A 56,656-nucleotide genomic window follows, 5' to 3' on the forward strand; every position below is an offset into this window, starting at 1 on the left:
TGGCCGGCGTTGGCGATGGTGATGCGGTGCGTCACCGGGTCGTAGACGGCGTACAGGCAGGTCGCCATGCGGTCCGTGCCGAGCCGCTGCGCCTGCTCGTCCAGGTGGTGCAGCACCTCCTGCGGCGGCAGATCGAGCCCGGCCAGGGTCTGCGCGGTCGTCCGCAGCTGGCCCATGATCGCCGCCGAGGTCATGGAGTGCCCCATGACGTCACCGACCACGAGCGCGACCCGGCTGCCGGGCAGCGGAATCGCGTCGTACCAGTCGCCGCCCACCCGCGCGGTCTCCGCGGCCGGCAGGTACCGCGACGCCAGCCGCACACCCGTCGGCCGGGGCAGGGTCTCCGGCAGCATGGTGCGCTGCAGCTCGTCGGCGATGTACGCCTCCCGGCCGTACAGCACCGCCTTGTCGATGCCGAGCGCGCTGTGCGTGGCCAGCTGGGCCGCCACCAGCAGATCGTCGCCCTCGAAGGCGAGCCGGTCCGGGCGGCGCAGGAACAGGGCCGCGCCGATCACCCGGCGTCGGCCGCGCAGCGGTGCGAGGATCGCGTGCTGCCCGGACGGTACGACCGTCTCGGCGCACTCGCCGAGCAGCTCGGGCAGCGCGGCCCGGGCGGCGGGGGCGTCGGCGAACACCGGCCGCACCCCGCGCAGCACCTCGTTCAGCGCGCCGCCGGGGTGCACCTCGCACAGCTCGGTGGTGAGCGACGACAGCTCGGCCAGCGCGCTCGGCTCCGGCTCGGGTTCGAAGGCGGGCAGCAGCACACCGTCGGTGTCCCGGTCCTCCGGTATCCGGTCGGTACGGCGCAACCGCAGCACCACCGGGCCGGTGGGCCGCTCGTCGCCGACCGGCAGCGGGTCGCGCAGATAGACCAGGATCGCGTCCGAGAAGGTCGGCACGGTCGCCCGGCACAGGCCCATCACGATCTCGTCCAGGTCCAGTCCGCGGGCGATCCGCCGGGTGGCCGCGCCCACGAACCTCAGCCGGTCGCCGTCGCGCCGCATCGGCATCGGCCGGCCCGGCGGCAGGCCGCGCCCGGTACGGCGCTCCTGACCGCCCGGGGCACGCGCCGCCGTCCGCTCCTGCTCGGCGCCGGGCTGCGGCGGAATGGCCTCCGGCGCGGGGCGCGAAGGGGTGGCCTCCGGCGCGGGGCGCGGGCGGTGTGCACCGGGCTCGGTGGTGGCGGGCTGGGAGTGCTCGGGGCCGTTGACTGGGGGCTCCTTCCCCTTGCCGACCGGGGGCTGAATCCCCTTGCCGTCCTTTCCCTTGCCACAGGGCGTGGCCGTGCCCGGTCCGGAGGACGCTCCCTCGGCCCGGGCCTGTGCCGGTAAGGCGGGGGTCGCGGCGGGCTTCGGGGTACGCAGGAGCGCCCCGCGGCCCTCCGCGGGGTCGGCGCCCTGGGGGCGCTCGAAGGAGGTGGGCTGCTCCGTCACGCGTGTCGCATCCATCCGTACGGTACTGCGCGCCGGGCGCGCAGTTGCTCCCGCAGAAGTCCCGATACCCGCAATACGTGCCCCAGGAACGGAATTCCCGCGTGGTCAGAGGTCGTTCCTGTGCCCTGGTGCCCCTCGCTCACGTGTTGCCGCCCCTCGGTGACGATCGGTCAAGCCCGGCGTGCGCTCCGGAAGTTGCACTTCTGCTCCCACCCGCCACCCGACCACCACCCTCAACGACAGTGCCGTGCACCGACTCTGATTATCTGTTTGCGGAGGACGATCCTACGTTTCCTGCCCGGGGGCGCATCAAGGGTCTCATGAGGACACGTGCGCGGGCGTACGGTCCCAGTCCTCGGGGAGAGAAGGTACCGCCCAGGACGGATCCGGGCGCCAGTGCTGCCAGCCGTCCGAGAACGGCGCCCCCCAGGCCTCGATCACCTCGACCGCGTCCCGCCCGGCCGCCCGGACCGATTCGGCGGTCCGCGCGTCCATCAGCCCGTCCCGCTGGGCCTGCGCGAACTCGTCCTCGTCGCGCCAGTGCCAGCTGCGGTCGGGATGCACGGAGATGTCCAGGAAGTAGTCCTCGGAGTCCACCCCGCCCACCCAACGGGCCAGGGGCTGCTCCAGGTTGACGTACCAGTTCTTGAACCGCCAGCCCGGCTCCCAGAACAGCCACACCGACCAGGGCCGGCCGGGCTGGGCCAGCTTCAGCACACCCGTGCCGAACCAGCGGTCCCGCTGCACCGAGCGCGGTTTGGTGTAGCGGGACTGGAGCGGCTCCAGATGCACGGGCGTGCCGTCGGCGAGGACCGGCTTCACACACTCGGTGCCGGGGGCCATCCACACGGCGAGCAGTTCGGCGTCGTCACGTACGACGGTGACGGGCCGGGCGATGTGGATGTGCGCGCCGGCGTTCTCCCGGTAGCGCCACAGGATCTGGGTGCCCGGGGTCCAGTGCGTCGCGGGTCGTGTGTCCGCCGAGTGCGCCGTGTCCGCCGTGTCCACGTGTGTCGTCGCTCCGTCGTCCGTCATGGACAGATATTAGGTGCCGTGGGCATACGACGCTGCGGTGCACATCACGGTTCCGCGCAGGTGGCCGGAAACGTCCGCCGGTGGTCACGGGTGGGTCATCCGCAGGACGTCCAGTGCCTCGTCGAGTTGTTCCAGGGTCAGGTCGCCGCGCTCGACGTACCCGCTCTCCAGGACGACTTCCCGGATCGTCTTCCGCTCGGCGAGGGACCTTTTGGCGACCTTCGCGGCCTCCTCGTAGCCGATGTACTTGTTCAGCGGGGTGACGACGGACGGAGACGACTCCGCGTACTCCCGGGTCCGCTCCCGGTCGGCGGTGATGCCGTCGATCGTCCGGTCGGCCAGCAGCCGCGAGACGTTGGCGAGCAGCCGGACGGATTCGAGCACGTTCTTGGCGATGACCGGCAGCATGACGTTCAGTTCGAAGTTCCCGGCGGCGCCGGCGGTGGCGATGGTCGCGTCGTTGCCGATGACCTGGGCGGCCACCATGAGGACGGCTTCGGGGATCACGGGGTTGACCTTGCCCGGCATGATGGACGAGCCCGGCTGGAGGTCGGGCAGCCGGATCTCGGCGAGCCCGGTGCGCGGCCCGGACGCCATCCACCGCAGATCGTTGGCGATCTTCGTCAGCCCGACCGCGATGGTCCTGAGCTGCCCGCTGGTCTCCACGATCCCGTCCCGGGCGCCCTGCGCCTCGAAGTGGTCCCGGGCCTCGGTCAGCGGCAGCCCGGTGACCCGGGCGACCTCCTGGATGACGGCGGCGGAGAAGCCGGGCGGGGTGTTGATGCCGGTGCCGACGGCGGTGCCGCCGAGGGGGAGTTCGGCGAGCCGGGGCAGGGAGGCGCGGAGCCGCTCGACGCCGTGGCGAACCTGGGTGGCGTACCCGCCGAACTCCTGACCGAGCGTCACGGGGGTGGCGTCCATGAGGTGGGTCCGCCCGGACTTCACGACGTCGGCGAACTCCTCGGACTTGCGGGTCAGGGAGGCGGCGAGGTGGTCGAGGGCGGGGATCAGGTCGTGCGTGACGGCGGCGGTGGCGGCGATGTGGATGGAGGAGGGGAAGACGTCGTTGGAGGACTGGGAGGCGTTGACGTGGTCGTTCGGGTGCACGTCACGGCCCAGCCGCTCGGTCGCGAGGGTGGCGATGACCTCGTTGGTGTTCATGTTGGACGAGGTGCCGGAACCGGTCTGGAAGACGTCGATGGGGAAGTGCTCGTCCCACTTCCCCTCGGCGACCTCGGCTGCCGCCTCCTGGACCGCCTCGGCGATCTCCTTGTCGAGCACACCGAGCTGCGCGTTCACCTTGGCGGCGGCGCCCTTGATGCGCGCGAGGGCTTCGATGTGCGCCCGTTCGATGCGCTGGCCGGAGATGGGGAAGTTCTCGACGGCGCGTTGTGTCTGGGCCCGCCACTTCGCGGTGGCGGGGACACGGACCTCGCCCATGGAGTCGTGCTCGATGCGGTAGTCGCTGTCGCTCATGGCGGTTACAGCGACCGGGGACGCAGCGTTGTTCCCGGTCGTTACGCTGAGTGAGGCATCGGGTGCGCGCATCGTGGCCCCGAAACGGTTAGGGCGGCGGGGGCGGAATCCGTCCCCGCCGCACCCGGCACTACGCCAGCCCCGGACCCCGCACCGGAATCGACGTGAACGTCGGCTGAGGGGCAGGATCGGTGAAGAAGTCGTTGCCCTTGTCGTCCACGACGATGAACGCCGGGAAGTCCTCGACCTCGATCTTCCAGACCGCCTCCATGCCCAGCTCCTCGTACTCCAGGACCTCCACCTTCTTGATGCAGTCCTGGGCGAGACGGGCGGCCGGGCCGCCGATCGAGCCGAGGTAGAAGCCGCCGTGGGCGTTGCACGCGTCGGTGACCTGCTTCGACCGGTTGCCCTTCGCCAGCATCACCTTGGAGCCGCCCGCCGCCTGGAACTGCTCCACGTAGGAGTCCATGCGGCCGGCGGTCGTGGGACCGAAGGAACCGGAGGCGTAGCCTTCGGGGGTCTTCGCCGGGCCCGCGTAGTACACCGGGTGGTCCTTCAGGTACTGCGGCATCTCCTCACCCGCGTCCAGCCGCTCCTTGATCTTGGCGTGCGCGATGTCACGGGCGACGACCAGCGGCCCGGTGAGGGACAGTCGGGTCTTGACCGGGTACTTGGTCAGCTCGGCGAGGATCGTGTCCATGGGCTGGTTCAGGTCGATCTCGACCACGTCGGACGACTCTTCCAGGTGCTCGTCCGTCGTCTCCGGCAGGAAGCGCGCCGGGTCGGTCTCCAGCTGCTCCAGGAAGACGCCCTCGGCGGTGATCTTCGCGACGGCCTGGCGGTCGGCCGAGCAGGAGACCGCGATGGCGACCGGGCAGGATGCGCCGTGGCGCGGGAGGCGGACGACGCGGACGTCGTGGCAGAAGTACTTGCCGCCGAACTGCGCGCCGATGCCGATCTTCTGCGTCAGCTCGAAGACCTTCTGCTCGAGGTCCTTGTCGCGGAAGCCGTGGCCGAGCTCCGAGCCCTCCGCCGGGATCTCGTCCAGGTAGTGCGCGGAGGCGTACTTCGCGGTCTTCAGCGCGTACTCGGCGCTGGTGCCGCCGACGACGATCGCCAGGTGGTACGGCGGGCAGGCGGCCGTGCCGAGCGAACGGATCTTCTCCTCCAGGAACTTCATCATGGAGGCCTCGTTCAGGACCGCCTTCGTCTCCTGGTAGAGGAAGGACTTGTTGGCGCTGCCGCCGCCCTTCGCCATGAACAGGAACTTGTAGGCGCCGCCGTCGGTGGCGTACAGCTCGATCTGGGCCGGCAGGTTGGAGCCGGTGTTCTTCTCCTCCCACATGGTGAGCGGAGCCATCTGCGAGTAGCGCAGGTTGAGCTTTGTGTAGGCGTCGTAGATGCCGTGGGAGAGGTGCCTCTCGTCCTCGCCGGCCGTCAGCACGTTCTGCCCGCGCTTGCCCATGACGATCGCCGTGCCGGTGTCCTGGCACATCGGGAGCACGCCGGCCGCCGCGATGTTCGCGTTCTTCAGCAGGTCCAGGGCCACGAACTTGTCGTTGCCGGACGCCTCGGGGTCGTCGATGATCCGGCGCAGCTGGGCGAGGTGGGCGGGGCGGAGGTAGTGCTGGATGTCGTGGATGGCCTCCTCGGCCAGCTTGCGCAGCGCCTCCGGCTCCACCTTGAGGAACGTCCGCCCGTCCGGGCCCTCGACGGTGGAGACGCCTTCGGACGTCACCAGCCGGTACGGGGTGGTGTCCTCTCCCTGGGGGAGCAGATCGGTGTACGCGAACTCAGGCATCTCAGCCCATTCCTCACTCTGACGGACGGCGCCCGCCGACGCTGGCGGGCCTCACCAGCCTAGAACCTGCCGCCGGCACGGAACCTGTGAGGTAAGGCTCAGTCCGGCACGCCGAGGTTTTCCACAGCCCCTAGTCGCGATCTATCGCGTTTCGGTAGGCTGTTGCCGTGGACCTTCAGAAGCACACCGAAGCACCTGCCGCCGAGCTGCGCGCCTCGGACGCCGACCGTGATCGCATCGCCGAGATTCTCCGCGAGGCCCTGGCCGAGGGGCGGCTGACCGCCGACGAGCATGCCGAGCGGATCGAGGGCGTCCTCGCCGCCAAGACGGTGGGCGAGCTGGAGGTCTTCATCCGGGACCTGCCCGCAGCCCACCAGCGCCCCGCCACCGGCGCCTACACGCCCGCCCCGCCCCGCCCCTCCCCGGGCGCGATCCCGGCGGAGGCGGACGCGAACGTGGTGGCGGTCTTCAGCAGCGCCGTGCGCCGGGGCCGCTGGCACGCCGGCCGCCGGATCCACGCGTACTCGGTCTTCGGCAGCGTCGAGATCGACCTCAGTGAGGCGATCTTCGAGTACCAGCAGGTCGTGATCAAGGCCGTCTCGGTCTTCGGCGACGTCCAGATCCGCGTCCCGGAGAACGTGTCGCTGCGCGGCACCGGAGGCGGCGTCCTCGGCAACTTCGAGGTGGACACGCTGGACTCGGTCGAGTCCGAGGCGCCGGTCGTCTACGTCGACGGCTGGGCCGTGCTCGGCAATGTCGAGGCGCGCCCCAAGCGCGGCAAGCGCGTGGCGGACATCCTGGACCGGGTGCAGAGCAAGGTCGACCGGAAGCTGGAGCGCGTCCAGGACAAGGTCGACCGGAAGCTGCGCAGACACCTGGGCCGTTGACGGTCGCGAATCCGATGGTGACCGGACGGTACCGCTCCTCCTGAGCAGGGCGCTGGGGGCGCGAACGAGCCGCTCGCGCGCCGACGACTGGGAACGCTGTGCATAGGCGCGCGCACAGCGGGTAGGCCTTGCTGCATCGTCTCTCGCTCGCGAAGCCGTCGTCAGGAGTAGACCGTGCTGCAACCGCCGCATTCGTCCTTGCAGGTAGCTGCCCTTCCGGTCCAGCGGATGCCGGCGCGAGACAGGGACCAAGACGCTCCCTGGCACACCGAGGCAGTGTGCCGACGCGACGAGGCGGGCCTGTTCTTCGCCCCGTCGAAGGAACCGACCGCCGCCCGGCTGTCCCGCGAGGAGGCGGCCAAGCGCGTCTGCGCCCGCTGCCCGGTGATGGTCGAGTGTCGCGAACACGCCCTCCTCCAGCCCGAGCCGTACGGCGTCTGGGGCGGACTCACGGCGGCGGAGCGCCGTGTGGTCCTGGCGCGAAGGCGCCGCCGGGAGATGGAACTGAAGAAGGCGGCGCGGGCGACGGCGGCCAACCGCATAGCGGGCTGAATGAACGAGCGGCGCCCTCTCCGCACAGAGGGCGCCGTGGTCCTTGCGGGGCGCAGGGAACTGCGCCCCCTCCGCTCAGGTGCTACTTGGCCCGATCGAAGTCGATCGCGCTGTAGGCCCGCAGCTTGGCGAGCCGATGCTCGGAGTCGATCCGGCGAACCGTGCCGGACTTCGACCGCATCACGATCGACTCGGTCAGCGCGGTCTCCGACCGGTACCGGACACCCCGCAGCAGCTCACCGTCGGTGATCCCGGTCGCGACGAAGAAGACGTTCTCCCCGGACACCAGGTCGTCGGTCGTCAGGACGCGGTCCAGATCGTGCCCGGCGTCGATGGCCCGCGCCCGCTCCTCGTCGTCCTTGGGCCAGAGCTTGCCCTGGATGGTGCCGCCCAGGCACTTCACGGCGCAGGCCGAGATGATGCCCTCGGGCGTGCCGCCGATGCCGAGCAGCAGGTCGACGCCGGTGCCCTCGCGGAGCGCGTAGATCGAGCCCGCCACATCGCCGTCGGAGATCAGCTTGATGCGGGCGCCGGCCTCCCGGACCTCCCTGATCAGACCCTCGTGCCGCGGCCGGTCGAGGATGACGACCGTGACGTCCTCGGGCGTGGCCTTCTTGGCCTTGGCGATCCGCTTGATGTTCACGGCCACGGGCGCGTCGATGTCGACGAACTCCGCCGCCTCCGGGCCGGTGACCAGCTTGTCCATGTAGAACACGGCGGACGGGTCGAACATGGCGCCCCGCTCGGCCGCGGCGAGGACGGCGATCGCGTTCGGCATGCCCTTGGCCGTCAGCGTGGTGCCGTCGATCGGGTCGACCGCGATGTCGACCTCGGGACCGGTGCCGTCGCCCACGTGCTCTCCGTTGAAGAGCATCGGGGCCTCGTCCTTCTCGCCCTCGCCGATAACGACGACGCCGTTCATCGACACGGTGGAGACGAGGGTCCGCATGGCGCGCACCGCGGCACCGTCGGCGCCGTTCTTGTCACCGCGCCCCACCCAACGGCCCGCTGCCATGGCGGCGGCTTCGGTCACCCGGACGAGTTCCAGGGCGAGGTTGCGATCGGGAGCCTCGGAGGGAACATCGAGCTCGGACGGCAGATGATGATTTTCGGTCATCGGAGCGCACCTTTCTGATACGACGACGGCCGGATGAGGGTGTTGGCCCCGACTCTATCGTTAGGCAGACAAAATGAGCAGAGGACCCCACGGATGAGCGCCGGGGGCACCTGCGACGATAGGGGGCGTGGCAGGTTCGAACGGCAAGCAGAAGACGGCCCGGGACATGATTCTCTCCCTGGCCCTGATCGGCATCGCGGCGTTGGTCGTCTACTTCCTCGGCATCCCGCACGACGATCACTCTCCCGACCTGAAGCGGGTCGATTACCGGGTCGAGCTGCTCACCGCCCGTCGCGCGGCGAGCTACCCGGTGGCCGCGCCCGAGGGCCTGCCCAGTACCTGGAAGGCGACCTCCGTTCGCTTCCAGGGCGAGAACGGCGACCGCTGGCACCTGGGCTTCCAGACCCCGGACAGCCAGTATGTGCAGATCGAGCAGTCCACGCAGAAGCCGGCCGAGTTCATCGACCAGGCCAGCCAGGGCGCGTCGGCGACGAAGCAGACCCAGACGATCGGCGGCCGCACCTGGACCCACTACACCGGCGGCCGCTACGACGCCCTCGTCCTGAACGGCACGCCCGGCTCCACCACGGTGGTGGCCGGCACGGCGTCCTTCGAGGAGCTGACGAAGCTGGCGGCGGCGCTGAAGATGCAGTGAGCCGCGCGTGACGGGTCATGCGAAGAGGCCCCCGGCATGCCGGGGGCCTCTTCGTGTGTCCGTGGGGCTCAGACGGTCGTGACGACGTCCTCGTACGCCAGGCGCGGGGAGCGCGGGAACCAGGCGTCCGGACCCGGCTTGCCGATGTTGACCACCATCAGCGGGGTGTGGTCGTCGTCCAGGAACTCCTTGCGGACGCCCTCGAAGTCGAGGCCGGTCATCGGGCCGGCGGCGAGGCCCGCGGCACGGACGCCGATGATGAAGTAGGCGGCCTGCAGGGCGGCGTTCAGGCCGGCGGCGCCCTCACGGGCCGGACGCTCGCTGAAGAAGACGTCCTTGGCCTGCGGGAAGTGCGGGAAGAGGGTCGGCAGCTCCTCGTGGAACTCGTTGTCCGCGGAGAGGATCGCGACGAGCGGGGCGGTGGCCGTCTTCGGCTGGTTGCCCTCGGCCATGTGCTGCACCAGACGCTCGCGGGCCTCGGCGGAGCGGACCAGGGTGATGCGCAGCGGGCTCTGGTTGAAGGCGGTGGGGCCGTACTTGACCAGGTCGTAGATCGCCTGGACCTGCTCGTCGGTGACCGGCTCGTCGGTGAAGGTGTTCGCGGTGCGGGCCTCGCGGAACAGCAGGTCCTGGGCGGCGGGCTCAAGAACGAGAGACATGCGTGATCTTCCTAGGTGGCGCCTTGATCCGACGTACCGGACCGCGGTCCGGATCGGCTGACGCCACTGACCCTACGACAATGAAGTTCAAGCTTCAACAATGGTCGGGGTGTGGTGACCCGCTTCACAAGCGCAATGGGCCGACGCCTACTCGGCGTCCGCCTCCTCTTCCGCTTCCTCCTCGGCCAGCGCCGCGTCCAGCCGGGCCCGCGCCCCCTCCAGCCAGCGCCGGCACACCTTGGCCAGCTCCTCGCCGCGCTCCCACAGCGCCAGGGACTCCTCCAGAGTCGTACCGCCCGCCTCCAGGCGCCGTACGACCTCGATCAGCTCGTCCCGCGCCTGCTCGTACGAGAGCGCCTCGTCCACCTTGCCGGTCATTCGCCCACCTTCACTGTGAATTCGCCGTCGGCGACGCGGGCCCGGAGCGCCTCGCCTTCCGTCACCTCGTCCGGACCGCGCACCACGTGACCGTCCGTCTTCTGCAGCACCGCGTAGCCGCGCTTGAGTGTCGCTGCGGGGGAGAGGGCCACCACGCGCGCGTGCGTGTGGGTCAGCTCCGAGTCCGCGCGGTCGAGGAGATGCCCGAGGGTCCGCCGGCTGCGCTCGACGAGAGAGGCCACGTGGTCGGCGCGCTCGTCGAGCATCCGGTGCGGATCCTCCATCGAGGGGCGGGCCAGCGCGTGCGCCAGCCCGCGCTCCTCCCGCTCCAGACAGGCGTTCACGCAGCGCCGGGCCCGGTCCCGCAGCATCCGCACCCGCTCGAACTCCTCGCCCACGTCCGGCACGACCTTCTTGGCCGCGTCGGTGGGGGTGGAGGCGCGCAGGTCGGCGACGTGGTCCAGCAGCGGGTTGTCCGGCTCGTGCCCGATGGCGGAGACGACGGGCGTACGGCACTCGGCCACGGCCCGCACGAGCTGCTCGTCGGAGAAGGGCAGCAGATCCTCGACGCTGCCACCCCCACGGGCGACGATGATGACGTCCACGTCCTCGATCTCGTCCAGCTCCTTCACCGCCTGTACGACCTGCGGGACGGCGTGCACGCCCTGCACCGGGACGTTGCGCACCTCGAAGCGGACGGCGGGCCAGCGGTGGCGGGCGTTCTCCAGCACGTCCCGCTCCGCGGCGGAGGCGCGACCGCAGACGAGGCCGACCAGCTGCGGCAGAAAGGGCAGCGGCTTCTTCCGCTCCGGCGCGAACAGTCCCTCGGCCGCGAGCGCCTTCTTCAGCTGCTCCAGCCGGGCCAGCAGCTCACCGACGCCGACGGGCCTCATCTCGGCGGCGCGCAGGGACAGCTGCCCCCTCGGGGCGTACCACTCCGGCTTCGCCAGTACGACGACCCGGGCGCCCTCCCCGACGACATCGGCGACGGCGTCGAACACCTGCCGGTAGCAGGTCACGCTCACGGAGATGTCGTACGAGGGATCCCGCAGCGTCAGGAACACGACCCCGGCGCCGGGCCGCCGCGACAACTGCGTGATCTGCCCCTCGACCCACACCGCCCCGAGCCGATCGATCCAGCCCCCGATCAGCCGGGAGACCTCACCTACGGGCAGTGGGGCTTCGGGGGTGGTTTTCGCAGCCATGCGGTTGAGGGTAACGGGGAGTACCGACAGTGGAGTCGCAGCCGCCGCACCGCATTCGCGCCGTGGCCGCAGGGAGGGGCGGCACCGGGCACGCGATCCCGGCGCCGCCAAGCGCACCCTTACGATGGGACGCATGACCGCTTCGTCTGGCCGCCGTGTCCTGCTCGCCGCCCCCCGGGGCTACTGCGCCGGTGTGGACCGCGCCGTGATCGCCGTCGAGAAGGCCCTGGAACAGTACGGGGCCCCGATCTACGTCCGGCACGAGATCGTCCACAACAAGTACGTCGTGCAGACCCTGGAGAAGAAGGGCGCCGTCTTCGTCGAGCGGACGGAGGAGGTGCCGCCCGGCAACATCGTCATGTTCTCGGCGCACGGCGTCGCGCCGGTCGTGCACGAGGAGGCCGAACGGGGCCGCCTCGCCACCATCGACGCCACCTGCCCCCTGGTCACCAAGGTCCACAAGGAAGCCGTCCGCTACGCCAATGAGGACTACGACATCCTCCTGATCGGTCACGAGGGCCACGAGGAGGTCATCGGCACCTCCGGCGAGGCCCCCGACCACATCCAGCTCGTCGACGGCCCCGCGGATGTCGACAAGGTCGAGGTCCGCGACCCGTCGAAGGTCGTCTGGCTGTCCCAGACCACCCTGTCCGTGGACGAGACCATGGAGACCGTCGACGCCCTGAAGACGAAGTTCCCGGGCCTGGTCTCCCCGCCCAGCGACGACATCTGCTACGCCACGCAGAACCGCCAGCTCGCCGTGAAGCAGATGGGCGCCGAGGCCGAGCTGGTCATCGTCGTCGGCTCGCGCAACTCCTCCAACTCCAAGCGGCTGGTCGAGGTCGCCAAGCTCGCCGGCGCCCGCGAGGCCTACCTGGTGGACTTCGCCGACGAGATCGACGAGGCCTGGCTGGAGGGCGTGACGACCGTCGGCGTCACCTCCGGCGCCTCCGTCCCCGAGGTGCTGGTCGAGCAGGTCCTGGAATGGCTCGGCGAGCGCGGTTACGCCGACGTGGAGATCGTCAAGGCCGCCGAGGAGTCCATCACGTTCTCCCTCCCCAAGGAGCTCCGCCGCGATCTGCGCGACGAGGCCGCGGCCCTGGTCGCCGAGCGGGGCGGCACCGGCACTTCCGAGGAGTGACTGTCAGTCCTCCGTCGTAACGTGGTGCCATGCAGATCTTCGGCGTGGACATCGGCGGATCCGGGATCAAGGGCGCCCCTGTGGACCTCGACAGGGGCGACCTCGCCCAGGAGCGCTGCAAGGTGCTCACCCCGCACCCGGCGACGCCGGACGGCGTGGCCGACGGGGTCAAGCAGGTCATCGACCACTTCGGCTGGACCGGCCCGGTCGGCCTGACCTTCCCCGGAGTGGTCACCGGCGGCGCCACGGTGCGCACGGCGGCGAACGTGGACAGCAGCTGGATCGACACCGACGCGCGCGCGTTGTTCAGCGGCAAGCTGGGCGGCCTGCCGGTGACGGTGGTCAACGACGCGGACGCGGCGGGCGTCGCCGAGATGCAGTTCGGCGCCGGCCGCGACCGCAGGGGCACGGTCATTCTGCTGACCTTCGGCACCGGCATCGGCAGCGCCGTCTTCGTGGACGGCATCCTCGTCCCGAACACGGAGCTGGGCCACCTGGAGCTCGACGGCCACGAGGCCGAGCGGCGCGCCTCCAGCAAGGCCAAGGAGGACCACGAGCTGACCTGGGAGCGCTGGTCGCGCCGCGTCCAGAAGTACCTGGCGCATGTGGAGATGCTGTTCTCGCCGGAGCTGTTCATCATCGGCGGCGGGGTCAGCCGCAAGGCCGACAGGTTCCTGCACCTCATCGAGGGCATCAGGGCGGAGATCGTCCCCGCGCAACTGCAGAACAACGCGGGGATCGTGGGGGCGGCGATGAGAGCGGCGCAGGAGAACGCGTAGGGGGTGGGCGGCAGGGCGGTTGGAGCGGCGGCCACCGGGTGGCGGCGGTCGCACCAGGGCACCCCGCCGGCGCGGGCAAGCGGCACCCCGCCCGCCCGGCCGCAGCCGAGGGCATCAGGTCACACGCCCAGCCGGGTCAGCTGACCCGGGTCAGCAGGTCACGCGCCTCGACTCAGCCACGCCGTCGGCGCTGTCGTACCCACCGCACCCGGCGTACGAGCACGATCACCCCGGCGACCAGCGTCCCGCCGTACAGCCAGCCGGCCTGTGTGGCGAGCCCGGTGAACACGCCCATCAGGCTGCCGAGCAGCCCCCCGCCGCCATCGGCGACCGGGAGTATCCCCACGGCGAACGCGATCGGCACGACCACCGGCGCGGTCAGCACGTCCCCGGCCCGCACCCACAGCGAGGTCAGGACGCACACCGGCAGGAACAGCACGCCGTAGACCCTCAAGGACCCACCGAACAGCAGCGCGTCCAGGCACCCGAGCAGGAACATCACGAGGACGCAGAACAGCCCGCCGCCGAGCCCGGTGAGCCGGGGCCCCGGCAGCCGCGTCCCCTGCCCCGGGCCTGGGCCCCGGCCCTGGCCCGGGCTGCGCTCGCTGCCGGCCCCGCGCCGCGCCTGCGGGGGCAGGTGCGCGGGCTGCTGCGGCGTGCCGCGTCGCGGTCCGTCGTTGGGAGGTCGCGTTCTGCGTTGCTGCACTCGACCAACTTAGGTCTGTTTATGTGCCGAATAGCCCATCAGACACGCCGGTGGAAAGAGCTTGGCCAGGCGTTCGAAGCTCCCTCGAGCCGCCCGGCGCGGACGCCGTAGACTGGTGGATCGGCCAGTGTCGGTCTCTGGCCCCTGGCAGCCTCTGGCCCACTCATCTACGGGAAGTCGCAACGTGTCGCTCACGATCGGAATCGTCGGCCTGCCGAATGTCGGCAAGTCGACCCTGTTCAACGCCCTGACCAAGAACGACGTGCTGGCGGCCAACTACCCGTTCGCCACGATCGAGCCGAATGTCGGCGTGGTCGGCGTCCCCGACGGCCGGCTGGCCAAGCTGGCGTCGATCTTCGGCTCGGAGCGCATCCTTCCGGCCACGGTCGACTTCGTGGACATCGCCGGTATCGTGCGCGGCGCCTCCGAGGGCGAGGGCCTGGGCAACAAGTTCCTCGCGAACATCCGTGAGTCCGACGCGATCTGCCAGGTCATCCGCGCCTTCAAGGACGAGAACGTCGTGCACGTCGACGGCAAGGTCTCGCCGAAGGACGACATCGAGACGATCAACACCGAGCTGATCCTCGCCGACCTCCAGACCATCGAGAAGGTCCTTCCGCGCCTCCAGAAGGAGTCCCGCATCAAGAAGGACGTGGCCCCGAAGGTCAAGGCGGTCGAGGAGGCGAAGGAGATCCTGGAGAAGGGCGACACGCTCTTCGCGCACGGCATCGTCCAGGGCAGCGAGCGCAACGAACTCCTCCACGACCTGCACCTGCTCACCACCAAGCCGTTCCTGTACGTCTTCAACGTCGACGAGGACGAACTGATCGACGAGGACTTCAAGAACGAGCAGCGGGCCTTGGTCGCCCCCGCCGAGGCGATCTTCCTCAACGCCAAGCTGGAGGCGGACCTCGCCGAGCTGGACGAGGAGGAGGCGCTGGAGCTGCTGGAGTCCGTCGGCCAGCACGAGCCCGGCCTGGCCACCCTGGCCCGCGTCGGCTTCGCCACCCTCGGCCTGCAGACCTACCTCACGGCCGGCCCCAAGGAGTCCCGCGCCTGGACCATCAAGAAGGGCGCCACGGCCCCCGAGGCGGCCGGTGTGATCCACACCGACTTCCAGAAGGGCTTCATCAAGGCCGAGGTCATCTCCTTCGACGACCTGGTCGAGACCGGCTCGGTCGCCGAGGCCCGCGCCAAGGGCAAGGCCCGCATGGAGGGCAAGGAGTATGTCATGCAGGACGGCGACGTGGTGGAGTTCCGGTTCAATGTGTAACCAACTCGTCACCATGCGCTAGGCGGTTCGTCAAGCGTGCAGATCAGAAGGGGCTGAGCTCTGGCGAGCTCAGCCCCTTCTGCGTTCCCGTGCTGACTTGGTGCTGACTCCTAGTTGCTCGTCGGTGGCGTGAGGCTTTCGAGATCCAGGCTGATCTCGAAAGGCACAGGGCGCTTCAGAGTGCCTCGGAAGATGCCGGCGGGCGCGTAGACGCCAGTCGGTTCGTCGAGTTCGTAGACGTGGACGACAGGGGCGCCGTCTTCGTCCTCGATGCACCAGTAGTGGGGGATGCCGGCTTCCGCGTACTTGCGCAGTTTGACCGTGCGGTCCCGGTGCGCGGACTCGGGTGAGACGACCTCGATGACGAGTCGCACCTCGTCCGGCGCGAACCAGGTGCGGTCTCCGTCGTAGTCGGCCGTCGTCAACAGCAGATCCGGCTCGGGCCGGTTTCGCTCGTCGAGTTTTATGGTCATCTCGCGACCGACCCTGACATCGCCGGGCGCCTGCTCCATGAGAGCGACGGTGAGCATGGTGACGAGATGGCCGTGCCACCACCTCTGCGGCGACATCATGAAGACAAGCGCTCCGTCGATCAGCTCGGTGTGGCGGGGTGCCTCGGGAAGGCGGTCCAGGTCCTCCGCGAACCAGCCTTCCTCGCGCGGCGGGCGCATCCAGTCGGGCAGTGCGGTCATGGCTCAACCGTAGCGATCCGACGAGGCGCGGGCCACGAGATCGTCACCGGGGGACTGCCCTTCCTCCCGTCCCGGAGTCCCAGACCTGTCGCCGGTGCTGATTCTGTGCTGACTTGGATCTCTCAGAAGCCCGTTTCCGCAGGTGGGAGCGTTGTGGTGGACGTTCCGCTTCAACGTGTGATTCTCGCCCCTCACATCCCCGTGACCCGCGCCACCGTGAACGGCGTGGTCGGTGTTCCCGGTCCCATCGGGCCGCCCTTGTCGAACTGGGAGCGGACGACGAGGAGGGCGCCAGGGGTGCGGGCCAGGGTGGTGGGGATCTGGAGGGCGGGGGTGGTCAGGGTGCGGGTCAGGTGGGCCTCGGTGCCGTCGGGAGAGAGGTGCCAGCGGGTCAGGGTGTCCGTCCTGTTGTGGGCCGCCCACAGGGTGCGGTGGAACAGCTCCAGGCCGTCGCCGTTCACCAGGTCACCGCCGTGCAGGGAGACTTGACGCACCGACCCGTCGGTCACGTCGACCCGGTACAGGCCACCGCCGGTCATGTCGACCACGAACAGCAGGCGTCCGGTGGCGTCGGCGACGATGCCGTTGAGGGTGTAGGCGTCCGGCGAGTGCGGGGGCACGGCCCCGCTCAGGTCGAAGTGCGCGACCAGCGGCGCGCGGCCGCCACGTGCCACCTCGGCGGGGGTGACCCGGTAGATCACCGGACGCACGCTGTCGGTGGCGTACGCCGTGCCGTCCGCGGTGACGACGAGGTCGTTGATGAAGCGCTGATCACCCTCCGGTACCTCGAAGCCGGCCAGCAGGGAGCGGTCGCGCAGGTCGTAGACGTCGATTCCGGTGCTGTGGTCGATGACCCACAGGCGGCCCGCCCGGTCGGCCTTCAGCCCGTTGGCCGTCGTACGGCCGTCCGCGCCGGCCGGCAGGAAGACGTCGGCGGCGCGGCTGCCGGCGGCGGCCCGGTAGATCGCGCCGGTCGTGAAGGAGCCGACGTACGCGTCGCCCGTGCGCGGGTCGAGGGCGATGCCCTCGGGGTAGGCCCGGTCGTCGGGGAGGGTGAAGGCGGTGGAGATGCGGGGATGGCCGGTGGCCGCGGTCGCCCGGGGTGCGGCGAGGGCGACTGCGGTGGCTGCGGCACCGGTCAGGAAGGTACGGCGGTGGATCGAACGGGACACGGCAGTGCCTCTCGGTTCGGCTGCTCTCTCCAGGACGAGCACGAAGCTACATTAGAGTTCTAATCCTCGCCAGTGCATTAATCACCGCCAGGGTGTGAATCCTCGCTCACGCATTAATCTGGGCCGTGTGACCTCCATGCCCGCGTCCGAGCGCCTCGGCTCCCACCTCAAGCGGACCGAGCAGGCCCTCAACACCACGAAGGCCGCGGTCCTCAAGCCCGCGGGCCTGACCGTCGCCCAGTACGCCGCGCTGCTCCACCTCTCAGACAACCCCGGCATCTCCGCCGCGGCCCTGGCCCGGCTGTGCGGGGTCACCCCGCCGACCATGAACACGGTCCTGAAGAACCTCCAGGACCGCGATCTGATCACCCGCAGCCCGCACGAGTGGCACAGGAACGTCCTGGAGACCCGTCTCACGGACGCAGGCCGGGCCGTCATGGCCGAGGCCGACACGGCCGCCGTACGCGTCGAACGCGCCCTCGCCGCGGAGTTCACCGACGCCGAGCGCGAGGCCCTGACCGGGCTGCTCGCCCGTTGTGTCAGAGTCCTGGAGGAACAGCGCCCGGGAAGCTCATGACGGGCTCCGGCGCCGGATCCGTCACCCACCCCGCCACCAGCACCAGCCGGGACTCGCGGTCGACGGCGAGGAAGCCGAAGGGGCGGTCGAAGACGGCCCGGACGACCGTGGTCTCGTAGCGGTACTGCGGCGGGGCGCTGCCCGGCGCCGCCATCACCGCCGTCACGGCTGCCGCCCGGAACCCCAGTGCGCCGAACTGCGCCAGCGCCGACTGGCGGGCCTCGCCGATGGCGAGCGGGTAGTCGCTGATGCCGGGGAAATGGGCGTGGCGGGCATCGCCGGCCGCCGTCAGGCCGAACAGCCCGGCCAGGGCGAGCAGATCGTGATCGGCGCGCACCTCGTAGGCCACCGTCCGCACATCCAGCGTCAGCGGCTCCGGCTCGACGGCCGGCTGCTGCTCCACGTGCAGGCCCGGCCCCACATGCCCGTGCGGCAGCGAGCCGCCCGTGGTCAGCGGCAGCGCCCGCGCCACGATCCCGACCCCGGCCGCCAGTACCTGACCGGAGGTCATGTGCTCCTCGCCGAGCACCAGATGGACATCGACGCCGTTGTCACCGGGCACCGTCAGCGCCGTGACGAAGCCGTCCGGGGTGCCCGTCACCCCCACCCGGTCCGGACGGACGCTGCGGCGGTACAGCCCGCGCAGCGTGCGCCCCTGCCAGGGGCCGGAGGCGGGCCGCAACGGCAGCTCGGTGAACGGCTGCCGCCAGGTCGTGCGCAGGGACAGGGCACTGGCCAGCACCATCCGCGCTTCCCGGGTCAGCGTCACCGGCATGCGCTCCACCAGCCCGCCGGTCCGCTCGGCCGCCCAGGCGTCCAGCCGCTCCTGTGCGGTGACGAGGTCGTCCCCGAACACCCCGTACGTCCCGGCCGGCAGCCCGGCCCGCCACTCCTCCCGCAGGGTGAGCGCCTGATGTGTCCACAGACCGAGCGCCGCGTCCAGCCCGGACACCGACCGCAGTGCCGCCAGCAACTCCCGTGCGGCACCGGCCGCCTGATCCGCCGGCAGGCCGAGGGCCTCGCTCAGCTCGGCCCGCGCCGGGCCCGTCGCGCCGTCGGCCAGGAAGGCCAGCAGCGGCCAGACCCCGGCCGCCGACACGACCGTGCCGTCCTGCGCCGTCGCCGCCCACCGCGTGGTGAGCCCGTTCACCGCCCGGACGAGCTCGCCGCCCACCCGGCTCCGGGTCTGGGTGTCCACCCTCATTCCGCCCCCGTTCGTGCCCCACTGGCCTTGCGCCCAGTCGTACGTCGGCCCGGCCACCGGCCGTTCACCGGTCCCGCGCTGCCGTCGACCGCCCCAGGAGCACGGTACCTGCCCGGAAGACGACCGAGCCGACACCGGCATCCAGGTGTGAGCGCAGCCGTGGGAGCGCATTTATAGGGAGAAAGTGCCTGGGTAAAGCCCTCCGACATCCCCTGTCATCACATCGGGTGATTCTCTGGCCTTTGCTTGCATGGCGCAACCCACCGTTGCCACGCTGTTGCTGTCTGTACAATCTGATGGGAGCGGCCAGTGACTTTCGGTGAGCAGCCGGCGTACCTGCGTGTCGCGGGTGATCTCCGCAAGAAGATCGTCGACGGTTCACTGCCGCCCCACACCCGCCTGCCCTCCCAGGCCCGCATCCGTGAGGAGTACGGCGTCTCGGACACCGTCGCGCTGGAGGCCCGCAAGGTGCTGATGGCCGAGGGCCTGGTCGAGGGCCGCTCCGGCTCCGGGACGTATGTCCGCGAGCGCCCGGTGCCGCGCCGCGTGGCCCGCTCCGGATACCGCCCGTCCGGCGGCGCCACGCCCTTCCGGCAGGAGCAGGCCGACGCCTCGGTGCGCGGCACCTGGGAGTCCAGCAGCGAACAGACCGAGGCCGGGGTCGCCATCGCCGAGCGGCTGGGCCTCCAGGCCGGCGACCGGGTCATGCGCACCAAGTACCTGTTCCGGGAGGCCGGTGAGCCGATGATGCTCTCCACCTCCTGGGAGCCGCTCGCCGTCACCGGCCGCACCCCGGTGATGCTGCCCGAGGAGGGGCCGCTCGGCGGCATGGGCGTGGTCGAGCGCATGCGCGCCATCGACGTCATCGTGGACAACGTCACCGAGGAGGTCGGCGCGCGCCCCGGCCTCGCCGAGGAACTCCATGTGCTCGGCGGAGTCCCCGGTCATGTGGTCCTGGTCATCCACCGCACGTACTACGCCTCCGGTCGGGCGGTGGAGACGGCCGACGTGGTGATCCCGGCGGACCGGTATCGGGCGGCCTATCACTTGCCTGTCCGGTGAGGGGGTTTGGGGGCGCGGGACGGTCGGTGCGGTCGCAGGGACGCGGTGATCGGCCGATTTGCTCCGCCGCGCCCGGCCCGGTGTGCGCCCCCTGGGTGAGGTAGCGCACACCCCTGGCGGCCTTCGTCGCTGGAAGGCCGGGTGTGTGACCTTCGGGCGGGGGTGGCCCGGCGCCGCAATTCGGCCGTTTTGCCAGGTGACCAGGGGTCACACGGATATGCCCCCGACTCGGGACAGGGGCGCTCACGACGGCGCGTTCGCTTTCGTGCGCCCCCCGCGTACTGGCTGGTTGCATACCTCTTTGTGAAAAGGCGTGTTCGCTGCGTGAAGGTAGGGCGTACGCTCGGGCATATGCGTATTGCGGTTTCCTTGGGCGGGGCACGGCGGGGGCCCGGGACAGGAAGCGGAAGCAGGTGGGGCGGTGCGAGAAGGAGTGGCGCGGGCGGTGGGGACCATGAGTGAGGGGACGGTCTCCCTGCCCTGGATCGTGATACGGCAGGACGACAACGGCAATCGCTATCGCGTCGGCCGGTACGCGACCCGCGCCGAGGCCCAGAAGATCGCCGACAGCCTCGACGACCGGGGGCACAAACAGATCTATTCGGTCGAGCGCATCAGTCAGAACGGGGACGGCGACCGCAACTGACAAGGGGGCGGCGCCCCAACTGACCTCGCGCGCCCTCCCGTAGGCTCCGCCTCATGACGCCCAAGACACCCGGCACACCCATGACGGACCGGATCGTGGTGGTGGGAGCCGCCCTGCTCGACGGCGGCCGGCTGCTCGCCGCCCGCCGCAGCGCGCCCGCCGACCTTGCCGGACGCTGGGAGCTGCCCGGCGGCAAGGTCGAGCCGGGCGAGCGGCCCGAGCACGCCCTGGTGCGTGAACTGCGCGAGGAACTCGGCGTCGACGCCGAAGCGGTCGAGCGCGTGCCGGGGGAGTGGCCGCTGCGGGCGCCGTACGTCCTGCAGGTGTGGACCGCGCGCCTGCGCCCCGCATCGCCCGCGCCGAGGCCCCTCCAGGACCATGACGAACTGCGCTGGCTGACCCCGGACCGGATCTGGGAGGTGGACTGGCTCGACCAGGACGTCCCGGCGGTCCGTGAAGTCTCGCCCCGGCTCACCACCGGCCCGCGCTGATCGCCTCCTACGCCGTTCGTGCCACTGTGCGCCCTCCCGCACGGTACTGCCCCCTGGATATCGGGTATGTGCCCCTTAACCCCACGAAACCGGACATGGGTGGGGGTTCGCTGGCCTGGGAAGTGATCGGCGTGATCGACACGGATGGCGACTGCGCCGAGTGGACCTTTCCCGCGGAACCGGGCGCCGTGCGCACCGCACGCGCCGCGGTACGCCGCCAGTTGCACGGCTGGCACCTCGACTGCCTCGCCGATCTCGCCGCGTTGCTGGTCAGCGAGCTGGTCACCAACTCGCTGCGGCATGCCACCGGCCCCATCGGGGTACGGCTCGTGCGCCCTGTCGGGCTGGACGACGCGCTGTTGGTGGAGGTGTCCGACCCGCTGCCCGACCTGCCGCGCGAGCGCGTCGCCCGCGACGAGGACGAGAGTGGGCGCGGGCTGCAACTGGTCGCCGGGTCCTCGCGCCGCTGGGGTACCCGGCCCGGCGCGAGCGGAAAGACCGTCTGGTTCGAACTGACGGTGCCGGGGTGAGCCGGAAGCATCCAGGGAGCGCGGGGGTGTGCAGCGGGCGAAGGAGCCTCCATCGTGCGCCGAGGCCGCACGGCCGGCTCCTGGGCGCGTGATTCGAGGGCGTGTTCCCTGGTTAGAAGAGTGGAAGTGTTGTCACGGACCGGTCCGAAATACATCTGGACCGAGCTGTGATCGTGAACACCGTGTCGTGCGACGCCGTAGTGCTGGATACTGCGGGCAGCCGCTGTCGGTGACCGGTGCCGGACGCGGTGAGCTGGAGGGGACGGTTCGCGTGAGCGAGATACCAGCGAAGGCCACGGAGTCCGAGGACCCGTCGGACGGCGCGATGAACCAGGCCGCGGAAGCCGCCGCACCCGGCGACGCCATGTGGCAGAGCAGTCCGCCCGGTTCCATCTACGACTACATCAGGGTCGCGTCCTTCTCCATCAGTCCCGGCGGGCTGGTCGACCAGTGGAGCCTGCGCGCCGAGCAGCTCTTCGGCATCCCCGCCGCACGCGCCGTCGGCATGGACCCGATAGAGGCCTTCATCGATCCCGACCTGCGCGAGCGCGGCCAGCGCAAGATGTCCGAAATCCTCGACGGACGGGAGTGGACCGGGGTCGTGCCCTTCCGGATGCCGGACACGGCGGACGGCGGGCGCGGCGAGGAGGGCCTGGCCGAGGTCTACGTCATGCCCACCCGGACCGCCGAGGGCGACAAGGCCGCCGTGTGCATCGTCGTGGACGTCCGCACCCTGCGCAGCATCGAGACCGATCTGGCCGCCTCGCAGGCCATTTTTGGTCAATCCCCCTTCGGATTCCTGCTGATCGACACCGATCTGAGGGTCCGTCGGGCCAACGAGCGGTTCGCCTCCATCTTCGGCGGAACCCCGGACGACCACCGGGGCAAGGGAGTCCATGACTATCTGCCGCGCGGTGAGGCCGAGCGGGTATCGGCCACCCTGCGGCGGGTGCTGGAGACCGGCCAGTCCATCACCGACATGCATGTCACCGGCCATGTCCCCGGCTCCGAGGAACGCCGGCACTGGTCCGTCAACCTCTACCGCGTGCACAGCGGCAGCGGCCGGCCCATCGGCATCGCCTGGCTCGGCACCGACATCACCGCCCGCCGGGCCGCCGCCCGCGAGGCCGCCGCCGCCCGGCGCAACCTCGCCCTGCTCAACGAGGCCGGCGCCCGCATAGGGAACTCCCTCGACCTGGAGACCACGGCCCGGGAACTCCTCGACGTCGTCGTCCCCGGTTTCTGCGACCTCGCCACCGTCGACCTCTACCAGGGCCTGCTCGCCGGCGACGAGACCCCGCCCGGGCTCGCCGACGGCAGTGCCGAACTGCGCCGCGTCGCCTTCGCGAGCGCCGTCTCCGGCGCGCCCTTCGCCGGCTCCGGCGAGCCCGTCGAGGTCGGCGCGGTCCACCACTTCCCCTTCAACTCGCCCTGCGCGGACGCCCTGCGCACCGCCCGGCCGCAGCATGTGCCCCCCGAGGAGGGCGGGCTCGTGCAGTCCACGCTCGCCGTGCCGATGGTCGCCCACGACACGGTCGTCGGCCTCGCCCAGTTCGCCCGCGCCAAGGGCAGCGAGCCCTTCGGCGACCGCGACCGGGATCTGGCGGTGGAGCTGGCGGCGCGCGCGGCGGTGTGCATCGACAACGCGCGCCTGTACCGCCGCGAGCACGAACGGGCGCTGATACTGCAGCGCTCACTGCTGCCGCCGGGCGACCCCGAGGCCTCCGGGCTGGACATCGCCTGCCGCTATCTGCCCGGCAACGCGGCGACCGAGGTGGGCGGCGACTGGTTCGACGTGATCGAACTGCCCGGCCACCGTACGGCGTTGGTCGTGGGCGATGTGATGGGGCGGGGCCTGCGGGCGGCGGTCGCGATGGGCGAACTCCGCACTGCCGTAAGGACGTTGGCCCTGCTGGATCTCGAACCGGCCGAGGTGCTCTCGGCGCTGGACGAGATCGCGCGGGGGCTCGGGACCCCGGGGGGCGTGCAGCAGGCGACCCGCACGGCCCGCCAGCCGAGGGACGCCGACCTCTGCGAGGTCTACCTCGCGACCTGCGTCTATGCCGTGTACGACTCCGTCACCAGACGCTGTACGTTCGCCAACGCCGGCCATCTGCCGCCGGTGCTGGTCGAGCCCGGTGAGCCGGCCCTGATGCTGGACGTGCCGCCCGGCATGCCGCTCGGGGTGGGCGGCGAGCCGTTCGAGGAGGTGGAGGTCGAACTGCCGGAGGGCGCGCTGCTGGCGCTCTACACGGACGGCTTGGTCGAGTCCCGGGACCATCCGCTGGACGAGGGGCTCCAGGCGTTCGTGGGCGCGCTCACCGACCCCTCCCGACCGCTGGAGGACGTCTGCGACCACGTCCTCAACACCCTGGACACCCACCATGGCGAGGACGACATCGCGCTGCTGATGGCCCGGGTGCAGGGGCTGTCCGCCGAGTCCGTCGGCGACTGGACGCTGCCGCGTGAACCGCGGAGCGTGGGGCGGGCGCGGGAGTATGCCCGGGGGCAGTTGCTGAGCTGGGATCTGGAGCCGCTGGTCGACACCACGGAACTGCTCGTCAGCGAGCTGGTCACCAACGCGCTGCGGTACGGCGAGGGGGAGATACGGCTACGGCTGCTGCTGGACCGCACGCTGGTCTGTGAGGTGTGGGACTCCGGGCTGGTGCAGCCCCGGCGCCGGCGGGCCCGGGACACCGACGAGGGGGGCCGGGGGCTGCAGCTGGTGGGGTTGCTCAGCGCGGCCTGGGGCTCGCGCCGGACGCCTCGCGGCAAGACGGTGTGGTTCGAGTTGCCGCTCCCCGGCGCGGAGGCAGTCCTGACCGACCCGGCAGAGGCACTGCTGAGCCTCTTCTGACACCGGCTACCCGGGGTTCCGCCCCAGACCCCCGCGTTGCCCAGCCGCCCACCCGACTCCGCCGGCCGCTGCTCAGAAGCCGCGGCGGGCCCTTGTCTCCGGCCCCCCGTAGCTCGCCGGTGGTCCCCCGTCCGGGTTCTCCGCCAGGAGGACTCCGCCCAGGACCGCCGCGGCCAGGCCCGGTGTGTCTCCGTCGGCGCTCGTGTGCGGGTTGCCGTGGGCCCGTACGTTCCGTTCGGCCAGGTCCCGGGCCTCGCGGGCCAGGGTGTCGGCCCGGCCGGCCCGGCCCGCGCCCAGTTCGCGTGCCGCCTCCGCCAGGCGGACCCGCGCCTCCGGACCCACCGCACCCCGGTGCACCGTCACGAAGTCCTCCGCCCCGGCGACGGAACTCCTCGCCACCAGCAGCGCCGCGGCGGACGGCGCACCGGCGTGCCCCGTCTCCAGCCGCTCGACCGCCCGCGCTATCCGGCGCAGGGCGTCCAGCGGGTCGTACGGGCCCGCCGTCAGCTGCTCCCGTACGGCGGCCAGCACACCGTCGGCGTGGGCCAGCCGGGCGTGCAGCTCTCCGCTGGTCAGGGGAGCCGGCACGCCCCCTTTCCGGGTCGCCGCGATCTCCGCCTCCGCGCCGGTCAGCGCGGCCGGCACCAGCTCCGCCGCCGCCCGTAGCTCCGCGGCCAGCCGTTCCACCCCGGTGACCAGGACATCGGCCTGGGCCACCGCGCCCTCGGCGGCGCGCAGCGGCCCGGCGGCCCGTGCGCCGGCGTCCGCGTCGGCCGACTGGCGGGCCTCGTTGAGCCGCATGGTGGCGAACACCAGACGGTCCTTGGCCTGTTCGAGGTACCCGGTGACCGGTGCGACGGCCGTGGGCGTGCAGCGGTCGTGCAGGGCGGTCAGGGTGTCCTCGGCGATGAGCGTGCGCCCCGTCAGCTCCCGGAACCGCCCCTCGGCGACCTCCAGCGCCCCGGCCTGCCCCGGCCCCTCCAGCTCCCGCAGCCGGTCCAGCGCGGGAGCCTGCGCATCCAGTCGGCGTCCCGCCTCCGCGCACCGGCCGACGACGCCGACCAGCGCCTGCCGCCGGGCCACGGCGTCCTCCGGCACCCCCTGCTCGTACCGCCGCCAGATGGCGCACGCGGCCGCCAGCTCGGTCTCGGCGGCCCGCAGGGCCTGGCGGAAGGGTTCGGTGTCAGTCTCCGCGAACCGCGCCTGGACGAAGGCGAGTTCCTCCCGGCTCGTGCGCACACAGTCGTCGGCCAGGACCAGCGCGGCGCGCGCCTGACGCTCGGAGTCGGCCGGGGTGGGCGCGGGCGGGGCGGCGGAGACGATCCCGGGGGTCGTACGGGTACGGGCGCGGCGGGTGCGGCGCAGGTAGCCGTATCCGGCCAGTCCCACGGCGGCGACCGCGGCGATCAGGGGCAGCACGAGGTCGGCGGTGGACGTCCCGTCCTGCTGGGGCGCGGCGGCGCTCGCGACGGTCCCGGTGGGCGCCACGGGAACCGGATCTTGCGCGCCGACCGTCATCACCGGCAACACCAGCCACCCGGCCCCGACCACGACACCCAGCACGGCATGCGCCACCCGCACGCATATGTGCGCCTTGGCGCGCCGAGGCCGGCCACGGATCAGGGAGGACGTCACATTTCGGAGCGTATGGGCAGGTAGACGCCTTCGCGAGCGGGATGGATACGGGTGGGGGACGGGATGGGCAGGGGGTCAGGAATGGACACCAGGGACAGCGGCGGGACACAAACGGAAGGAGCGGTAAAGGAAGGAGCAGTAACGGAAGGGGCGACAACGGACGGGGCAGGTGTGGACGGGGGAACGGGCGAAAAGCCACCCGCACCCGACGACGAAACCCGCGCCGACGGTACGAGCCGCAAAGGCACCTGGCCGCGCACCCTCAGGCGCACCGCGCTCGCCCTCGTCCTCCTCCTGCTCCTCCCCACCCTCGCCGCGGAGACCGCCCTTCGCCTCGACTACACCGGCACCCCCGACCGGGGTACCTACACCCGGAACCGCGACGCCGTCTGGCTCGGCCACGCCTGGATCGACGGCCGCAGGACCGACGCCGACGTCACCGCACTGGTCAGCCGGCTGCGCGACACCGGCATCCGCGACCTGTACGTCCACGCGGGCCCCCTGGAACACGACGGGACGCTCCCCGAGACGGTGCATCCCAAGGCACGTTGGTTCACGGAAGCCCTGCGTCGCCGGGCACCGCACATCCGGGTACAGGCCTGGCTCGGCGACGAGGTCGCCCCCGAGAAGCCGTACGCCATGCACCTGGAACGGCCCGCGACGCGCGCTGCCGTCGTCGAGTCCACCCGGCAGATCCTCGCCGCCGGCTTCCAGGGCGCCCACTTCGACCTGGAGCCCCTGCACTCCGGCGACCGGAACTACCTCGCCCTCCTGGACGCCCTGCACCGCGTCACCCGGGCCCGCCACGCCGTGCTCTCCGTCGCCGCCCACCAGATCGATCCGCTCCCGGCCCTCCACTCCGTCTGGGGCACGGTCACCGGCCACCCCAAGTGGTGGTCGCAGGCGTACTTCGGGCAGGTCGCGCGCCGCGTCGACCAGATCGCGGTGATGTCGTACGACACCATGCAGCCGCTGCAGAGCCTGTACGGCGGCTATGTCGCCCAGCAGACCTCGCTGGCCCTGGAGGTCACGCCGGAGTCCACCGACCTGCTCATGGGCCTGCCCTTCTACCACGAGAACCGCGTCGGCCACTGGGCCCGTGCCGAGACCGTCCCGGCCGCCGTGCGCGGCGTCCGCCTCGGTCTGTCCCGCACCGACAAGCACCGGGCCCGCTTCGGCGTCGCCCTCTATGTCGACTTCGCGGCCACCGAAGCGGACTGGACGGCGTATCGGCAGGACTGGGTCCGGTGAATCGGCAGGACGGGGTCCGGTGAATCGGGAAGACTGGGCGCGGTGACCGGAACACGACAGCACAGGACCGTCGCCGACCTCGCCCCGCTCGCCCGCGCCGGCCTCGGCCGCCACCGCACTCTCACCGCCGTCACGCGGCTGCGGGGCGGCTCCAAGAAGGGTGTCTACCGGCTCCGCCTGGACGACGGCGGCACCGCGATCGCCTACGTCTGGTCGCCGGACGAGGACTACTGGGACCAGCCCGACTCCGACCTGCGCGACCCCTTCTCGCACGCCTCCGGACTCGATCTGTTCACCGCCTCCCACGACCGCCTCGCGGCCGCCGGCGTCCGCACGCCCCGCCTGCTGCACGTGGACCCCGAGGCAGCCGCGGCCGTGGTCGAGGACCTGCCCGGCGGCAGTCTGGAGGAAGCCCTGCGCCGGGAGCCGGACGCGGCGGTCCCGGCGCTGCGGGAGCTCGCCGAGGCCCTGCGCACCCTGCGCGGCTGCCGCTCGGCCGGCCACGGCAAGGTCGCCCTGGTCGACGGCGGCGGCACCTCGTACGGCACCTCCTGCGCCCGGCTCGTCACCGACCGTGCCCTGTCCGACATCGCCGAGACCGCCGTACGCGATCCGCGCGCCGCCGCCGCCCGGGAGCGGCTGGAGGACGCCGTGCGCTCCCTCGCCGGCCGGGTCCGCCCGCGCACCGCCGGCCACACCCTCGTCCATGGCGAACTCGGCCCGGACCACGTGCTGTTGGACGCCGACGGCCGTCCCGCGCTGATCGACATCGAAGGGCTGATGTACTTCGACGCCGAGTGGGAGCACGTCTTCCTGAGGCTGCGCTTCGGGCCGCACTACGCCGCCCTGCGCGACGGCGCCCTGGACGAGGACCGGCTGCGGCTGTACCGGCTCGCCATGCACCTGAACCTGGTCGCCGGCCCGCTGCGGCTCGCCGACGGCGACTTCCCGCAGGCCGGGTTCATGCAGGGGATCGCGGAGTACAACCTGGCCGAGGCCCTGGCTCTGGTGGGAGCATGACCGGCATGCACATGTTCTTGGTGGTGGCGGCCGTGCTGGCGGTGGCGCTCATGGGGGTGCTCGGGGCCCTGGCCGTCTCGGCGGAGTGGATGCCCCCGCTGGCCCGTCGCCGGGTGCTGCGGCCCCGGCTGTGGGGATACGGGGCGCTGGCCAACGCGGTCGGGCTGGGCCTGTTCATGTTCCTCGGGCCGCTCGCCGACGCGGGGCTGGACGCCCTGCCGGCCGCCGGGTGGTGCCTGTGGATGGCGGGAATGGTGGTCCAGCTCCTCTCCCAGCGCCCCGGGCGCCCCGCGCCTACGAAGACCGCCTCCTGATCTTCGAGCCGAGCCACACCAGCGGGTCGTACTTGCGGTCGACCGCGCGTTCCTTCATGGGGATCAGGGCGTTGTCGGTGATCTTGATGCCCTCGGGGCAGACCTCCGTGCAGCACTTGGTGATGTTGCAGTAGCCGAGGCCGTGTTCGTCCTGGGCCGTGAGCCGCCGGTCCAGGCCGGTCTCGGCGGCCGCGTCCAGTGGGTGCATGTCGAGTTCGGCGATCCGCATCAGGAAGCGCGGGCCCGCGAACGCCGTCTTGTTCTCCTCGTGGTCGCGGACGACATGGCAGGTGTCCTGGCACAGGAAGCACTCGATGCACTTGCGGAACTCCTGCGAGCGGTCCACGTCCTCCTGCATCATCCGGTACTCGCCCGCGCCCAGACCGGCGGGCGGGACGAAGGCCGGGACCTCCCGTGCCTTCTGGTAGTTGAAGCCGACGTCCGTCACCAGGTCGCGGATCACCGGGAAGGCACGCAGGGGGGTGACCGTGATCGTCTCGGCGCGGTCGAAGACCGACATGCGGGTCATGCACATCAGCCGGGGGCGGCCGTTGATCTCGGCCGAGCACGAACCGCACTTGCCGGCCTTGCAGTTCCAGCGCACGGCCAGATCCGGCGCCTGGGTGGCCTGGAGGCGGTGGATGATGTCCAGGACCACCTCGCCGTCGTTCACCTCGACGGTGAAGTCCTCCAGGCCGCCGCCCTGCTCATCACCCCGCCACACCTTGAAGCGGGCCTCGTAGCTGCTCACTCGTACAGCTCCTCTTCGGCGAGGTACTTGACCAGCTCTTCCTTCTCGAAGAGGGCGAGCAGGTCCGGGCGGATGGGGGCGGTGGTCTCGCGGGTGAGGCGGACCTGGCCACGGGCGGGGTCGGTCGCCGCCAGGCCGCCGGTCGGGTCGGCGAGCGCGCACAGCAGGTTCACGTTGCGCCACTTGCGGTCCATGGTGGGATGGTCCTCGCGGGTGTGGCCGCCACGCGACTCGGTGCGCTCCAGGGCCGCGCGGGCCACGCACTCGCTGACCAGCAGCATGTTTCGCAGGTCGAGGGACAGGTGCCAGCCGGGGTTGAACTGGCGGTGGCCCTCCACCCCCGCCCGGCGGGCGCGCACCCGCAGTTCGGCGAGCTTGTGCAGGGCCTGCTCCATCTCGCCCTCGCGGCGGATGATGCCGACCAGGTCGTTCATGGTCTGCTGGAGTTCCTGGTGCAGGGTGTACGGGTTCTCCGGCGGGCCCGCCTCGCCCGCCCGGTCCACCTCCGCGGAGAACGGGCGCAGGGCCTCCGCCGCCGCCGTGTTGACCTGGGCGTCGTCCACCGGCGGGCGCCGATCCGCCAGCCCCTGGGCGTACTCCGCCGCGTGCCAGCCCGCCCGGCGTCCGAAGACCAGCAGGTCGGAGAGCGAGTTGCCGCCGAGCCGGTTGGAGCCGTGCATACCGCCGGCCACCTCACCGGCCGCGAACAGCCCCGGCACCCCGCGCGCCGCCGCCGTGTCGGAGTCGACCGCGATCCCGCCCATCACGTAGTGACAGGTCGGCCCGACCTCCATCGCCTCCGCCGTGATGTCGACGTCCGCCAGCTCCTTGAACTGGTGGTACATCGACGGCAGCCGGCGCCGGATCACCTCGGCCGGCATCCGCGTGGACACGTCCAGGAAGACCCCGCCGTGCGGCGAGCCCCGGCCCGCCTTCACCTCGGCGTTGATGGCGCGGGCCACCTCGTCGCGGGGGAGGAGTTCCGGTGGCCGCCGGTTGTTCTCCGGGTCCTCGTACCACCGGTCGGCCTCCTCCTCCGACTCGGCGTACTTCTCCTTGAAGACGTCCGGGATGTAGTCGAACATGAACCGCTTGCCCTCGGAGTTCCTGAGCACCCCGCCGTCGCCGCGCACCGACTCGGTGACGAGGATGCCCTTCACCGACGGCGGCCAGACCATGCCCGTCGGATGGAACTGTACGAACTCCATGTTCAGCAGCGGCGCGCCCGCGAGCAGGGCGAGGGCGTGCCCGTCACCCGTGTACTCCCACGAGTTCGACGTGACCTTGAAGGACTTGCCGATGCCGCCGGTCGCGATCACGACCGCGGGGGCCTCCAGGACGAAGAAGCGGCCGGTCTCGCGTTCGTAGGCGAACACACCGGAGACCCGGTCCCCGTCCTTGAGGACCCGGGTGACCGTGCACTCCTGGAAGACCTTCAGCCGTGACTCGTAGTCCCCGGTCTCCTTGAAGTCCTCCTGCTGCAGGGCGACGATCTTCTGCTGGAGCGTGCGGATCAGCTCAAGACCCGTACGGTCGCCCACGTGCGCGAGCCGCGGGTACTCATGGCCGCCGAAGTTGCGCTGGGAGATCCGGCCGTCCTTCGTACGGTCGAACAGCGCGCCCCAGGTCTCCAGCTCCCACACCCGGTCCGGGGCCTCCTGCGCGTGCAGCTCGGCCATCCGCCACTGGTTGAGGAACTTGCCGCCGCGCATGGTGTCGCGGAAGTGCACCTGCCAGTTGTCGTGCTCGTTGGCGTTGGCCATGGCCGCCGCGATGCCGCCCTCGGCCATCACCGTGTGCGCCTTGCCGAACAGCGACTTGCAGATCACGGCCGTACGGACGCCCCGCTCGCGCGCCTCGATCGCGGCCCGCAGCCCGGCGCCGCCGGCACCGACCACGACGACGTCCCACTCCTGGCGGTCCACCACGGACATAAGACGGCTCACCTGTTCCTAGAAGAAGCGCGGGTCGGCGAAGACCCCGGACGCGACGAGATAGACGTAGAAGTCGGCGAACGCCACGCTCAGCAGCGACGCCCAGGCCAGCTGCATGTGCCGGGCGTTGAGCCTGCCGACGAACTGCCACGCCTTGTAGCGCACGGGGTGTCTGGAGAAGTGCTTGAGCTTGCCGCCGACGATGTGCCGGCAGGAGTGACAGGAGATGGTGTACGCCCAGATCAGCACGATGTTGGCCAGGAACACCAAGGTGCCGAGCCCCATGTGGCCCCAGCGGTAGTGCGTGTCCCGGAAGGACAGCACGGTGTCGTAGGTGAGCACGCCGGCGACCAGCAGGGCCGCGTAGAAGAAGTACCGGTGGACGTTCTGCAGGATCAGCGGGAAGCGGGTCTCACCGGTGTACGTCTTGTGCGGCTCGGCCACCGCGCAGGCGGGCGGGGACGCCCAGAAGCTGCGGTAGTACGCCTTGCGGTAGTAGTAGCAGGTCAGCCGGAAGCCGAGCGGGAAGATCAGGATGATGATCGCGGGGGAGATGCCCCACCAGCTCCCGAAGAGATCGGCGTTCGGGCCCGCGTGCATGGTCTTGCAGTTGCTCGCCAGGCACGGCGAGTAGAACGGCGAGACGTACGGCGCCGCGTAGTAGTCCGCGTTGGCGAACGCCCGCCAGGTCGAGTAGACGACGAACGCCAGCAGACCGGCCGCGGTGACGGCGGGCGCCAGCCACCAGCGGTCGGTCCGCAGATGCGGAGCGGCGATCGCGGCGCGCGCAGTGGTCCGTACGCCGCCGCTGTTCTGTTGGGGTTCCGTACCAGTGGCCAAGGCAGGCTCCGGTCGTCGGGGATCAGGGGGCGTGCCGGTCGCGGGCGCCCAGGCCCTCGTCGTCCGAGCCCACCCACAGGCTGGTGTCGTACGGCGCGTCGGAGATGGTGACGAGGTCGGGGCGGCGCGGGGCCTCCCCGGTGGTGGCGGCCGCACGCAGCAGGGCCACGCTTTCACGCAGATGGTCGGCGTCCAGCCGGACCCTGCGCATCTCCAGGCCACCGCTGCCGAGCTGGTGTTCCAGGCGTCCCAGCGACCGGTTCAGGTCGTCGAGGGAGCGCTGGACCGAGGTGATGTCGTCGTGCACGGACATGACTTGCCCTCACTTCCGTGGGTCCGGCGGGCCCTGGGCGGCAACGTTCATGCGCCTTGGAGTGTTGCGCGTCACACCTGCCGATGTGAAGGCATGTGCAGCGATTGGCGGAGGCGCACTGGTGCATCTCGGGTGGTGTTGCGCCGCACGGGTGGGGTTACCGCCCGTCGTCGCCGTGTCGCCCGCAGGGGCCGGATCCTTTCCTCTTCAGTGGGCCGCATAGATCTGATCAGCTCCAAATACCGCCAAAGGTGATCAGCTCCATATACCGACAAATGTGAGCATAAACCCGCGGCTTCCCGGAGGTAGCCAGAGATGTCCAACGACGGCCAGCGCCCGGCAGGGACGAGGGGAACCGCGCGGCCGGCCACGACGGTCCGGCAGACGAACGACGGCACATCGCGGCGCCTCCGGCGGAGCGTCAGCCGCTCGGTCTCCTTCCTGGCCGCGGGCGCGCTCGCGGTGCCGTTCCTCGCCGCGTGCAGCTCCGACGAGAAGGTCTCCCAGCCCCTCGCGGGGCAGGACATCGCCCCGGTCGGCCGTGGCCGGGTCGCCGACGGCGGGACGCTGAAGTGGGCCGTCGACGCCCTGCCCCAGACGCTGAACACCTTCCAGGCCGACGCCGACGCCGGCACCAGCCGTGTCGCCCAGGCCGTCCTGCCGTCGATGTTCCGCCTGGACGCCACCGGCCGGCCGGTGCCCAACCGCGCCTACCTGGAGTCGGCCAAGGTCATCGAGACCGAGCCGCGTCAGGTCGTGCTGTACAAGCTGAACCAGCAGGCCGTCTGGAGCGACGGCCGGGAGATCGGCGCCCCCGACTTCGTCGCCCAGTGGCACGCCCTGTCCGGGAAGAACAGCTCCTACTGGACCGCCCGCAACGCCGGCTACGACCGCATCGAGAAGATCGAGCGCGGCACGAGCGACCTCCAGGTCCGCGTCACCTTCTCCCGCCCCTACGCCGACTGGAAGTCGCTGTTCTCCCCGCTGTACCCGAAGGACGTCATGGGCACCCCGGACGCCTTCAACGACGGCGCCCGCCGCAGCCTGAAGGTCACCGCCGGGCCCTTCAAGGTGGACAAGGTCGACACCGCCACGAAGGACGTCGTGCTCACCCGCAATCCGCGCTGGTGGGGCAGGCCCGCCAAGCTGGACGAGATCGTGCTGCACGCCGTACCCCGCGACAAGCGGGCCCCCGCGCTCGCCGACGGCAGTGTGGACCTCGCCGACGTCGACCCCGGCGACGCCCAGCGGATCGGGCTCGCCCACCACGCCGCGGCGAACCCGTTGCAGGGCTCCGGCAAGACCTCGGTGAAGAAGCTGCGCGACTGGGCGCGCGCGCACGACCTCGGCGCCGACGACGTCAAGGCCGACCGGGCGAAGCTGCACAAGGCCATCTCCGAGTACCTGGACGAGCAGCAGGCGCTGCGCGACGTCGAGGTCCGCAGGTCGCTGGAGCCCGCCTACACCCAGCTCGCCCTGAACGGCTCCAAGGGCCCCCTCGCCGACGAGCGCGTCCGCCGGGCCGTCGCCCGCGCCCTGGACCGCCGGGAACTGGCCAAGCTGGTGCTCACCCCGCTGGGCCTGCCCGCCGTGCCGGTCGGCAGCCATCTCGCCCTGTCCGGGCAGCCCGCGTACGCCGACAACAGCGGCGCGATCGGCGACCAGGACACCAAGGAGGCGCAGGCGCTGCTCACCGACGCCGGCTGGGTGGTCGGCGCCCCGATCAAGGAGCAGCCGAAGAAGAAGGGCGACAAGGCGGCCGGCCCCGAGCGCGAGAAGACGGCCAAGGGGGACAAGAAGGAGGACAAGTCCGACGGCGGCAAGGACGGCGAGCACATCGTCGGCCGGGACGAGAAGAACGGCGGACGCGGGGACGGGGGCGACCGGCACCTGGCGCGCGAGGGCAAGCAGGGCGGTGCACAGGGTGCGTACGCCCCGCAGGGCACGGCCGCGCCCGCAGCGGCGGCGGCCCCGCAGCTCGCCAAGGACGGCAAGCCGCTCCTGCTCCGCTTCGTCCTCCCCTCCGGCGCCGGCTCCCAGACGCTGGACTCGGTCGCCGAGCGGATCTCGGCCATGCTGGAGCGGGTCGGCATCCGGACGACGGTCACCAATGTCCCGGACGCGAGCTACTTCAAGGACCACATCGCCTCCGGCGACTACGACCTCGCGCTGTACTCCTGGCCGTCCTCCGCGTTCCCGGCCACGGACGACCGGCCGGTGTTCGCGAAGCCGGTGCCGGCGGCGGACGGCTCGCTGAACGTCGAGCAGAACTACACCCGGGTGGGCACCGACCAGGTCGACCAGCTCTTCGACGAGGCCGCGGCGACCCTGGACGAGGGCGAGGAGGTGTCGCTGATCCGCAAGGCGGACTCGCGGATCTGGGCCTCGGCGGGGTCGATCCCGCTGTACCAGCGGCCCCAGCTCGTGGCGGTGCGGAGGAATCTGGTCAACGCCGGGGCGTTCGGATTCCAGACGCCGGTCTACGAGGACATGGGCTTCCTGAAGAAGGGCGCGAAGCTCACAGGCGGTCCCACCAGCGCACCTTCGCCCAGCTGAGCACCATGGAGATCATCACACGGTCCTGAGGAGGCCGACTCCCTCGGGGCCACGTACCATGGGGTGAGGCCGTGGCGTGTCCAGCCCGGCAGGACCCGCGCGACACAGATGTACGCGCGGGCAATCCTCACACTCCGGGAGTTCGTCGCACTATGGCCACGCGCCACGACATCCGCAACGTCGCCATCGTCGCTCACGTCGACCACGGCAAGACCACCATCGTCGACGGCATGCTGAAGCAGGCCGGCGCCTTCGCCGCCCACCAGCTCGAAGGCGTCGACGACCGCATGATGGACTCGAACGACCTGGAGCGTGAGAAGGGCATCACGATCCTCGCCAAGAACACCGCGGTGAAGTACCACCCGAAGGACGGCGGGGAACCGATCACCATCAACATCATCGACACCCCCGGCCACGCCGACTTCGGCGGCGAGGTCGAGCGCGGTCTGTCGATGGTGGACGGTGTCGTGCTGCTGGTGGACGCCTCCGAGGGCCCGCTGCCGCAGACCCGGTTCGTGCTGCGCAAGGCGCTGCAGGCGCGCCTGCCCGTCATCCTGTGCATCAACAAGACGGACCGCCCGGACGCCCGGATCGACGAGGTCGTCAACGAGACCTACGACCTCTTCCTGGACCTGGACGCGGACGAGGAGCAGATCGAGTTCCCGATCGTCTACGCCTGCGGCCGTGACGGCATCGCCTCGCTGACCAAGCCGGAGAACGGCACGGTCCCGGCCGACTCCGACAGCCTGGAGCCGTTCTTCTCCACGATCCTGGAGCACATCCCGGCTCCGACGTACGAGGAGGACGCGCCGCTCCAGGCCCACGTCACCAACCTCGACGCCGACAACTTCCTCGGCCGTATCGCGCTGCTCCGGGTCGAGCAGGGCGAGCTGCGCAAGGGCCAGACGGTCGCGTGGATCAAGCGCGACGGGTCGATCAGCAACGTCCGCATCTCCGAGCTGATGATGACCGAGGCGCTCACCCGCAAGCCCGCCGAGAAGGCCGGCCCGGGTGACATCTGCGCGGTCGCCGGTATCCCGGACATCATGATCGGCGAGACGCTGGCCGACACCGAGAACCCGATCCCGCTGCCGCTGATCACGGTGGACGAGCCGGCGATCTCCATGGTCATCGGTACGAACACCTCGCCGCTCGTCGGCCGGGGCGGCACCGGCAAGGGCGCCGACGCGAAGGCGGCCGTGAAGGACCGCAAGGTCACCGCCCGCCAGGTCAAGGACCGCCTGGACCGCGAGCTGATCGGTAACGTCTCGTTGCGCGTGCTGGACACCGAGCGCCCCGACGCCTGGGAGGTCCAGGGCCGTGGCGAGCTGGCCCTCGCCATCCTGGTCGAGACCATGCGCCGGGAGGGCTACGAGCTGACCGTCGGCAAGCCGCAGGTCGTCACCAAGGAGGTCGACGGCAAGGTCTACGAGCCGGTCGAGCGCATGACGATCGACGTGCCCGAGGAGCACATGGGCGCGGTCACGCAGCTCATGGGTGTCCGCAAGGGCCGCATGGACAACATGTCCAACCACGGCTCGGGCTGGGTGCGCATGGAGTTCGTCGTGCCCTCGCGCGGACTCATCGGTTTCCGCACCGAGTTCCTGACCCAGACCCGCGGCACCGGTATCGGGCACTCCATCCACGAGGGCCACGAGCCCTGGTTCGGTGCGCTGCAGACCCGCAACAACGGCTCGCTGGTCGCCGACCGCGCCGGCGCGGTCACCGCGTTCGCGATGACGAACCTTCAGGAGCGCGGCGTGCTCTTCGTGGAGCCGGGCACCGAGGTGTACGAGGGCATGATCGTCGGTGAGAACTCCCGCTCCGACGACATGGACGTCAACATCACCAAGGAGAAGAAGCTCACCAACATGCGGTCCTCGACGGCCGATGTGGCCGAGTCGATCGTGCCGCCGCGCAAGCTGTCGCTGGAGCAGTCGCTGGAGTTCTGCCGCGACGACGAGTGTGTCGAGGTGACCCCGGAGGCCGTTCGCATTCGCAAGGTCAACCTCGACCAGAGGGAGCGGGCCCGCGCCGCGAGCCGCGCCAAGCACGGCTGATCCCCCGGCAGTTGAGCCCGGGTCCCCCCAGAATGGGGAGACCCGGGCTTTTTGCAACCCATTTTCGGGGATCACATGTCCGACATGCGGAGATCCCCGACCGATAGCCATGTAACAAGTCCGTTTCGCGCCTTAATCCGTCGAACAGTTTGTCCAGATATTGGAAGGTCCAGCCGTGAGCCGTGACTGAATTGAGATCTACGGGCAGTGGTCGGTGGTCGACCCATGGCAGATAGTTAGCCGCGTAGCGCTCGGGTCAATGGGTCCAGCGCACTGTGGGGACAGTGCGCCGACTCACGAGCACCAGAGGGTGTCTGGTCCTCCGTCAGGGGTGTCGGAGGCAGGGCGGAAACCCTCTCCTGTTGGTGAACACGTGGAGTCATGAGGAGGAACCCCCATGCGCGGTGCCACAAGCGCCAAGCGGGTCTGTTCGTCACTTCCAGCGGTGTGATTCGGCTGTAGAACTACGCGCGTCCGCCTCGCGGTTGCGCGCGCCCTAGGAGTACCCGGGCACCTCTCACACTCATACCTGTGAAACGGACGAACCGTGACAAGTCCTATCGACATTGAGGGCGGCGGGACTTCGGTCGTCGTCGACGGCGAACCAGGGCCGGAGGCGAAGAGCGAAGCCGTCAAGCTCGAAGGCCGGTCCCCCGGCCAGCTGATGTGGCTGCGCTTCAAGCGCGACCGCACCGGTGTGATCTCGGCCTACGTCGTGGGCTTCTTCTTCCTGATCGGCCTGCTGGCCCCGCTGATCTCCAAGCTGTACGGCAAGAATCCGTACACGGTGTACGCGGACGAGCGCCCGGAGCTCTTCGACAGCGCCGGCGTGCCGGTGCATCCCAACGGCGGTATCAGCAGCGAGTTCTGGTTCGGCCTCGAACCCGGAAACGGCTACGACGTCTTCACCAAACTGATCTACGGCATCCGCACCTCGCTGATGATCTCGGTCGCTGTCACCGTCGCGGTCGTGGTGACCGGCATCCTGCTCGGTGTCGCGGCCGGCTATCTCGGCGGCAGGGCCGACTACTTCATCGGCCGGGTCATCGACTTCCTGCTCGCCTTCCCGGCGCAGCTGTTCTTCATCGCGAGCATGCCGGTCGTGGTGTCCCTGTTCGTCAGTCCCCGCGACGAGACACCCACCTACGTCCGGGTGGTGGCCCTGATCATCGTCCAGTGGTTCCTGGGCTGGATGGGGCTCGGGCGTATCCTGCGCGGCACCGCACTCGCCCTGCGGGAACGGGAGTTCATCGAGGCGGCCAAGGTCAGCGGTGCCTCTTCGTGGCGGATCATCAGCAAGGAGATCCTGCCGAACGTCGTCACCCCGCTGCTGGTGCAGGCGACGTACCTGCTGCCCGGTTTCGTGACGGCCGAGGCCGGTCTGTCCTTCCTGGGTGTCGGCATCGTCGAACCGACGCCGGACTGGGGGCAGATGTTCTCCAAGGCGTCCACCGAACTGGTGATGCAGAACGACATCACCTACATGTTCTTCCCCGGCGTATCGATGATCATCTTCGTCGTCGCGTTCAACCTGCTCGGGGACTCGGTCAGAGACGCCTTCGATCCCAAGACCGCGCGCTGACCGCAGTACGTCAACCACACGGAACGTCAGTTTCAAGAATGGGTGGGAAATTTCGTGATGAGTAGGGGCGGACGCCACGCATACAGCGCGCTGTCGGTGCTCGCGGCCGGGGCTCTGGTGCTCACCGGCTGCAGCAAGGGCGGCAGCGACTCCGGCACCAATGGCAACAAGGACCAGAAGAACGCCGAGGCACAGCAGGCGGCCATCAAGTTCGGCGGTACCGCCGACTCCCAGGGCCCCGCGGCCGACGTGCCGGGTGCCAAGAGCGGCGGCAGCATGGAGGTGCTGCAGCGCGACAGCTTCGCGCACCTCGACCCGGGACAGATCTACGTCTCCGACCAGATGGCGCTCGCGCAGCTGATCCACAGAGGCCTCACCGGCTACAAGGCCACCAGCAACGACGGCCACAAGCACGAGATCGTCGGCGACCTCGCCACCGACTCCGGCACCACCACGGACGGCGGGAAGACCTGGAAGTACACGCTCAAGGACGGCATCAAGTTCCAGGACGGCACCCCGATCACGTCCAAGGACGTCCGCCAGACCTTCGAGCGGCTCTTCGCGCCCTTCATCACCCAGGGCCCGCCCTACCTCCAGCAGTGGCTGGCCGACACGCCGGGCGCCGACTACCGCAAGCTGCTCAAGGACGGCCCGTACAAGGGCAAGCACCTCCCGAACAGCATCCTCGAGACGCCCGACGACAAAACCATCATCTTCCACTTCAAGAAGCCGCACGCGGACCTGCCGTACGCGCTCGCCATGGCCGGCTACTCCATCGTGTCCGCGAAGGGCGACACCAAGGAGAAGTACGACAAGGCCCCGCTGGCGACCGGCCCGTACAAGATCCAGTCCTTCAAGTCCGGCAAGTCGATGGTGCTGGTCAAGAACACCAACTGGGACCCGAAGACGGACCCGATCCGGCACCAGTACGTGGACCAGTTCAACTTCACGTTCAACCAGCAGTTCGAGACCTCCACCAAGGCCCTGCTGGCGGACAGCGGCCCCGACCAGACCGGCCTCAGCTTCAGCAACCAGGTCGACGCGGGCAATCTGTCCAGCGTCCTCAGGAACCCGAAGCTCAAGTCCCGTACGGTCTCCGGCTACCAGCCGTACGTCGGCCAGATGAACATCAACATGAGCAAGCCGGAGATGAAGGACATCCGGGTCCGCGAGGCCATCGCCTACGCACTCCCCGTCACCCCCTTCGTCCGCGCCTTCGGCGGCACGGACGCGATGGAGGTCGCCGGCGGCCTGCTCAGCCCGACCGTCAGCGGCTACGACGCCTCGTTCGACCCGTTCGGCAAGAAGAAGAAGCCGGCCGGTGACCCGGACAAGGCCCGCGCCCTGCTCAAGCAGGCCGGCAAGCTCAACATGAAGCTGACCTTCGGCTACACCAACACCCCCGAGGGCCAGCAGTACTCCACGGCCATGGCGGCGGGCCTGAAGAAGGCCGGCTTCGACGTCCAGCGCCAGGAGATCCCGTCCGAGACCTACTACGACCAGGTCTCCAAGCTCAACAACAACTACGACATCTTCCACACCGCGTGGGGCGCCGACTGGCCGTCCGCCTCGACGGTCTTGCCGCTGCTGTACGACGGCCGCATCATCGCCGACGGTGCGTCGAACTACTCGCAGATCAACGACCCCCACGTGAACGCCGAGATCGACCGCATCAACTCGATCACCGACCCGGTCAAGGCCGCGGCCGAGTGGGAGAAGCTCGACAAGTACCTGCTCACCAAGGTCGTCAACGTGGTCCCGACCGCGTACTACAAGCAGACCCAGATCGCCGGCTCCAAGGTCGGCGGCCTCGTCTACGACGACGTCATCGGTGGCGTCGACCCGCGTCGCCTCTTCATCAAGTAACCGTCCCCGTCCGGTTCCCGGCGCGCCCCCGCAACAGGGGCGCGCCGGGCGCCGCCAAGGCCGCCGACGTCTGAGAGCTGCCCTGTCATGCTGCGCTTCCTCGTCCGCCGGATCATCGGTGCCGTCGTCATTCTGTTCCTGCTGAGCATCGTCACGTTCGTGCTGTTCTTCGGGGTGCCCCGGGACCCGGCGCTGATGATGTGCGGCAAGACCTGCAACCCGGACAGCATCGCGAACATCCACCATGTGCTCGGCCTGGACAAACCGATCACCGAGCAGTACTGGATCTTCCTGCACAACCTCGTCCTGGGCAGCAACCAGTTCGCCCAGGGGCCGTGCCCGGCCCCCTGCTTCGGCTACTCGTACCACACCAACGAGCAGGTCTGGGCCACCCTGATGGACCGGCTGCCCACCACCGTCTCCCTCACCATGGGCGCGGCCGTGTGCTTCCTGATCGTCGGCCTCGGCACCGGGCTGCTCGCCGCCTGGCGGCGCGGCACCCTGATCGACAAGACGGCGACCGCGGGGGCCATGGTCATCAGCTCGCTGCAGATCTACTTCCTCGGCCCGCTGGCCCTCGCGCTCCTCGTCTACCAGACCCACTGGTTCGACAAGCCCGCGTACAACGAGCCGACCCAGGACCCCGTGTCCTGGTTCACCGGCCTGATCATCCCGTGGGTGGTCCTGTCCACGATCTTCGCCGCGCAGTACACCCGTATGGCACGGTCCTCGATGATCGAACAGCTCCAGGAGGAACACGTCCGGACAGCCCGCGCCAAGGGCATGTCCCGCGCCTATGTCTTCTTCCGCTACGCCTGGCGCGGTTCGCTGATCCCGATCGTCACCATCTTCGGCATCGACCTCGGCTCGCTGTTCGGCGGCGCCATCATCACCGAGTACACCTTCAGCCTGCCAGGTCTCGGCAACCTCGCCGTCCAGTCCGTCTTCTTCAGCGACCTGCCGCTGCTGCTCGGCGTGATGCTCTTCTCCGCCAGCATGATCCTGCTGTTCAACATCGTCGTCGACGCCGCGTACGCCTTCATCGACCCGCGCGTGCGGCTGTCCTAGGAGCACTGTCGTGACCACTCTGACCAAGGAAGCCGGTGCTCCGGTCCCGGCCGGCACGGGCACCCTCCTCTCCGTACGGGACCTGCACGTCAGCTTCAGGACCGAGGACGGCGTCGTACGGGCCGTGGACGGGCTCTCCTTCGACCTGGAGCGCGGCAGGACGCTCGGCATCGTGGGCGAGTCCGGCTCGGGCAAGTCGGTGACCAACCTGACCATCCTCGGCCTGCACAACCCCATGTTCACCACGGTCGAGGGCGAGATCCTGCTGGAAGGGCGGGAGCTGACCACGGCCCGGGAGTCCGAGCTGGAGAAGCTGCGCGGCAACAAGGTCGCCATGATCTTCCAGGACCCGCTCACCGCGCTCTCCCCGTACTACACGGTCGGCCGGCAGATCGCCGAGCCGTACCGGAAGCACACCGGCGCAGCCAAGAAGGAGGCCTGGGATCGCGCCGTGGAGATGCTCGGCAAGGTCGGCATCCCGAACCCGAAGGAGAGGGCGAAGGACTACCCGCACCAGTTCTCCGGCGGTATGCGCCAGCGCGCCATGATCGCCATGGCCCTGGTCTGCAACCCCGACCTGCTGATCGCCGACGAGCCGACGACCGCCCTGGACGTGACGGTCCAGGCGCAGATCCTCGATCTGCTCAAGGACCTGCAGCAGGAGTTCGGATCCGGCATCATCTTCATCACCCACGACCTGGGGGTGATCGCCGACATGGCCGACGACATCATGGTGATGTACGCGGGCGGTGCGGTGGAGCGGGGCACCACCCAAGAGGTGCTGCGCTCGCCCCGGCACCCGTACACCTGGGGCCTGCTGAACTCGATGCCGCGCCTGGACTCCGACCTCGGCGCCCAGCTCACCCCGATCCCCGGCACCCCGCCCTCGCTGCTCAATCCGCCGTCCGGCTGCCGTTTCCATCCGCGCTGCGGCTTCCAGGAGCGGGTGGAGGGCACGGGGCGATGTGTCCGCGAGCGCCCGCTGCTCGCCCCGGACCGGGCCTCCGCGTGCCATCTCACGGCGGAGCAGAAGCGGACCATCTTCATCGAAGAGATCAAGCCCCGTCTGGGCTAGTCGCCAGTCGTCAGTTGTCGGCCGTCAGCCGTCAGTTGTCCTAGGAGGACACGTCATGAAAGAGGACTTGGTCCTCCCGGCCCCGCGCGAGAGGAGCGCCGGCGCGGACGGGGAGCCGCTGCTGGAGGTCTCCGGCCTGACCAAGCACTTCCCCGTCAAGGGCGGCTTCCCGATCCGCCGGACCATCGGCGCGGTGCAGGCCGTGGACGGCGTCGACATCACCGTGCACGCGGGGGAGAGCTTCGGCCTGGTCGGCGAGTCGGGCTGCGGCAAGTCGACCACGGGCCGGCTGATCACCCGCCTGCTGGAGCCGACGAGCGGCACGATCACCTACCGCGGGCAGGACATCAGCCACGCCACGCGCAAGCAGCTCGCCCCGATCCGCTCCGAGATCCAGATGATCTTCCAGGACCCGTACTCGTCGCTGAACCCGCGGCAGACGGTCGGCAAGATCATCTCGGGTCCGATGGAGATCAACGACGTCAACCCGGCCGGCGGCCGGGAGAAGCGGGTCCGCGAGCTGCTGGAGATCGTGGGTCTGAACCCCGAGCACTTCAACCGCTTCCCGCACGAGTTCTCCGGCGGTCAGCGCCAGCGCATCGGCGTGGCCCGGGCGCTCGCCCTGGAGCCGAAGCTGATCGTGGCCGACGAGCCGGTCTCGGCGCTGGACGTCTCCATCCAGGCCCAGGTCGTGAACCTGCTCCAGAAGGTCCAGAACGAACTGGGCATCGCGTTCGTCTTCATCGCCCACGACCTGGCCGTCGTCCGCCACTTCTCGCACCGGGTGGCGGTGATGTACCTCGGCAAGATCATCGAGGTGGGGGACCGCGACTCCATCTACAACCGGCCGCGCCACCCGTACACGCACGCCCTGCTGTCCGCGGTGCCCGAGGTGAACCTGTCGGACGAGGACTCGGGCGGGCGCGAGCGCATCCGCCTGGCCGGCGATGTGCCCTCCCCCATCTCCCCGCCCTCCGGCTGCCGCTTCCGCACCCGCTGCTGGAAGGCCCAGGACAAGTGCGCGACCGAGGAGCCGCCGCTGGTCCAGATCTCCGGCAACCGCGACGGCCACCTGACGGCCTGCCACTTCCCGGAGGAGCCGACGACCGAGGCCCGGGACGAGGACATCGTGCTGGACCCGGCGCTGGCGGCGCTGGAGGAGGACGACAGGTCCTAGGCCGCCCGGGCCACGGTGATGATCTCGGGGCTGGCGGGGGTGACCGGCCCCCGCCCCCAGTCGCCGTACTGCTCCACGACCCTCAGCCCGGCCTCGGCGAGAAAGCCCTCCAGGGACTCCTCGTCCAGGAAGCGAAGGCTGCTGTGGCAGACCTGCGGGTCCGGCCACGCATCGCCGTCGTAGGTCTCGGTGAACCGCACCCGGCCGTCGACCAGACCGTCGCCCTGCACCTCGTGCCACACCCGCACCGGTCTCCCGTCCTCGGCGGTGATCTCGTACACCCGGTCCGGGGTCCAGCGTTCCCAGGGGCGGGCGGCCGGGTTGCGGGTCTCGAACACGAACCGCCCGCCGTCGCCGAGGGCCGCACGGGCCCCGCCCAGACAGTGCCGGATCTCCTCGTCCTCGACCAGCTCCTGGAAGGCGTGCCCGGTCATGACGACGAGGTCGAACTCCCCGTCCCACAGCCGGGTGCGCATGTCCCCGAGCACCCACTCGACATCCGGCCGGGCCCGCCGCGCCTGTACGAGCATGGCGGGGGCCGGATCGAGCCCCATCAGCCGGCCCCGGTGCCCCTCGGCCCGTGCCCGGCGCAGTAGCTGCCCGGTGCCGCACCCGATGTCCAGCACCGAGCGGGCCTGAAGCACCAGACCGAGGTAGAAGTCGTCGCCCGGCCGCCAGGGGTTGAGGCGGTCGTAGAGTGCGGCGAGCGTGAGATCGGTAAAGACATGATCTACCACCGCGGCAGTCTGACACATGATGCTGAACGGCGCGTCAGGTTCCGGCGCACTTCTTGAACGAATCTCAACTCTCGGTCCAGGCAGTCCCGTTGTGTGACGAAGGCCCGCGCCTGGGGAGGCGCGGGCCTTCGTCCCCTGGAAGCGGACGTTCAGGGCTCGGGTCAATGGGCCGGTGAAAGTCCGTTCCGCGAGGGGGCGGCTGACGAAAAGGGGTGTGTCAGGCCGCCGCCTCGGGGTCCTTGGAGAGACCGTCCTGAGAGGCACGGGGGGCGGGGATCGTCTCCTGCGTCTCAGGATAGTGGCACGCCGTCAGATGGCCGGGCTTGTTGCCCTCCACCTGCACCAGCGGAGGGGCCTCCGACGCGCACTTCTCCGTCGCCTTCCAGCAGCGGGTGCGGAAGCGGCAGCCGGAGGGCGGATTGATCGGCGAGGGCACGTCGCCGACCAGGCGGATGCGCTCGCGCGGCTCCTCGTCCACCGTCGCCTCGGGTACGGCGGAGAGCAGCGCCCGGGTGTAGGGGTGGCGCGGGTTGCCGTACAGGTCGTCGCGGTCGGCGATCTCGACGATCTTGCCGAGGTACATCACCGCGACGCGCTGCGAGAAGTGCCGGACGATCGCGAGGTCGTGGGCGATGAAGACGAACGCGATGCCGAGTTCCCGCTGCACCTTCTGGAGCAGGTTCACGACCTGGGCCTGGATGGAGACGTCCAGCGCGGAGACCGGCTCGTCGGCCACGATCAGCTTCGGCTCCAGGGCGAGCGCCCGGGCCACGCCGATGCGCTGGCGCTGACCGCCGGAGAACTCGTGCGGGAAGCGGTTGAAGTGCTCGGGGTTCAGACCCACGATCTCCAGCAGCTCGCGGACCCGCTTCTCCCGGCCGCCGGCCGGGTTGACGTCGTTGATCTCCATCGGACCCGAGATGATCTTGCCGACCGTCTGCCGCGGGTTCAGCGAGGCGTACGGGTCCTGGAAGATCATCTGGATCTCGGAGCGGATCGGCGCCAGGTCCCTGCGGCCCGCGTGCGTGATGTCCTGCCCGCGGTAGGTGATCTTGCCGCCGGTCGGCTCCAGCAGGCGGGTGATCAGCCGGCCGGTGGTCGACTTGCCGCAGCCCGACTCGCCGACGAGGCCCAGGCTCTCGCCCTCGCCGACCTGGAAGTCCAGCCCGTCCACGGCCTGCACCGCACCGACCGTACGGCGGATCGGGAAACCGCCCTTGATCGGGAAGTGCTTGGTGAGCCCGGAGACGTCCAGGAGGGGGTTCGTGTTGCTCATGGTCGTGAAGTCCCGTCTGCTGTCCGTCAGTTGTGCCGGGTTGCGGCGAAGTCGGCGAAGAGTTCCTGCTTCTGCTCCTGGGACAGGTGGCAGGCGGAACCTCGGCCCTCGGCCACCTCCAGCTGCGGGCGCTCGGTCGAGCACAGACCGCCGGCGACCTTCTCGGCGAACGCGCAGCGCGGGTGGAAGCGGCAGCCGGAGGGCGGGTTGAGCAGCGAGGGCGGGGAGCCGGGGATGGGGGAGAGCGGCACGTCGACCGGGCCGTCCAGGCTCGGCATCGAGTTCAGCAGGCCCAGCGTGTAGGGGTGGTCCGGGGCGCTCAGCACCTGCTTCTTGGTGCCCCGCTCCACACACCGGCCGCCGTACATCACCAGCACGTCGTCCGCGATGTCGGCGATGACGCCGAGGTCGTGCGTGATGAAGATGATCGCGGTGCCGAACTCCTGCTGGAGGTCCTTGAGCAGGTCCATGATCTGGGCCTGGACCGTCACGTCTAGGGCCGTGGTCGGCTCGTCGGCGATCAGCAGCTCCGGGTCGCAGACCAGCGCCATGGCGATCATCGCGCGCTGGCGCATACCGCCGGAGAACTGGTGCGGGTAGTCGTCCACACGGGTCTCGGGCTGGGGGATGCCGACGCGGCGGAGCATCTCTATCGCACGCTCCCGGGCCTCCTTCTTGGAGCAGCCGGTGTGCTTGCGGTACGTCTCCGCGATCTGGACGCCGACTTTGTGGTACGGCGACAGGGAGGCCAGCGCGTCCTGGAAGATCATGGACATCTTGTTGCCGCGCAGCTTCTCCAGGGTCCGCTCGGAGGCGGTGAGCAGTTCCTGCCCGTCGAGCAGGATCTCGCCCTCGATCGAGGTGCGCGCGGGGTCGTGCAGGCCCAGGATCGTCAGGTTGGTGACCGACTTGCCGGAGCCCGACTCGCCCACGATGCCGAGCGTCTGGCCCTTGGCCAGGTCGAAGCTGAGACCGTCGACGGCCTTGACGATGCCGTCCTCGGTCGAGAAGTGGACTTTTAGGTCCTTGATCGAGAGGAAGGGCTGCTGATCGGTGCTCGTCACGGGGACGCTCCAGGGGTGATGCGGGGGGTCGGGAGTGGGGCGGAGGTCAGGCGAGCCGGATCCGCGGGTCGATGAGGGCGTAGACGGCGTCCACGATGATGTTGAAGATCACGATCGCGCCGGCGGCCAGCACGGTCACGCCCAGCACCATGGGTAGGTCGCTCTTGTTGACGGCATCCAGCGCGAGCCGGCCGACGCCCTGGAGGCTGAAGACGGACTCGGTGATGATCGCGCCGCCGATGAGCGTGGCGAGGTCGATGCCGAAGATGGTGACGATCGGCCCCATCGCGCCGCGCCAGGCGAATCGGAAGAAGACCGCGCGGCGGGACAGACCCTTGGCCCGGGCCGTGCGGACGTAGTCCTCGTTGAGCGTCTCGACCAGCTGGGAGCGGGACATACGGGTGTAGTTGGCGGTGAAGATGATCGCCAACACCAGCCAGGGCAGCAGCAGCCCCGAGGCCCACTGGACGGGGTTGTCGGTGAGGGGGGTGTACGACGGGTTGTCGAGGATGCCGAGCTTGGCGACGAGGAAGTACATCGCGATGTAGCCGACGAAGTAGACCTGCAGCGAGGAGGCGATCAACGAGCCCGAACTGGCCAGCTTGTCCTGCCACTTGCCCTGCTTGACCGCCGCGAGCATGCCGGCGCCGACACCGAAGATGAGGAATACGACGGCCGAGCCGAAGGCGAGGGACAGGGTCAGCGGGAGCCGGTCCATGATCGTGCCGAGGACGGGCTCGCGGTTGGCGAACGAGTACCCGAGGCAGGGGGCACTGCAGTTACCGAAGTCGCCGTAGCTGCGCCCGACGAAGATGCCCTTGAGCCAGTACCAGTACTGGACCGGGACCGGGTGGTCGATGCCCAGGTTGTGCCGGACCTGCTTGAGCATGTCGGGCGTGCAGTTCTTGCCGCAGGACATCATGGCGGGGTCACGCGGGATGGCGTAGAAGAGCCAGAAGGTGACGGCGCTGATGATCAGCAGGATCACCAGCGCGCCGAGAACTCGGCGGACAAGGAAGCGGAGCATGGGGCGTGACTTTCCGGACGGGGCGCCGTCGCCGGGATAGGGGGGTGGGCCGGAGGGGGCGGCCAGGTCGTGGCCGCCCCCGTGGGTCGAGCGTGCTTACTTCTTGGCGTACAGCTTGCAGAGCGCGACGCAGGTGTTGCCGGGGTCGTACACGACGTTGCCGACCTTGGACCCGTACATCCAGTTGCGGATGGAGTGGTAGTCCGGGACGCAGGCCGCAAGCTCCATGATCTGTCGGTCGATGGCGGCCCAGGCCTTGTTGGCGGCGTTGATGTCGCTGATGGCGGCGGCCGCGTCGATCGCCTTGTTCACGCTCGGGTCGTTCAGCTGGGCGTAGTTGCTGCGGCCGTCGCCGATGTTCTTGCCGCTCCAGCACGGGTAGAAGACCGAGTAACCGGCCGGCCAGTCCGGGCTCCAGCCGGCCGCGAACAGGTCGTAGCCGTTGTTGATCTTGCCGATCTGCGTGTAGAAGGTGGTCTTGTCGACCTGCTGGTTGACCACCTGGAAACCGGCCGCCTCGAGCGCGTTCTTGATCGCGACGGCCTGCTTCACGGAGTTGTCGGACTGCTGGTAGGCGATGACCAGCTTCTGGCCGATCTTGCCGGCCTCCTTCAGCAGGGCCTTGGCCTTGACCGGGTCGCCACCGGGCTTCTTGTCCGTGCCGTAGAGGTCGAACTTCTCGTAGCCGGGGGTGATCGTGCTGAAGATGGTGGTGGCCAGCGCGCTGGTGGCCGCGCCGCCGCGGATGGTCTGCAGCTGCTGGTGCGGCCACGCGTAGTTGATGGCTTGGCGGACCTTGACGTCCTTGATCCGGGTGGTGTTGATCGGCCAGTAGTAGGTGACCGCGTCGATCTGGGTGAGGACGCGCTTCTTCAGCGTGGCGTTGGTCATGACCTGCGCGATGCGCTCGGGCGCGACCTCGTTGAAGATCGACATCGTGTACTGGTCGTTGCCCTTGTCCGCGATGTAGCGGTCGGTGGAGGCGACCAGTTCGAAGCCGAACTGGAAGACGTACTGGTCCGGGTACGCGTTGCGCATGGAGTCCGTCTTCGGGTCCCAGTGCTCGTTGCGCACGTAGGTCAGCGACTTGCCGATGTCACGGCTGCCGATCTTGTACGGGCCGAGCGCGAAGGGGCGCTTGTCGTACTTCTCCTTGGTGTCGTTCTTCTTGTTGACGAAACCGTAGCCCGGCATCGCGAGCGTGTAGTTGAAGTCGGGGCGCGGCTCGGTCAGGTGGAAGGTGACCGTGTTGCCGGAGATCTCCAGCGAGTCGAGGTGCTTGCCGTCGTACGGGCCCTTGTACTTGTCGCCGCCGACCAGCCACTGCTGGACGTAGCGCGGACCCTCGGTGACGAAGGAGGCGAAGAGGCGCTCGAAGGTGTGGCGGACGTCGTCCATGGAGAGGGCGGAGCCGTCCTCCCACTTGATGCCGTCCTTGATCGTGAAGGACCAGGTCTTGCCGCCGTTCTTCATGGTGCCGGCGTCGGTGGCGACGTCGCCGACGAGGATGGCCCCGCCCTTGTCGTCGACCTTGTAGCCGGTCAGACCGCGCAGGATCGGGCGGGTGATGGCACCCTCGGTCGCGACATAGATCTGCGCCGGGTCCAGGTGGTCCATGTCGAACTGGTCGAGCGAGTAGATCGTCCCGCCCTTGACCGCGCCCGGGACCTCGGGGGCCGGACCCGTCGAGTCGGCCTTGGTGCCGACCGGGATGTTCGTGGCCTTGGCGTTGCTGACCGACGGGATGTTCTTGTCGGTGGCTTTGCTGCCGCTGCTGCAGGCGCTCAGCACAGTCGTGGAGGCCGCGGCCACACCGGTGGCGATCAGGAAGTTTCTGCGAGAAAAGGACATGCTGAGCCTGCCTATACGGGTCAGATCGAAGGGTCGGGACCAGCCGGACGTCGTCGAACCGGGCCGGGTGGGACGGGGGTGCTACCGCTTGGACTTCGGGTCGAGCGCGTCGCGTACGGAGTCGCCGAGCAGGTTGAAGGCGACCACGAAGATCACCATCGAGATGCCCGGGAAGAGCATGAAGGTGATGTCCTGGGAGTAGAACGAGGCGCCTCGGGCGATCATCACGCCCCAGTCCGGGGTCGGGTCGATCATGCCGACGCCGAGGAAAGAGAGCCCGGCCTCGGTCGTCACCAGAGTCGGAAGCAGCAGTGTGGACTGGATGATGATCGGCGTCCACAGGTTCGGCAGCAGCTCCTTGAACACGATGCGCATCGGGGAGGCGCCCGTGACCTTGGCCGCCTCGACGAACTCGCGCTCGCGCAGGCCGAGTACCTGGCCGCGGAGCAGACGCGCGATGGAAGCCCAGCCGAACACGGTCAGCACCACGATCAGGCCGGTGGCGCGCAGCCAGGTCGGGATGTTCTCGTCGGGGGCGACGAAGATGCCGTAGACGACCGGCATGAACGCGATGAAGAACAGAGTGGACGGGAACGACAGCAGGATGTCGATGACCCGGCCGACGAGGTAGTCGGTCTTGCCGCCCAGATAGCCCGCGGTGGTGCCGACCGCGACTCCGATGACCACGGTGAGGATCGTGGCAGCCAGGGAGATGCCCAGGGAGGTCCGGATGCCGTACAGCAGGAACGTGAAGACGTCCCGGCCGAGCTGGGGCTCGACGCCGAACCAGAACTGGGAACTCATGCCGCCGTTCGGGCCGGCCGGGTACGAGAACGCGTCGAGCAGGCTCGGGTTCTGGCTCGCGTACGTCGTGTACGGGTCCTTGCCGTACAGCTTCGCGATGAGCGGAGCGGCGATCGCGATCACGAAGAAGAAGATCACGACATACGCGGATATAACGCCCGTCTTGTCGCGCTTGAAGCGCTTCCAGGCGAGCCGCCCCGGAGAGCGACTCTCGCTGCCCTTCGAACCGCCGGAAGTGGTCGACTTCGCCGCGGTCTCGTCGGTCACCTCAAGCGGGGCGGCCGGGGATGGAGTTGGGGGGGTCATGGTGCTCCTGGCCCAAGGGAGGGTCTGATGACTCCGCAGGGCGCTCCCCTACGGGCTACGCCGGACTTTTTCAACGCAATTCATGCAGGGTCAATAAATTCTCGGTCGCCTTGGTTGCGTCTTTGCGTTCTTTACTCGTACTTGATCATTCCGTAGCTACGCGGGTAGCACGCCGTAATCAATCCGTGCTTCACATCCGACAAACAGAACTAATCGGTCGATGGGTTCGATATGCGGACGGTGGTGTGTCGACATGCGTACATCGACGCGTCGCAATCCAACGTTTCGGCATCGTTGTACGAAGATCTATTGCGCTGTCTCCCGCGATCGTCCAGGTGCCCCCGACCGCTGCCTGCTTTCGACTGACGTGTCCCGCCGACGGCCCCTCAATCCCGTGGTCAGCGTGCGGTGTGTGATCGTATGAGCCGATATTGACCGGTATCGGATCTGTGCGCGCGGAGGAGGCAGCCATGCGGGGTGTCAGGCACGCCCGATGGGCCGCCTGCGTGATCGCCGCCGGGCTCCTGGCCACCGCCTGCGGTGGTGGCGGCGGCTTCGGCGGTGCCGGGGTGCTGACCTCGTCCTGGGGCGACCCGCAGAACCCGCTGGAGCCCGCCAACACCAATGAGGTGCAGGGCGGCAAGGTCCTCGACATGATCTTCCGGGGCCTGAAGAAGTACGACCCGAAGACCGGCAAGGCCCAGAACTGGCTCGCCGCCTCCATCGACACCCGGGACTCGCAGAACTTCACGATCAGGCTGAAGAACGGCTGGACCTTCTCCGACGGCGAGAAGGTGACCGCCCACTCCTTCGTGGACGCCTGGAACTACGGGGCGAGCCTGCGGAACAACCAGAAGAACGCCTACTTCTTCGCCTACATCGACGGCTACGACAAGGTCCACCCCGACAGCGGCGCCCAGACCGCCGACACCCTGTCCGGACTGAAGGTGATCGACGACCACACCTTCACCGTCCGGCTGGGCCAGAAGTTCTCCAGCTTCCCCGACACCCTCGGCTACGCGGCCTTCGCCCCGCTGCCCCGCACCTTCTTCACCGACCACGCCGCCTGGCTGAAGAAGCCGGTGGGCGACGGGCCCTACCGGATCGAGTCGTACACCAGGGGCTCGGCGATGAACCTGAAGAAGTGGGACGGCTACCCCGGCCCCGACCCGGCGCGGAACGTCGGCGTGACCCTCCTGGTGTACACCGACAACAACACCGCCTACACCGACGTGCTGGCCGGCAACCTCGACCTGGTCGACGACGTGCCCTCCACCCAGCTCAAGAACGTCGAGACCGATCTGAACGGCCGCTACATCAACACCCCGGCGGGCATCCTGCAGACCTTGGCCTTCCCGTACTACGACCCGAAGTGGAACACCCCCGGGGCGCGGAAGGTCCGCACGGGCCTGTCGATGGCGATCAACCGGAAGCAGATCACCGAGACCATCTTCCGGAACACCCGCACCCCCGCCACCGACTGGACCTCCCCGGTCCTCGGCACGGCCGGCGGCTACCAGCCCGGACTGTGCGGCCACGCCTGCGACTACGACCCCGCGCAGGCCAGGAAGCTCATCCAGGAGGGCGGCGGGATCCCCGGCGGCCAGCTGAAGATCACCTACAACGCGGACAGCGGCTCGCACAAGCAATGGGTGGACGCCGTGTGCAACTCCGTCAACAATGCCCTCGGCAACAACAAGGCCTGCGTGGGCAACCCCGTCGGCACCTTCGCCGACTTCCGCAACCAGATCGGGCAGCACAAGATGACCGGCCCCTTCCGGGCCGGCTGGCAGATGGACTACCCGTTGATCCAGAACTTCCTGCAGCCGCTGTACTACACGGGCGCCTCCTCCAACGACGGCAAGTGGTCCAACGGGCAGTTCGACCGCCTCGTCGACCGGGCCAACGCCGAGACCGGGCAGGCCGCGGCCGTCCGGCTGTTCCAGCGGGCCGAGGAGGTCGTCCGCGACAACATGGCGGCCATCCCGCTCTGGTACCAGAACGGCAGCGCCGGATACACCTCAAGGCTCTCCCACGTGGCGCTCAACCCCTTCAGCGTGCCGGTCTACAACGAGATCAAGGTGGGCTGATCCCCATGGGGCGCTATGTCGCGCGGCGGCTGCTCCAGATGATCCCCGTGTTCATCGGGTCCACCCTGCTGATCTTCCTCATGGTCAACGTGATGGGCGACCCCATCGCCGGCCTGTGCGGCGAGCGGGCCTGCGATCCCGCGACGGCCGCCCAGCTCAAGCGGGAGTTCGGCTTGGACAAGCCGCTCTGGCAGCAGTACCTCACCTACATGGGCAACGTCTTCACCGGAGACTTCGGTACGGCGTTCAACGGCCAGAAGGTCACCGAGCTGATGGGAACGGCGTTCCCCGTCACCATCCGGCTCACGATCGTCGCCATCCTCTTCGAGATCGTCGTCGGTGTGACACTGGGCGTGCTTACGGGCATGCGGCGCGGCCGGCCCGTCGACACCGGGGTGCTGCTGGCCACCCTGGTGGTGATCTCCGTACCCACCTTCGTCACCGGTCTGCTGCTCCAGCTGCTGCTCGGCGTCCAGTGGGGCTGGATCAGGCCGTCCGTCTCGGCGTACGCGACCTTCGGCGAGCTGATCGTGCCCGGCCTGGTCCTCGCCTCCGTCTCCCTCGCCTACGTCACCCGGCTGACCCGGACCTCCCTCGCGGAGAACAAGCGGGCCGACTACGTCCGCACGGCGGTCGCCAAGGGCCTGCCCCGGCGCCGGGTCGTCGTCCGTCATCTGCTGCGCAACTCGCTGATCCCCGTGGTCACCTTCATCGGTGCCGACATCGGCGCGCTGATGGGCGGCGCGATCGTCACCGAGCGGATCTTCAACATCCACGGCGTCGGCTTCCAGCTCTACCAGGGCATCCTGCGCCAGAACACGCAGACGGTCGTCGGTTTCGTGACGGTCCTCGTCCTGGTGTTCCTCGTCGCCAACCTCCTGGTCGACCTCCTGTACGCCGTACTCGACCCGAGGATCCGCTATGCCTGAACAGCCGTACGAGCCCGAGGGTGCGATCGCCGGGACCGGCATGGGAGGAGCGATGGACCTGGGCGCGAGCGAGGCCGCCACGCTGGAGCGGACCCCGGGGGGACCCGAGGGCACGGGACCGGCGGGCAGGCCGCGCTCCCTGTGGTCCGACGCCTGGCGGGACCTGCGCCGCAACCCGGTCTTCCTGATCTCCGCCGTGGTGATCCTCTTCCTCGTGCTCATCTCCGTCTGGCCCTCGGCGATCGCCTCCGGCAGCCCGCTCACCTGCGACCTCGCCAAGGCCCAGGACGGCCCGGGCCCGGGCGCGCCCTTCGGGTACGACGGCCAGGGCTGCAACGTCTACACGCGCACGGTGTACGGCGCCCGTACGTCCGTCACGGTGGGCGTGCTGGCGACGCTCGGGGTGGGCGTCCTCGGGTCGGTCCTGGGGGCCCTGGCGGGCTACTTCGGCGGCGTCTGGGACTCGATCCTGTCCCGGATCACCGACATCTTCTTCGCCATCCCGGTCGTCCTCGGCGGTCTGGTCCTGCTCTCCGTGGTCACCAGCAACACGGTCTGGCCGGTCATCGGCTTCATGGTGCTGCTCGGCTGGCCGCAGATCGGCCGCATCGCCCGCGGCTCGGTCATCACCGCCAAGCAGAACGACTACGTCCAGGCCGCCCGCGCCCTCGGCGCCTCCGACTCCCGCATCCTGCTGCGCCACATCGCCCCGAACGCCCTGGCCCCGGTGATCGTGGTGGCGACCATCGCACTGGGCACCTACATCGCGCTGGAGGCGACCCTGTCGTACCTCGGCGTGGGCCTGAAACCGCCCAGCGTCTCCTGGGGCATCGACATCTCCGCCGCCTCCCCCTACATCCGCAACGCTCCCCACGCCCTCCTGTGGCCCTCGGGCGCCCTGGCCATCACGGTCCTGGCCTTCATCATGCTCGGCGACGCGGTCCGCGACGCCCTCGATCCGAAGTTGAGGTGACGGCCGTGCGAGGCGATGGCGGCGCGCTGCTCGAAGTGCGGGATCTGCGGGTGGAGTTCCGGACCCGGGACGGGATCGCGCATGCCGTCAACGGGGTGAGTTGCGAGGTGGACGCGGGGGAGACCCTGGCCGTGCTCGGCGAGTCGGGGTCTGGCAAGTCCGTGACCGCGCAGGCCGTGATGGGGATCCTCGACACCCCACCGGGCAAGGTCACGGGCGGTCGGATCCTGTTCCAGGGGCGGGATCTGCTCACCCTGAAAGAAGAGGAGCGCAGGAGGATCCGCGGCGCCGAAATGGCGATGATCTTCCAGGACGCGCTATCGGCGCTCAACCCGGTGCTCTCCGTGGGGGACCAGCTCGGCGAGATGTTCGTCGTGCACCGCGGGATGTCCAAGAAGGACGCGCGGCGCACGGCGGTCGAGCTGATGGAGCGGGTGCGCATCCCGGCCGCGGCCCAGCGGGTGCGGGACTATCCCCACCAGTTCTCCGGCGGTATGCGCCAGCGCATCATGATCGCCATGGCGCTGGCTCTGGAACCGGCGCTCATCATCGCCGACGAACCGACGACGGCGTTGGACGTCACCGTCCAGGCCCAGGTCATGGACCTGCTCGCGGAGCTGCAGCGCGAGTACCACATGGGGCTGATCCTGATCACCCATGATCTGGGGGTGGTCGCGGACGTGGCCGACCGGATCGTGGTCATGTACGCCGGGAAGATCGTCGAGTCCGCGCCCGTCCGCGACATCTACAAGGCCCCGGCCCACCCCTACACCCGCGGCCTGCTGGACTCCATCCCGCGCCTGGACCAGAAGGGACAGCAGCTGTACGCCATCAAGGGCCTGCCGCCGAACCTGATGCACATCCCGCCGGGCTGCTCCTTCCACCCGCGCTGCCCGATGGCGCGGGAGGTCTGCCGCACCGACGAACCCCCGCTGTACGAGGTCTCCGGAACCCGCGGCAGCGCCTGCCACTTCTGGAGGGAGTGCCTCGATGACGTCGACGACCTCGACCACTGAGCCCATCCTCGAAGTGATCGGGCTGGTCAAGTACTACCCCCTCACCCGGGGCATCCTCTTCAAGAAGCAGATCGGCGCGGTGAAGGCCGTCGACGGCGTCGACTTCACCCTCGGCAAGGGCGAAACCCTCGGCATCGTCGGCGAGTCGGGCTGCGGCAAGTCCACGGTCGCCAAGCTGCTCTGCAACCTGGAGCGCCCCACGGCCGGCTCCATCAGGTTCAAGGGCGAGGACATCACCAAGCTGTCCGGCAAGGCCCTGAAGGCCGTACGCCGCAACATCCAGATGGTCTTCCAGGATCCGTACACCTCCCTCAACCCCCGTATGACGGTCGGCGACATCATCGGGGAGCCGTACGACATCCACCCCGAGGCCGCGCCCAAGGGCGACCGCCGGCGCAGGGTCCAGGAACTGCTGGACGTGGTCGGCCTCGACCCGGAGTACGTCAACCGCTATCCGCACCAGTTCTCCGGCGGCCAGCGCCAACGCATCGGCATCGCACGGGGGTTGGCGCTGCGCCCGGAGGTGATCGTCGCCGACGAGCCGGTGTCCGCCCTCGACGTCTCGATCCAGGCCCAGGTGATCAACCTCCTGGACCGCCTCCAGTCGGAGTTCGACCTCTCCTATGTCTTCATCGCGCACGACCTGTCCATCGTCCGGCACATCTCCGACCGGGTGGGGGTGATGTACCTCGGGCGGATCGTGGAGATCGGCCGGGACGCCGAGATCTACGAGCACCCCACGCATCCCTACACCCAGGCCCTGCTCTCGGCGGTCCCGGTACCGGATCCCACGGCCCGGGAACAGCGCGAGCG

Annotated in this window: 50 protein-coding genes (2 of these 50 only partly in view); 27 read left to right on the top strand and 23 right to left on the bottom strand. The window is 69.7% G+C overall.

The window, feature by feature from the left end; translation table 11 throughout:
- The 4 genes from ACFYOH_RS02595 to ACFYOH_RS02610 all read right to left on the bottom strand — a co-directional run.
- A protein-coding gene (locus ACFYOH_RS02595) for a SpoIIE family protein phosphatase (protein ID WP_388620303.1) crosses the window boundary here: on the bottom strand, nt 1–1,433 show its 5' portion. The gene continues 718 nt to the left of window position 1, outside the view; only the first 1,433 of its 2,151 coding nucleotides appear in the window; the start codon lies at nt 1,431–1,433; its stop codon lies beyond the left edge, outside the window.
- Between the two features lie 318 nt (nt 1,434–1,751).
- The gene (locus ACFYOH_RS02600) at nt 1,752–2,468 is read right to left on the bottom strand and encodes a DUF402 domain-containing protein (protein ID WP_388620306.1); all 717 of its coding nucleotides are present in this window, start codon (nt 2,466–2,468) and stop codon (nt 1,752–1,754) included.
- A gap of 84 nt (nt 2,469–2,552) precedes the next feature.
- Entirely contained in the window at nt 2,553–3,944 is a 1,392-nt protein-coding gene (locus ACFYOH_RS02605; protein ID WP_388620309.1) for a class II fumarate hydratase, read from the bottom strand.
- Between the two features lie 130 nt (nt 3,945–4,074).
- A complete protein-coding gene (locus ACFYOH_RS02610; RefSeq protein ID WP_388620312.1) occupies nt 4,075–5,745 on the bottom strand; it encodes a fumarate hydratase in 1,671 nt (556 codons plus the stop codon).
- A 167-nt stretch (nt 5,746–5,912) separates the two neighbouring features.
- Here ACFYOH_RS02610 and ACFYOH_RS02615 point away from each other — a divergent pair, with 167 nt between their 5' ends.
- Both ACFYOH_RS02615 and ACFYOH_RS02620 read left to right on the top strand, forming a co-directional pair.
- Complete coding sequence (locus ACFYOH_RS02615) at nt 5,913–6,632, top strand: DUF1707 domain-containing protein (RefSeq protein WP_388620314.1); 720 nt, start codon at nt 5,913–5,915, stop codon at nt 6,630–6,632.
- A gap of 174 nt (nt 6,633–6,806) precedes the next feature.
- Nucleotides 6,807–7,184 carry a WhiB family transcriptional regulator gene (locus ACFYOH_RS02620; protein ID WP_351209091.1) on the top strand — a complete coding sequence of 126 codons (378 nt, stop codon included), beginning with the start codon at nt 6,807–6,809 and terminating at the stop codon, nt 7,182–7,184.
- A gap of 82 nt (nt 7,185–7,266) precedes the next feature.
- Here ACFYOH_RS02620 and glpX read toward each other — a convergent pair whose 3' ends face one another.
- The gene (gene glpX, locus ACFYOH_RS02625) at nt 7,267–8,301 is read right to left on the bottom strand and encodes a class II fructose-bisphosphatase (RefSeq protein ID WP_388620318.1); all 1,035 of its coding nucleotides are present in this window, start codon (nt 8,299–8,301) and stop codon (nt 7,267–7,269) included.
- 127 nt (nt 8,302–8,428) lie between these two features.
- Here glpX and ACFYOH_RS02630 point away from each other — a divergent pair, with 127 nt between their 5' ends.
- On the top strand, nt 8,429–8,956 hold the full coding sequence (locus ACFYOH_RS02630) for a DUF4245 domain-containing protein (RefSeq protein ID WP_388620321.1): 528 nt from the start codon (nt 8,429–8,431) through the stop codon (nt 8,954–8,956).
- Between the two features lie 68 nt (nt 8,957–9,024).
- On the opposite strand, the gene ACFYOH_RS02635 is transcribed toward ACFYOH_RS02630, so the two are convergent.
- From ACFYOH_RS02635 to xseA, 3 genes are all read right to left on the bottom strand, one after another.
- A complete protein-coding gene (locus tag ACFYOH_RS02635) occupies nt 9,025–9,615 on the bottom strand; it encodes a malonic semialdehyde reductase (protein ID WP_388620323.1) in 591 nt (196 codons plus the stop codon).
- A 147-nt stretch (nt 9,616–9,762) separates the two neighbouring features.
- A complete protein-coding gene (locus tag ACFYOH_RS02640; RefSeq protein WP_055706901.1) occupies nt 9,763–9,993 on the bottom strand; it encodes an exodeoxyribonuclease VII small subunit in 231 nt (76 codons plus the stop codon).
- Nucleotides 9,990–11,198, bottom strand: a complete 1,209-nt coding sequence (gene xseA / locus ACFYOH_RS02645) for an exodeoxyribonuclease VII large subunit (RefSeq protein WP_388620326.1) — start codon at nt 11,196–11,198, stop codon at nt 9,990–9,992. Before xseA ends, ACFYOH_RS02640 begins: the two co-directional genes overlap by 4 nt.
- 124 nt (nt 11,199–11,322) lie before the next feature.
- On the opposite strand from xseA, the gene ACFYOH_RS02650 reads away from it, so the two are divergent.
- Together ACFYOH_RS02650 and ppgK are read left to right on the top strand one after the other, a co-directional pair.
- Nucleotides 11,323–12,339: a 4-hydroxy-3-methylbut-2-enyl diphosphate reductase gene (locus tag ACFYOH_RS02650; protein WP_388620329.1), complete on the top strand. Its 1,017-nt coding sequence runs from the start codon at nt 11,323–11,325 to the stop codon at nt 12,337–12,339.
- Nucleotides 12,340–12,368: 29 nt separating this feature from the next.
- Nucleotides 12,369–13,118, top strand: coding sequence for a polyphosphate--glucose phosphotransferase (gene ppgK, locus ACFYOH_RS02655; protein ID WP_388620332.1), 750 nt, complete (start codon nt 12,369–12,371; stop codon nt 13,116–13,118).
- 172 nt (nt 13,119–13,290) lie between these two features.
- Here the strand turns inward: ppgK and ACFYOH_RS02660 are convergent, their stop codons facing one another.
- Entirely contained in the window at nt 13,291–13,824 is a 534-nt protein-coding gene (locus ACFYOH_RS02660) for a DUF6542 domain-containing protein (RefSeq protein WP_388620335.1), read from the bottom strand.
- Nucleotides 13,825–14,008: 184 nt separating this feature from the next.
- Here ACFYOH_RS02660 and ychF point away from each other — a divergent pair, with 184 nt between their 5' ends.
- A complete protein-coding gene (ychF, locus tag ACFYOH_RS02665; RefSeq protein WP_388620338.1) occupies nt 14,009–15,097 on the top strand; it encodes a redox-regulated ATPase YchF in 1,089 nt (362 codons plus the stop codon).
- Between the two features lie 110 nt (nt 15,098–15,207).
- On the opposite strand, the gene ACFYOH_RS02670 is transcribed toward ychF, so the two are convergent.
- Together ACFYOH_RS02670 and ACFYOH_RS02675 are read right to left on the bottom strand one after the other, a co-directional pair.
- The gene (locus ACFYOH_RS02670) at nt 15,208–15,789 is read right to left on the bottom strand and encodes a Uma2 family endonuclease (protein ID WP_388620340.1); all 582 of its coding nucleotides are present in this window, start codon (nt 15,787–15,789) and stop codon (nt 15,208–15,210) included.
- Nucleotides 15,790–15,980: 191 nt separating this feature from the next.
- Nucleotides 15,981–16,961, bottom strand: a complete 981-nt coding sequence (locus ACFYOH_RS02675) for an SMP-30/gluconolactonase/LRE family protein (RefSeq protein WP_388620343.1) — start codon at nt 16,959–16,961, stop codon at nt 15,981–15,983.
- A 136-nt stretch (nt 16,962–17,097) separates the two neighbouring features.
- On the opposite strand from ACFYOH_RS02675, the gene ACFYOH_RS02680 reads away from it, so the two are divergent.
- Complete coding sequence (locus tag ACFYOH_RS02680) at nt 17,098–17,538, top strand: MarR family winged helix-turn-helix transcriptional regulator (protein WP_388621052.1); 441 nt, start codon at nt 17,098–17,100, stop codon at nt 17,536–17,538.
- Here ACFYOH_RS02680 and ACFYOH_RS02685 read toward each other — a convergent pair.
- Nucleotides 17,501–18,742 (bottom strand): serpin family protein, encoded by a 1,242-nt coding sequence (locus ACFYOH_RS02685; protein WP_388620345.1) that lies wholly within the window; start codon nt 18,740–18,742, stop codon nt 17,501–17,503. The two genes, ACFYOH_RS02680 and ACFYOH_RS02685, sit on opposite strands and share 38 nt — an antisense overlap.
- A 309-nt stretch (nt 18,743–19,051) precedes the next feature.
- On the opposite strand from ACFYOH_RS02685, the gene ACFYOH_RS02690 reads away from it, so the two are divergent.
- The 5 genes from ACFYOH_RS02690 (at nt 19,052) to ACFYOH_RS02710 (ending at nt 24,328) form a co-directional block, all read left to right on the top strand.
- Nucleotides 19,052–19,804 (top strand): GntR family transcriptional regulator, encoded by a 753-nt coding sequence (locus tag ACFYOH_RS02690; RefSeq protein WP_388620348.1) that lies wholly within the window; start codon nt 19,052–19,054, stop codon nt 19,802–19,804.
- Between the two features lie 454 nt (nt 19,805–20,258).
- Entirely contained in the window at nt 20,259–20,450 is a 192-nt protein-coding gene (locus tag ACFYOH_RS02695) for an SPOR domain-containing protein (protein ID WP_388620351.1), read from the top strand.
- Nucleotides 20,451–20,530: 80 nt separating this feature from the next.
- Nucleotides 20,531–20,941, top strand: a complete 411-nt coding sequence (locus ACFYOH_RS02700; protein ID WP_388621054.1) for a (deoxy)nucleoside triphosphate pyrophosphohydrolase — start codon at nt 20,531–20,533, stop codon at nt 20,939–20,941.
- A 95-nt stretch (nt 20,942–21,036) separates the two neighbouring features.
- Entirely contained in the window at nt 21,037–21,471 is a 435-nt protein-coding gene (locus ACFYOH_RS02705; protein WP_388620354.1) for an ATP-binding protein, read from the top strand.
- A 271-nt stretch (nt 21,472–21,742) separates the two neighbouring features.
- On the top strand, nt 21,743–24,328 hold the full coding sequence (locus ACFYOH_RS02710) for a SpoIIE family protein phosphatase (RefSeq protein WP_388620357.1): 2,586 nt from the start codon (nt 21,743–21,745) through the stop codon (nt 24,326–24,328).
- 72 nt (nt 24,329–24,400) lie between these two features.
- Here ACFYOH_RS02710 and ACFYOH_RS02715 read toward each other — a convergent pair whose 3' ends face one another.
- The gene (locus tag ACFYOH_RS02715) at nt 24,401–25,963 is read right to left on the bottom strand and encodes a hypothetical protein (RefSeq protein ID WP_388620359.1); all 1,563 of its coding nucleotides are present in this window, start codon (nt 25,961–25,963) and stop codon (nt 24,401–24,403) included.
- 81 nt (nt 25,964–26,044) lie between these two features.
- Between ACFYOH_RS02715 and ACFYOH_RS02720 the strand changes: the two genes are divergently transcribed.
- The 3 genes from ACFYOH_RS02720 to ACFYOH_RS02730 are packed head-to-tail and all read left to right on the top strand — an operon-like array spanning nt 26,045 to nt 28,548.
- The gene (locus ACFYOH_RS02720; RefSeq protein ID WP_388620362.1) at nt 26,045–27,214 is read left to right on the top strand and encodes a hypothetical protein; all 1,170 of its coding nucleotides are present in this window, start codon (nt 26,045–26,047) and stop codon (nt 27,212–27,214) included.
- A 42-nt stretch (nt 27,215–27,256) separates the two neighbouring features.
- Nucleotides 27,257–28,234, top strand: coding sequence for a phosphotransferase family protein (locus tag ACFYOH_RS02725; protein WP_388620365.1), 978 nt, complete (start codon nt 27,257–27,259; stop codon nt 28,232–28,234).
- The gene (locus ACFYOH_RS02730; protein ID WP_388620367.1) at nt 28,231–28,548 is read left to right on the top strand and encodes a hypothetical protein; all 318 of its coding nucleotides are present in this window, start codon (nt 28,231–28,233) and stop codon (nt 28,546–28,548) included. Before ACFYOH_RS02725 ends, ACFYOH_RS02730 begins: the two co-directional genes overlap by 4 nt.
- On the opposite strand, the gene ACFYOH_RS02735 is transcribed toward ACFYOH_RS02730, so the two are convergent.
- From ACFYOH_RS02735 to ACFYOH_RS02750, 4 genes are read right to left on the bottom strand one after another with little or no spacing between them, the layout of a single operon-like run.
- Nucleotides 28,529–29,299 (bottom strand): succinate dehydrogenase/fumarate reductase iron-sulfur subunit, encoded by a 771-nt coding sequence (locus tag ACFYOH_RS02735; RefSeq protein ID WP_388620370.1) that lies wholly within the window; start codon nt 29,297–29,299, stop codon nt 28,529–28,531. The genes ACFYOH_RS02730 and ACFYOH_RS02735 overlap by 20 nt on opposite strands.
- On the bottom strand, nt 29,296–31,233 hold the full coding sequence (locus ACFYOH_RS02740) for a fumarate reductase/succinate dehydrogenase flavoprotein subunit (protein ID WP_388620372.1): 1,938 nt from the start codon (nt 31,231–31,233) through the stop codon (nt 29,296–29,298). Before ACFYOH_RS02740 ends, ACFYOH_RS02735 begins: the two co-directional genes overlap by 4 nt.
- A gap of 18 nt (nt 31,234–31,251) precedes the next feature.
- Complete coding sequence (locus tag ACFYOH_RS02745) at nt 31,252–32,073, bottom strand: hypothetical protein (RefSeq protein WP_388620375.1); 822 nt, start codon at nt 32,071–32,073, stop codon at nt 31,252–31,254.
- 22 nt (nt 32,074–32,095) lie between these two features.
- A complete protein-coding gene (locus ACFYOH_RS02750) occupies nt 32,096–32,386 on the bottom strand; it encodes a hypothetical protein (RefSeq protein WP_153538774.1) in 291 nt (96 codons plus the stop codon).
- A gap of 315 nt (nt 32,387–32,701) precedes the next feature.
- On the opposite strand from ACFYOH_RS02750, the gene ACFYOH_RS02755 reads away from it, so the two are divergent.
- From ACFYOH_RS02755 to ACFYOH_RS02785, 7 genes are all read left to right on the top strand, one after another.
- The gene (locus tag ACFYOH_RS02755; protein ID WP_388620378.1) at nt 32,702–34,942 is read left to right on the top strand and encodes an ABC transporter family substrate-binding protein; all 2,241 of its coding nucleotides are present in this window, start codon (nt 32,702–32,704) and stop codon (nt 34,940–34,942) included.
- Nucleotides 34,943–35,094: 152 nt separating this feature from the next.
- Nucleotides 35,095–37,002 carry a translational GTPase TypA gene (gene typA / locus ACFYOH_RS02760; RefSeq protein ID WP_388620381.1) on the top strand — a complete coding sequence of 636 codons (1,908 nt, stop codon included), beginning with the start codon at nt 35,095–35,097 and terminating at the stop codon, nt 37,000–37,002.
- A 547-nt stretch (nt 37,003–37,549) separates the two neighbouring features.
- Nucleotides 37,550–38,584: an ABC transporter permease gene (locus ACFYOH_RS02765; protein ID WP_388620384.1), complete on the top strand. Its 1,035-nt coding sequence runs from the start codon at nt 37,550–37,552 to the stop codon at nt 38,582–38,584.
- 57 nt (nt 38,585–38,641) lie between these two features.
- The gene (locus tag ACFYOH_RS02770) at nt 38,642–40,450 is read left to right on the top strand and encodes an ABC transporter substrate-binding protein (RefSeq protein ID WP_388620387.1); all 1,809 of its coding nucleotides are present in this window, start codon (nt 38,642–38,644) and stop codon (nt 40,448–40,450) included.
- 87 nt (nt 40,451–40,537) lie between these two features.
- Nucleotides 40,538–41,518 (top strand): ABC transporter permease, encoded by a 981-nt coding sequence (locus ACFYOH_RS02775; RefSeq protein ID WP_388620390.1) that lies wholly within the window; start codon nt 40,538–40,540, stop codon nt 41,516–41,518.
- 10 nt (nt 41,519–41,528) lie between these two features.
- Nucleotides 41,529–42,593, top strand: a complete 1,065-nt coding sequence (locus tag ACFYOH_RS02780) for an ABC transporter ATP-binding protein (protein WP_388620393.1) — start codon at nt 41,529–41,531, stop codon at nt 42,591–42,593.
- Nucleotides 42,594–42,648: 55 nt separating this feature from the next.
- A complete protein-coding gene (locus ACFYOH_RS02785) occupies nt 42,649–43,770 on the top strand; it encodes an ABC transporter ATP-binding protein (RefSeq protein WP_388620396.1) in 1,122 nt (373 codons plus the stop codon).
- Here ACFYOH_RS02785 and ACFYOH_RS02790 read toward each other — a convergent pair.
- The 6 genes from ACFYOH_RS02790 to ACFYOH_RS02815 form a co-directional block, all read right to left on the bottom strand.
- Nucleotides 43,767–44,507, bottom strand: a complete 741-nt coding sequence (locus ACFYOH_RS02790) for a class I SAM-dependent methyltransferase (RefSeq protein ID WP_388620398.1) — start codon at nt 44,505–44,507, stop codon at nt 43,767–43,769. The two genes, ACFYOH_RS02785 and ACFYOH_RS02790, sit on opposite strands and share 4 nt — an antisense overlap.
- A gap of 217 nt (nt 44,508–44,724) precedes the next feature.
- Nucleotides 44,725–45,783 carry an ABC transporter ATP-binding protein gene (locus ACFYOH_RS02795; RefSeq protein WP_388620401.1) on the bottom strand — a complete coding sequence of 353 codons (1,059 nt, stop codon included), beginning with the start codon at nt 45,781–45,783 and terminating at the stop codon, nt 44,725–44,727.
- Between the two features lie 26 nt (nt 45,784–45,809).
- Nucleotides 45,810–46,847, bottom strand: coding sequence for an ABC transporter ATP-binding protein (locus tag ACFYOH_RS02800; RefSeq protein WP_388620404.1), 1,038 nt, complete (start codon nt 46,845–46,847; stop codon nt 45,810–45,812).
- A 46-nt stretch (nt 46,848–46,893) separates the two neighbouring features.
- Entirely contained in the window at nt 46,894–47,874 is a 981-nt protein-coding gene (locus ACFYOH_RS02805) for an ABC transporter permease (protein ID WP_388620407.1), read from the bottom strand.
- 96 nt (nt 47,875–47,970) lie between these two features.
- A complete protein-coding gene (locus tag ACFYOH_RS02810) occupies nt 47,971–49,725 on the bottom strand; it encodes an ABC transporter substrate-binding protein (protein ID WP_388620410.1) in 1,755 nt (584 codons plus the stop codon).
- A gap of 81 nt (nt 49,726–49,806) precedes the next feature.
- Nucleotides 49,807–50,835, bottom strand: coding sequence for an ABC transporter permease (locus ACFYOH_RS02815; protein WP_388620413.1), 1,029 nt, complete (start codon nt 50,833–50,835; stop codon nt 49,807–49,809).
- Between the two features lie 470 nt (nt 50,836–51,305).
- Between ACFYOH_RS02815 and ACFYOH_RS02820 the strand changes: the two genes are divergently transcribed.
- The 5 genes in view from ACFYOH_RS02820 to ACFYOH_RS02840 are tightly spaced (at most 5 nt apart) and all read left to right on the top strand, a layout consistent with a single transcriptional unit that may run on beyond the window.
- Nucleotides 51,306–52,925: an ABC transporter substrate-binding protein gene (locus tag ACFYOH_RS02820; RefSeq protein WP_388620416.1), complete on the top strand. Its 1,620-nt coding sequence runs from the start codon at nt 51,306–51,308 to the stop codon at nt 52,923–52,925.
- 5 nt (nt 52,926–52,930) lie between these two features.
- On the top strand, nt 52,931–53,854 hold the full coding sequence (locus ACFYOH_RS02825; protein WP_388620419.1) for an ABC transporter permease: 924 nt from the start codon (nt 52,931–52,933) through the stop codon (nt 53,852–53,854).
- Complete coding sequence (locus tag ACFYOH_RS02830; protein ID WP_388620422.1) at nt 53,847–54,827, top strand: ABC transporter permease; 981 nt, start codon at nt 53,847–53,849, stop codon at nt 54,825–54,827. Before ACFYOH_RS02825 ends, ACFYOH_RS02830 begins: the two co-directional genes overlap by 8 nt.
- A 5-nt stretch (nt 54,828–54,832) precedes the next feature.
- On the top strand, nt 54,833–55,843 hold the full coding sequence (locus ACFYOH_RS02835; protein WP_388620425.1) for an ABC transporter ATP-binding protein: 1,011 nt from the start codon (nt 54,833–54,835) through the stop codon (nt 55,841–55,843).
- Nucleotides 55,818–56,656: the 5' portion of an ABC transporter ATP-binding protein gene (locus ACFYOH_RS02840; RefSeq protein ID WP_388620428.1), read on the top strand. 214 nt of this gene lie beyond the right edge of the window; the window shows 839 of its 1,053 coding nt (coding positions 1–839); it begins with the start codon at nt 55,818–55,820; the stop codon falls past the right edge of the window. The genes ACFYOH_RS02835 and ACFYOH_RS02840 overlap by 26 nt, the downstream gene beginning before the upstream one ends.

Source organism: Streptomyces sp. NPDC007856, from assembly GCF_042868225.1.
Classification (GTDB): Bacteria; Actinomycetota; Actinomycetes; order Streptomycetales; family Streptomycetaceae; genus Streptomyces.

Coding starts and splice junctions, on each gene's coding strand:
- ACFYOH_RS02600 (WP_388620306.1), bottom strand. CDS start 2,468: ATGACGGACGACGGAGCGACGACACACGTGGACACGGCGGACACGGCG.
- ACFYOH_RS02605 (WP_388620309.1), bottom strand. CDS start 3,944: ATGAGCGACAGCGACTACCGCATCGAGCACGACTCCATGGGCGAGGTC.
- ACFYOH_RS02610 (WP_388620312.1), bottom strand. CDS start 5,745: ATGCCTGAGTTCGCGTACACCGATCTGCTCCCCCAGGGAGAGGACACC.
- glpX (WP_388620318.1), bottom strand. CDS start 8,301: ATGACCGAAAATCATCATCTGCCGTCCGAGCTCGATGTTCCCTCCGAG.
- ACFYOH_RS02635 (WP_388620323.1), bottom strand. CDS start 9,615: ATGTCTCTCGTTCTTGAGCCCGCCGCCCAGGACCTGCTGTTCCGCGAG.
- ACFYOH_RS02640 (WP_055706901.1), bottom strand. CDS start 9,993: ATGACCGGCAAGGTGGACGAGGCGCTCTCGTACGAGCAGGCGCGGGAC.
- xseA (WP_388620326.1), bottom strand. CDS start 11,198: ATGGCTGCGAAAACCACCCCCGAAGCCCCACTGCCCGTAGGTGAGGTC.
- ACFYOH_RS02650 (WP_388620329.1), top strand. CDS start 11,323: ATGGGACGCATGACCGCTTCGTCTGGCCGCCGTGTCCTGCTCGCCGCC.
- ppgK (WP_388620332.1), top strand. CDS start 12,369: ATGCAGATCTTCGGCGTGGACATCGGCGGATCCGGGATCAAGGGCGCC.
- ACFYOH_RS02670 (WP_388620340.1), bottom strand. CDS start 15,789: ATGACCGCACTGCCCGACTGGATGCGCCCGCCGCGCGAGGAAGGCTGG.
- ACFYOH_RS02680 (WP_388621052.1), top strand. CDS start 17,098: ATGCCCGCGTCCGAGCGCCTCGGCTCCCACCTCAAGCGGACCGAGCAG.
- ACFYOH_RS02685 (WP_388620345.1), bottom strand. CDS start 18,742: ATGAGGGTGGACACCCAGACCCGGAGCCGGGTGGGCGGCGAGCTCGTC.
- ACFYOH_RS02695 (WP_388620351.1), top strand. CDS start 20,259: ATGAGTGAGGGGACGGTCTCCCTGCCCTGGATCGTGATACGGCAGGAC.
- ACFYOH_RS02700 (WP_388621054.1), top strand. CDS start 20,531: ATGACGGACCGGATCGTGGTGGTGGGAGCCGCCCTGCTCGACGGCGGC.
- ACFYOH_RS02705 (WP_388620354.1), top strand. CDS start 21,037: ATGGGTGGGGGTTCGCTGGCCTGGGAAGTGATCGGCGTGATCGACACG.
- ACFYOH_RS02720 (WP_388620362.1), top strand. CDS start 26,045: ATGGACACCAGGGACAGCGGCGGGACACAAACGGAAGGAGCGGTAAAG.
- ACFYOH_RS02730 (WP_388620367.1), top strand. CDS start 28,231: ATGACCGGCATGCACATGTTCTTGGTGGTGGCGGCCGTGCTGGCGGTG.
- ACFYOH_RS02740 (WP_388620372.1), bottom strand. CDS start 31,233: ATGTCCGTGGTGGACCGCCAGGAGTGGGACGTCGTCGTGGTCGGTGCC.
- ACFYOH_RS02750 (WP_153538774.1), bottom strand. CDS start 32,386: ATGTCCGTGCACGACGACATCACCTCGGTCCAGCGCTCCCTCGACGAC.
- ACFYOH_RS02755 (WP_388620378.1), top strand. CDS start 32,702: ATGTCCAACGACGGCCAGCGCCCGGCAGGGACGAGGGGAACCGCGCGG.
- typA (WP_388620381.1), top strand. CDS start 35,095: ATGGCCACGCGCCACGACATCCGCAACGTCGCCATCGTCGCTCACGTC.
- ACFYOH_RS02770 (WP_388620387.1), top strand. CDS start 38,642: ATGAGTAGGGGCGGACGCCACGCATACAGCGCGCTGTCGGTGCTCGCG.
- ACFYOH_RS02775 (WP_388620390.1), top strand. CDS start 40,538: ATGCTGCGCTTCCTCGTCCGCCGGATCATCGGTGCCGTCGTCATTCTG.
- ACFYOH_RS02785 (WP_388620396.1), top strand. CDS start 42,649: ATGAAAGAGGACTTGGTCCTCCCGGCCCCGCGCGAGAGGAGCGCCGGC.
- ACFYOH_RS02795 (WP_388620401.1), bottom strand. CDS start 45,783: ATGAGCAACACGAACCCCCTCCTGGACGTCTCCGGGCTCACCAAGCAC.
- ACFYOH_RS02805 (WP_388620407.1), bottom strand. CDS start 47,874: ATGCTCCGCTTCCTTGTCCGCCGAGTTCTCGGCGCGCTGGTGATCCTG.
- ACFYOH_RS02810 (WP_388620410.1), bottom strand. CDS start 49,725: ATGTCCTTTTCTCGCAGAAACTTCCTGATCGCCACCGGTGTGGCCGCG.
- ACFYOH_RS02815 (WP_388620413.1), bottom strand. CDS start 50,835: ATGACCCCCCCAACTCCATCCCCGGCCGCCCCGCTTGAGGTGACCGAC.
- ACFYOH_RS02820 (WP_388620416.1), top strand. CDS start 51,306: ATGCGGGGTGTCAGGCACGCCCGATGGGCCGCCTGCGTGATCGCCGCC.
- ACFYOH_RS02825 (WP_388620419.1), top strand. CDS start 52,931: ATGGGGCGCTATGTCGCGCGGCGGCTGCTCCAGATGATCCCCGTGTTC.
- ACFYOH_RS02830 (WP_388620422.1), top strand. CDS start 53,847: ATGCCTGAACAGCCGTACGAGCCCGAGGGTGCGATCGCCGGGACCGGC.